The 57,671-nt window shown below is 71.4% G+C and carries 32 protein-coding genes (1 of these 32 running past the window's edge); 13 read left to right on the top strand and 19 right to left on the bottom strand.

Going from position 1 to position 57,671, the window contains the following annotated elements; translation table 11 throughout:
• Together ACFWN2_RS44695 and ACFWN2_RS44690 are read right to left on the bottom strand one after the other, a co-directional pair.
• Positions 1–555 carry the 5' portion of a class I SAM-dependent methyltransferase gene (locus ACFWN2_RS44695; protein WP_382436799.1) on the bottom strand. The gene continues 321 nt to the left of window position 1, outside the view, so only the first 555 of its 876 coding nucleotides appear in the window; the start codon lies at positions 553–555; its stop codon lies off the left edge, out of view.
• Positions 556–830: 275 nt separating this feature from the next.
• Positions 831–16,451: a hypothetical protein gene (locus ACFWN2_RS44690; RefSeq protein ID WP_382436797.1), complete on the bottom strand. Its 15,621-nt coding sequence runs from the start codon at positions 16,449–16,451 to the stop codon at positions 831–833.
• A 1,238-nt stretch (positions 16,452–17,689) separates the two neighbouring features.
• Between ACFWN2_RS44690 and ACFWN2_RS44685 the strand changes: the two genes are divergently transcribed.
• Positions 17,690–18,379, top strand: a complete 690-nt coding sequence (locus tag ACFWN2_RS44685; RefSeq protein WP_382436796.1) for a response regulator transcription factor — start codon at positions 17,690–17,692, stop codon at positions 18,377–18,379.
• Positions 18,380–18,384: 5 nt separating this feature from the next.
• On the opposite strand, the gene ACFWN2_RS44680 is transcribed toward ACFWN2_RS44685, so the two are convergent.
• On the bottom strand, positions 18,385–27,039 hold the full coding sequence (locus ACFWN2_RS44680) for a hypothetical protein (RefSeq protein WP_382436795.1): 8,655 nt from the start codon (positions 27,037–27,039) through the stop codon (positions 18,385–18,387).
• 1,191 nt (positions 27,040–28,230) lie between these two features.
• On the opposite strand from ACFWN2_RS44680, the gene otsB reads away from it, so the two are divergent.
• Positions 28,231–30,795, top strand: coding sequence for a trehalose-phosphatase (gene otsB, locus ACFWN2_RS44675; RefSeq protein WP_382436794.1), 2,565 nt, complete (start codon positions 28,231–28,233; stop codon positions 30,793–30,795).
• 65 nt (positions 30,796–30,860) lie between these two features.
• Here the strand turns inward: otsB and ACFWN2_RS44670 are convergent, their stop codons facing one another.
• Both ACFWN2_RS44670 and ACFWN2_RS44665 read right to left on the bottom strand, forming a co-directional pair.
• A complete protein-coding gene (locus ACFWN2_RS44670; protein WP_382436792.1) occupies positions 30,861–31,250 on the bottom strand; it encodes a cold-shock protein in 390 nt (129 codons plus the stop codon).
• 140 nt (positions 31,251–31,390) lie between these two features.
• Positions 31,391–31,834, bottom strand: coding sequence for a YdeI/OmpD-associated family protein (locus ACFWN2_RS44665; protein ID WP_382436791.1), 444 nt, complete (start codon positions 31,832–31,834; stop codon positions 31,391–31,393).
• A gap of 85 nt (positions 31,835–31,919) precedes the next feature.
• Here ACFWN2_RS44665 and ACFWN2_RS44660 point away from each other — a divergent pair, with 85 nt between their 5' ends.
• Together ACFWN2_RS44660 and ACFWN2_RS44655 are read left to right on the top strand one after the other, a co-directional pair.
• Complete coding sequence (locus tag ACFWN2_RS44660; protein ID WP_382436789.1) at positions 31,920–32,501, top strand: TetR/AcrR family transcriptional regulator; 582 nt, start codon at positions 31,920–31,922, stop codon at positions 32,499–32,501.
• A 72-nt stretch (positions 32,502–32,573) separates the two neighbouring features.
• Positions 32,574–33,299, top strand: a complete 726-nt coding sequence (locus ACFWN2_RS44655) for an SDR family NAD(P)-dependent oxidoreductase (protein ID WP_382436787.1) — start codon at positions 32,574–32,576, stop codon at positions 33,297–33,299.
• Here the strand turns inward: ACFWN2_RS44655 and ACFWN2_RS44650 are convergent.
• The 5 genes from ACFWN2_RS44650 to ACFWN2_RS44630 all read right to left on the bottom strand — a co-directional run bounded on the left by ACFWN2_RS44650 (position 33,198) and on the right by ACFWN2_RS44630 (position 37,151).
• Positions 33,198–33,863: a WHG domain-containing protein gene (locus tag ACFWN2_RS44650; RefSeq protein WP_382436785.1), complete on the bottom strand. Its 666-nt coding sequence runs from the start codon at positions 33,861–33,863 to the stop codon at positions 33,198–33,200. The two genes, ACFWN2_RS44655 and ACFWN2_RS44650, sit on opposite strands and share 102 nt — an antisense overlap.
• Entirely contained in the window at positions 33,856–34,692 is an 837-nt protein-coding gene (locus tag ACFWN2_RS44645) for an alpha/beta fold hydrolase (RefSeq protein ID WP_382436784.1), read from the bottom strand. Before ACFWN2_RS44645 ends, ACFWN2_RS44650 begins: the two co-directional genes overlap by 8 nt.
• Positions 34,693–34,775: 83 nt before the next feature.
• Positions 34,776–35,558 carry an SDR family NAD(P)-dependent oxidoreductase gene (locus tag ACFWN2_RS44640; RefSeq protein ID WP_382436782.1) on the bottom strand — a complete coding sequence of 261 codons (783 nt, stop codon included), beginning with the start codon at positions 35,556–35,558 and terminating at the stop codon, positions 34,776–34,778.
• A 64-nt stretch (positions 35,559–35,622) separates the two neighbouring features.
• Entirely contained in the window at positions 35,623–36,540 is a 918-nt protein-coding gene (locus tag ACFWN2_RS44635; RefSeq protein WP_382436781.1) for an SDR family NAD(P)-dependent oxidoreductase, read from the bottom strand.
• Entirely contained in the window at positions 36,537–37,151 is a 615-nt protein-coding gene (locus ACFWN2_RS44630; RefSeq protein WP_382436780.1) for an NAD(P)-dependent oxidoreductase, read from the bottom strand. Before ACFWN2_RS44630 ends, ACFWN2_RS44635 begins: the two co-directional genes overlap by 4 nt.
• Positions 37,152–37,230: 79 nt before the next feature.
• Between ACFWN2_RS44630 and ACFWN2_RS44625 the strand changes: the two genes are divergently transcribed.
• Positions 37,231–37,800 (top strand): TetR/AcrR family transcriptional regulator, encoded by a 570-nt coding sequence (locus ACFWN2_RS44625; protein WP_382436779.1) that lies wholly within the window; start codon positions 37,231–37,233, stop codon positions 37,798–37,800.
• Here ACFWN2_RS44625 and ACFWN2_RS44620 read toward each other — a convergent pair whose 3' ends face one another.
• Positions 37,801–38,877, bottom strand: a complete 1,077-nt coding sequence (locus ACFWN2_RS44620; protein WP_382436778.1) for an alpha/beta hydrolase — start codon at positions 38,875–38,877, stop codon at positions 37,801–37,803.
• 59 nt (positions 38,878–38,936) lie between these two features.
• Here ACFWN2_RS44620 and ACFWN2_RS44615 point away from each other — a divergent pair, with 59 nt between their 5' ends.
• The 6 genes from ACFWN2_RS44615 to ACFWN2_RS44590 all read left to right on the top strand — a co-directional run bounded on the left by ACFWN2_RS44615 (position 38,937) and on the right by ACFWN2_RS44590 (position 43,577).
• Positions 38,937–39,383: a MarR family winged helix-turn-helix transcriptional regulator gene (locus ACFWN2_RS44615; RefSeq protein ID WP_382436777.1), complete on the top strand. Its 447-nt coding sequence runs from the start codon at positions 38,937–38,939 to the stop codon at positions 39,381–39,383.
• Entirely contained in the window at positions 39,380–40,231 is an 852-nt protein-coding gene (locus ACFWN2_RS44610; RefSeq protein ID WP_382436775.1) for an SDR family NAD(P)-dependent oxidoreductase, read from the top strand. Before ACFWN2_RS44615 ends, ACFWN2_RS44610 begins: the two co-directional genes overlap by 4 nt.
• The gene (locus ACFWN2_RS44605; protein ID WP_382436774.1) at positions 40,228–41,106 is read left to right on the top strand and encodes an SDR family NAD(P)-dependent oxidoreductase; all 879 of its coding nucleotides are present in this window, start codon (positions 40,228–40,230) and stop codon (positions 41,104–41,106) included. Before ACFWN2_RS44610 ends, ACFWN2_RS44605 begins: the two co-directional genes overlap by 4 nt.
• 3 nt (positions 41,107–41,109) lie before the next feature.
• Entirely contained in the window at positions 41,110–41,748 is a 639-nt protein-coding gene (locus ACFWN2_RS44600; protein ID WP_382436773.1) for an NAD(P)-dependent oxidoreductase, read from the top strand.
• Between the two features lie 140 nt (positions 41,749–41,888).
• A complete protein-coding gene (locus ACFWN2_RS44595) occupies positions 41,889–42,668 on the top strand; it encodes an isocitrate lyase/phosphoenolpyruvate mutase family protein (protein WP_382436772.1) in 780 nt (259 codons plus the stop codon).
• Positions 42,669–42,839: 171 nt separating this feature from the next.
• Positions 42,840–43,577 (top strand): ribonuclease activity regulator RraA, encoded by a 738-nt coding sequence (locus ACFWN2_RS44590; protein ID WP_382436771.1) that lies wholly within the window; start codon positions 42,840–42,842, stop codon positions 43,575–43,577.
• Positions 43,578–43,620: 43 nt separating this feature from the next.
• Here the strand turns inward: ACFWN2_RS44590 and ACFWN2_RS44585 are convergent, their stop codons facing one another.
• The 4 genes from ACFWN2_RS44585 to ACFWN2_RS44570 all read right to left on the bottom strand — a co-directional run bounded on the left by ACFWN2_RS44585 (position 43,621) and on the right by ACFWN2_RS44570 (position 49,188).
• Complete coding sequence (locus ACFWN2_RS44585) at positions 43,621–44,883, bottom strand: mandelate racemase/muconate lactonizing enzyme family protein (protein WP_382436770.1); 1,263 nt, start codon at positions 44,881–44,883, stop codon at positions 43,621–43,623.
• Positions 44,880–46,874 carry an ABC transporter permease subunit gene (locus ACFWN2_RS44580; RefSeq protein WP_382436769.1) on the bottom strand — a complete coding sequence of 665 codons (1,995 nt, stop codon included), beginning with the start codon at positions 46,872–46,874 and terminating at the stop codon, positions 44,880–44,882. Before ACFWN2_RS44580 ends, ACFWN2_RS44585 begins: the two co-directional genes overlap by 4 nt.
• Before the next feature lie 5 nt (positions 46,875–46,879).
• Positions 46,880–48,304 (bottom strand): ABC transporter substrate-binding protein, encoded by a 1,425-nt coding sequence (locus ACFWN2_RS44575; protein WP_382436768.1) that lies wholly within the window; start codon positions 48,302–48,304, stop codon positions 46,880–46,882.
• A gap of 140 nt (positions 48,305–48,444) precedes the next feature.
• Positions 48,445–49,188, bottom strand: a complete 744-nt coding sequence (locus ACFWN2_RS44570) for a FadR/GntR family transcriptional regulator (RefSeq protein WP_382436766.1) — start codon at positions 49,186–49,188, stop codon at positions 48,445–48,447.
• Between the two features lie 72 nt (positions 49,189–49,260).
• Here ACFWN2_RS44570 and ACFWN2_RS44565 point away from each other — a divergent pair, with 72 nt between their 5' ends.
• A complete protein-coding gene (locus tag ACFWN2_RS44565) occupies positions 49,261–50,418 on the top strand; it encodes a mandelate racemase/muconate lactonizing enzyme family protein (RefSeq protein WP_382436765.1) in 1,158 nt (385 codons plus the stop codon).
• A 3-nt stretch (positions 50,419–50,421) separates the two neighbouring features.
• Here ACFWN2_RS44565 and ACFWN2_RS44560 read toward each other — a convergent pair whose 3' ends face one another.
• The 3 genes from ACFWN2_RS44560 to ACFWN2_RS44550 form a co-directional block, all read right to left on the bottom strand.
• Entirely contained in the window at positions 50,422–51,849 is a 1,428-nt protein-coding gene (locus tag ACFWN2_RS44560) for a non-reducing end alpha-L-arabinofuranosidase family hydrolase (protein WP_382436806.1), read from the bottom strand.
• A gap of 139 nt (positions 51,850–51,988) precedes the next feature.
• Positions 51,989–52,444: a response regulator gene (locus ACFWN2_RS44555; protein ID WP_382436764.1), complete on the bottom strand. Its 456-nt coding sequence runs from the start codon at positions 52,442–52,444 to the stop codon at positions 51,989–51,991.
• Positions 52,441–54,360: a PP2C family protein-serine/threonine phosphatase gene (locus ACFWN2_RS44550; protein WP_382436763.1), complete on the bottom strand. Its 1,920-nt coding sequence runs from the start codon at positions 54,358–54,360 to the stop codon at positions 52,441–52,443. Before ACFWN2_RS44550 ends, ACFWN2_RS44555 begins: the two co-directional genes overlap by 4 nt.
• A gap of 77 nt (positions 54,361–54,437) precedes the next feature.
• Between ACFWN2_RS44550 and ACFWN2_RS44545 the strand changes: the two genes are divergently transcribed.
• Positions 54,438–56,741, top strand: a complete 2,304-nt coding sequence (locus ACFWN2_RS44545) for an ATP-binding protein (RefSeq protein WP_382436761.1) — start codon at positions 54,438–54,440, stop codon at positions 56,739–56,741.
• A 44-nt stretch (positions 56,742–56,785) separates the two neighbouring features.
• Here the strand turns inward: ACFWN2_RS44545 and ACFWN2_RS44540 are convergent, their stop codons facing one another.
• Positions 56,786–57,490: a hypothetical protein gene (locus ACFWN2_RS44540; protein WP_382436760.1), complete on the bottom strand. Its 705-nt coding sequence runs from the start codon at positions 57,488–57,490 to the stop codon at positions 56,786–56,788.
• Positions 57,491–57,671: the final 181 nt, after the last annotated feature.

Here is a 57,671-nt window from a genome sequence, read left to right as displayed (position 1 = left end):
CACCCCGTAGAACGCACTCGCGCGGTCGGCCGACAGCACCCGCTGGTCCTTCGGCGACACCTCCTCGACGACGAGGCAGCCGCCCGGCACGAGCGCCGACAGCAGTCTCGTCACGAGCCGCACCCGGTCCGGCCGGTGGGTGAGCTGCAACCGCGCGTGCACCAGGTCGAACTGCTCCGCCGGCATCTCGTCGACCAGGAGGTCGTGACGGCGCACCGCGACGTTGGCGGCGGCGGTCAGCCGTTCGAGCTGGCGCGGGTCGTCGTCGGTCGCGAGCACGTGCCCGCCGGACCCCACCCGCTCGCTGAGCCACCCGGCGACGGCTCCCGTGCCGGCGCCGACCTCCCAGCACCTCGCACCCTCGCCGACTCCCACGGCACGCAGGAAGTCGACGGTCGGCTCGTCGTAGGCGGACTGCAACGCCGCCAGCCGGAACGGGGCGAGCGGCGTGCCCCGGTACCGGAGCGCGGAACTCGGCGCGGAGGTGTGGTCGTGTGCGCCGGGCGGCGGCTCGCCGTCCCGCTCGTCCCGTGCCCATTCGAATCCGATCGTCATCCAGGCTCCCTCGACAGCCTCGGGTCAACCGCTGCCGCGACCGACGCCGGGAAGGGACAAGAAGACTCCTCACCGGCCCGGGACACCTGCCGTTCGGGCACCGTTTTCCCTTTTTTCCAGCCGAAGCTGCCACCGCACCACGCGCGCCCACCCGATCGGACGAACGTCTCGGGTGCCGTCGCTCCAGTCGTCCTCACCTGTACTTGAACCCGATGGTTAGGACGTCCGCGGGGAACGGCTCACGACGTCGCACCTCCCGAAGCCCACCAGAGCGGTCAGCGACGGGAGAACGCGTCCACTGTGGACAGCGCGTCTCCGTCGGCGAGCACCGCGAACTCCGCCCCGTCCTCCACCCAGTACGCCCCGTCCTCGGCCCGCACCCCGGACGGGCCGGTCGCGTGGACGACGGTGCGACCCGGCAGTCGAGCAGCGATCTCGCGCGCGAGGCCGGTTCCCGCCGCCCGACCGACCAGCACGACGGGTGCATCGGGTGCACCCAGCCCGTCCACCAGGGCGGAGTCCAGCACGCTGTGCAACGCGGTGGCGTCGTCCACGACCAGCACGATCAAGTCGGGCGAGAAGTGCGGCACGGGCGGCCTTTCCGAGGTGACCCGCCCGTTGGCGTCCACCGACACGTAGGTGTGCAGCGCGACCGCGACCTGGCGGAGACCTTCGGTCAGGCTCGTGTCCGGTTCCGCGGTCAGGTGCACGAGGCGGTGTTCCCGCGACACCTGGAAGGTGCCCGGTTCGACAGCGGCGGCCTCTGCACGGAGGGCCCGTCGCACCTTCACCTCGCGGTTCCGCACGGGATGGTCCGCAGCGTCCTGCACGGTGACGTGTTCCGGCGCGATTCCCTCCGGGAACAGCACGTGCGCGGGCGCCTGCCGGTGCGGTCCCTCGTAGCGGGCGATGGTGGCGGCCACGTCCACGCCGCCGGGGACGGTGACGACGTAGAGGTGCCGGCCGAGACCGTGGTCGAGCGCCTCGGCGCGGTCGCGGGTGAACGCCACGTGGCCGGAGGTCTCGGGGGACGCGAGGTACTCGTACAGGTCGAGTCGGCCACCGGGTGGGGGGAAGCCTTCCTCGCGCACGTCGTCCGGCGCGCGGAAGTCCAAGGCGTACAAAGGTTCCGTGGTCGTGCGCGTCACCGGAGCCGGGAAGGTCGCGGCGGGCGCCTCGTCGGCGGAGGTGGGTTGGGCGGACGAGAGGTGGTCGACAGCGCTCCCGGCCGGCGTGGCGTGGTCGGCATCCCCGTCCACGGGCACGAGCCGGTCGATGCCGCTCCCGTCCGTCACCAGCCGGTCCCTGCGGCTCCCCTCCACCGCGGCACGGCCGGCGCCGAGCTTCGCGAGCTCCGTGCGGTAGGCCCGATACGCCTCCCACCAGCCGTCCCCGGCGGTCGTCAGTGCCCGCGCCGCCGCGGCGAGGCCCGCGGGGATCCGGTCCGGGAGAGTGTCGTCGGCGACGACCACGGCGTTGTCCACCGACACGTCGACCACGGCGGGGCCCCTGCGCGTCAGCCTGGCCGTCGGCCGTGCCACGAAGCGGACGTCGAGGTCGTGCGACCACAGGCCGGTGAGGTCGCCGGCCGCCCGGCTGGTGGACGAGGACAGGTCGTGGGTCTCCTCGGCCTCGGCCTCCCCCTCGGAGGCGACCCCGCCGATCGGGTCGATCGACGCGGCGAGCCCCGAGCCCCCGCCGAAGTACTGACGATCGCCGACGTGCTCGTAGCCGGGAGGCTGGGTGCCGCCGATGCCGGCGATGGCCGCGCGGGCCAGCCCCACCTCCATCTCCGCGGCCTCCCTGACCGACCGCGTGACCGAACCCGTGTCCTTCGTGGACACCGCGGTGCGGGCCGTCACGCCGGTCAGCACCGGCTCTGCCCGGCGGCGCACGTGCAGGTCCAGCGTGATCCCGGAGCCCGCGGGGAGGTCGAGCCGCACGCCGTCCGCGGCACCGGCCGGGAGCAACGCCTTGAACCGCGCCCCGCTGAGCTGCGCCCGCAACGAGCGCCGCACCTCCGACGGCACGTGGCCGACACCGGTCGCCTCGCGGTAGGCGGTCTCCGCCGCGTCGACGAGAGCGTCCAGGTCGGCCTCCACCCTGCTCACCCAGCCGCTGCCGAACGACCGCTCACCACGCCACCGCGTGATCTCCTCGGGCGCGGCCTGGCCGGCTGGCTGGACCGCGGGCGTGGAGGTCACGGCCCGCACGCCGGTCATCTCGTCCTCGGGCAGGTGCAGCAGCCTGAGCTCCCGCTCGGCGCGCGCCTCGGCGATCTGCCTGCCGTGCCGCTCGACCGAGACGGTGAAGCCGACCTGGGCCCGGTACGAGGCCAGCGGCCCGCTCGTCTCCGCCGTCCGCTCGCGCACGATCTTGCGGGCGTCCTTGCGCGTGCGCTTCCTGCGCCCCAGGACCACGTCCCCGATCAGGCCGCCACCGATGGTCGAGAAGGGGTTGCTGCGCGAGATGTTCTCGTTCGGCGCGGCTCCTCCGAGCTGCACGGCGGGCAGGACGACGGGCTCCAGCCGCCACGCCGTGCGGGTGAAGCCGCGGATCCTCGTGCCGAGCGAGACCGTCGTGCGCGTCTGGCGCAGCCCACCCTCGGTCAGGCCGGTGAACTCGGGCTCGGCCAGCAGCTCGTTCGACACCACCAGTTCGTAGGTCTCCCCTCTGAGGCGGTCCTCCAGCCGCAGTGGGCGCGGCACGCCGCCCGGCGAGTCCTCCAGCGAGGTCTGCGCGTCCGCGAGCCACTCCATGATCATCGCGTAGTTGTCGTTGCCCTGGCTGAGCGGAGACGACGGGACCAGCCTCGCCGCACGCGCCGGGCCCAGGACGCGCGCGAGGTCGCGGCGCAGTTCCGGCAGCACCGACCGCAGGTCGACCACACCGTCCACCGCGCCGATGCCGAGCCGCACGGGCCGTCCAGGGCGCAGGAAGGCCGGCGCGGGCACGGTGGCGTCCAGGTCCGTCGCGGGCCTGCTTCCCTCCACCGAAAGCGCGGGCACGGTGGCGTCCAGGTCCGTCGCGGACCGGTTGCCGTCCAACGAGAGCGAGTCCGGCGCGCGCACAGTGGCGTCCACATCCTTCGCGGGCAAGTTCCCCCGCACCGAGAGCGAGTCCCGCGCGGGAGCGGTGGCCTTGGCCTGCCTCGCCCGCAGCGCGTCGAGTTGCGCCGTGGTGACCCACGCCGTGACCGCCCGCGGCATCTCGAACCGCTCGTTCGCCGTCCCCGGATCCCCTGGCCGCCGGAAACCCCACGCGTGCCGCCACCGCCGCGACCTCACCTCGGCCGCGACGGACACGCGCACGCCGAACCGCACGAGGTGCAGCCGCTCCGCGGGGCGGGCGAGGGTGGTGCCGGTGGTGACGGTCGTGCCGGACTCCCGCGTGCTGGTGCCGTCGAGCATCAACGGGTTGTGCTCCAGCACCACGAGCGCGCCGGGCTTCGCCACCAGGTCACCGGGCGCGACGTCCCGGTAGAACCCGAAGGCGGTGGTGTCCACGACCCCCGTGGCGTTCCAGTCGACGCGCGAACCGGCACCGGACGCCGATCCCGTCGTCGTGGTCTCCGTGACGCGCTGCCACCGCTCGCCGGACAACCGCTCGACCTCCAGGGGGACGAACGAGACCTCGGCGGCGGCGAACTGCTTCAGCCGGCGACGTGGCCAGCTCAGGCCGTGGAAACCGGTGGTGCGGCTGAACAACCGCTGGTCCGCCCGCACGGCGTCCGGCGACAGCACGTTCTCGACGAGCGTGCTGTTGTCCGTCTCCGGGAACGAGAACACCGGGTCGCCGGACGCCAGGAAGAGCGCGTTCCTCACCGCCGCCCGGACGTGTTCCAGACCTCCGAAGCCCACGACCCGGATGCCGTCGAGATCGCGGGACAGCCCGTCCCTCAACAGGTCCGGCCCGTCCGGTGCGGGACGCAGCCCGAGACCGGGCACGTTCACCTCACCCTCGGTGCGGGTGACCGGTACCGGGTCAGGCCGCGTGCGCGACACGTGGGCCGCGGGCACCAGCACGTCCGCCTCCACGCGGATGCCCGCCTCCCGCGCCGTGTCGCCGGTGGCGGGGTCCACCAGGTCGATCGGCCTGGTCTCCGGCACGTGCAGGCCGGGCCTGCCGAAGCTCATGCCGCGCACCACCGCGTTGTGCCGGCGGGTGCTCGTGCCCGTCACCGTCCACTCGACGTTCGCCGTGAACCGGTGCGCGGGCTCGGGGGCAGGGCTCGCGCCGTCCGGCGTCCGGCCGACCTCCCGCTGCTCGGCCCTCCTCGTGGTGATGCCGGACAGGCCGGACCTGGTCCAGGTGAACGTGGTGTGCAGCGCCGTCACGAGCACCGCGGCCCGTCCGGCGAGCGCGGCGGTGATGCGGGACATGACGCCGCCTCCCACCGTCTTCCGGGACGTCGTCCTGTGTTCGGCGCCGGTGTCGTCCGTGACGGTGAGGACCTCCGGACCCGCGGGCGTGGTCACGTCGCCGGTGTCCCGCAGGTCCGACATCGCGGCCCTGACGGTGAACGACACGTGGTGGTCGTGCAGCCAGCCGTGCTCGGGCACCAGCGGGATCCGCAGGCCGTCCTGGGACAGCGCCCGCTCGGCGAGCAGCGACAGTCCGTCGTCGGTGAGCAGTCCGCGCAACGCGTCCCGCCGTCCCAGCCCGTGCCGGAGCCTGCGGCCCAGCGTGCGGCGCGCGGACGCGTCCGGGAACTGCTCCAGGAACCGGCCGCTGCTCAGGTACCACCGCCGGTGGCCGGGCACCGTGCGGACCGAGTTCTCGATCAGCTCCAGCAGCCGGTCGGCGACACCGGAGTGCTCCAGCGAGGCACCGGCGAGCGCCCGCCCCGACTCCAGTGCCTCGGGACCGTAGAGGTGGCGGGCAGGCTGCGGGGAGGCGATCTCGGGCTGCCGCGACGCCGGCTCCACCCACTCCACGACGCCCACGTCGTCCGGGAACGTCATCGCGGGCCGGCCCGGCACGCGGACCTCCAGGTCGAAGCGCCGTTCCTGCCGCTGGGCGGGCCCTCGGCGGGAGGTCTGGCCGGTCACCCGACCGGACCGCTGGATCTCCTGGTGCCGGCCGCGACCCGTGCCACCGGCGACGACCACACCGGCGACCACTCCCAGCGAGCCCTCGTCGAAGCCCGGCCCGACCATCGCCCTGACGTCCAGGGCACGTCCCGCCTCGCCCGTGGCGGACGTGCTCGTGCCGACCGACGTGACCGCGTCGAACTCCACGTCCGGCAGCGTCTGCAGCACTCGCGGCTCACCGCGCTCGACCAGCCGCATCTCGACCGCGCTCGGTGTGTCGAACCAGGACAGGAGCGGATGCGCGCCGGTGAACAGCATCTCCGACCTCACCCACCCGCGCCCGAGTGCCGCGTCCTCGCGGGAGACGGCGAGGTCGTGGTAGCGCCGCCGGACCGTGTCACCGCCGAGGAACTCGCGCAGCACCCTGCGTCCCTCGCTCCCCGGCTTGACCAGCGACCTCGGCAGGGCGGCCGCGACCTGGTCGAACAACCGGTGCCCGCCGTCCGCGCCCGGCGGCAGCCGCCTGCCCCGCTGCAGCCCCGGTGTCGTGCCGCGAATCGCGACGGACTCGACGTAGGAGCGCGTGCCGGGACGTCCGGTGACGCCCTCGACGTCACCGAGGCCCACCGGCACGACCAGTTCGGCGGTGCCGCCGACCTCCTCGACGTCACCGATCGGCCGCTGGCGGGCGTCCAGCAGGGTCAGCTCGACCTGCACGGGGACCGCGACCGCCCTCGCCGGCACCTCCAGTTTCAGCTCACGGGTCGTGCTCACCGCGGCGTCGTTGGACGACGTGACGACGTTGCTAGCGTCGGTTGAGAACCCGACCGTCCCCACGACCGAGAGGCCCGGTGCGGTGGGCACGATGATCAGGAGCATCGCCCTGTTCTCCTGGCGCGCGCCCACCGACGCCGAGAGCGTGCCGCCACGACCGGGACCGGTCAGCCCTGCCGACGACGTCGAGCTCTCACCGGTCACCGCCCCGCCCCAGTCGAACCGCGCCCTGCCGCGCAGCTCGTACCGCCGGCCGTCCACCACGACGTCCGCGCTGTGGCCCGCGCCCAGGAACCTGCCGATGTCGGTGCGCAACGCCTTGACGAACTCCTCCACGCCTTCGCGCGCACCCGACGGGAGCATGCCGTCCAGCGCGGCCGCGAAGGGCATCGTGAGGTCCTTGCGCTGCTGGGCCAGCCCCAGGGTTGTGTTCGCCCGCAGGTAGCCGGGCAGGTCGTGGACACCGGCGGGCGTCAGGGCCGTGAGCCTGCCGTCCAGGTCGGTGCCGTGCGGGGTCTCCGGCCCGGCGCGATGCCACGCGGGAGCGACCACGTCGTCAGTCCGCTCGTCCGGCCGCGAGTCGCGCGCGTAGTAGACGGTCGCTCCGCCGAGCCGTCGCGAGAGGGCACCGGCGACGTCCGCGCCGGACGGGTCGAGCAGCTGCACCGCCTCGCCCTCGGCCCAGCCCGCTCGCCCGAGGTCGGTGACGGCCTCGTCCACGACGGACGTCACGGGCGGGTGCGGGGTGGTGGGTGACTCGTCCGCGAACCGGACCTGCCGCACACCTCGGACGGGCGCGGGCCTCGGGGAGTCGCGGTGCGGGGAGTCGCGACGCGGTTCCGGCGCTGCCGCGAGGTTCTCAGTGCCGGAGTGACCGGATTTGCCGACTCCCGGCGCACCGGCGCCGCCGGGAACGTCAGCGAAGTCGCCGGGTCCGTCAGCGGCGTCGCCACGACCGTCACGGGCGTCGTCGGGACCGTCACGGCCGTCCCGTGTCACGCCCACGACCTCACCCGGCCGCGACAGGTCCGCCTCGGCGAGCAGGTCCGCAGCGAGGTGCCGGGTCTCGGGCTGCCGGGCCAGGAACTCCGTCGCCGCACGCCAGATCGCAGCCGCGTGCTGATGCACGGACAGCGCGTCGACCACGTCCCCCACGCGCAGGGGCCCGGTCCTGCCTGCCGCCCGGTGTGTGAACAGCCGGTGCGCCAGCGTCTGCACCAGGCGCTCGGCCACGTCGTTCGCGTCGCCGGGCAGGCCGGTGCCCGCGACCGGTTCGCCGCCCGCCCACCGACCGGGCTCGTACGTCTCGCGAAGCCAGCTGCGACCGATGTCCGGCACGGTGACCTCCCCGGACAGGTCGACGAGGTCACCTCCGAACCGGTGCGCGGCCTCGTGGCCGAGAAGGCGTCGCGCCTGCGCCTGCCCACCGGCGGTGATGTCGTCGCTGAACGCGTCGTAGTACTCCCGCAGCTCCATGTCGCCGCGGCCGAACACCTCGTCCACCGGCAGCAGGACGACGCCGTGCTCCCCCGCCCACGCCGCCAGGTCGGCGCCCCGCCCGGCGGTCACCTCCGACCTCGTGTGCCTGGTCCACAGCACGACGCGGGCGTCCTGACGGGTCCGCTCGGCGAACCTGCCCAGCTCCGCGAGGTCCGCCACCGGACGGCCGTCGTCCACCGCGTGGCGCAACCTGGTGACGGCCGCACCGGCAGGCTTTCGGCCCTGCCGCAGCGGGGCCGGGAGAGCGGCGATCTCGTCGTTCTCCGCGAGGTCGAGCGTCGGCAGCGCGTCGGCGGAGAGGATGGAGCGGTCGCCGCGCGGCAACGGCGGTGTGCGCCGGGCGAAGAAGTCAGGACCCAGCACCTGCGGGTGCGGGCGGAACCGCTCCGGTCGCGTGGCGCCGCGGGTGAGCGCGGCCAGGACGTCCTGTTCACGCACCTCGCCGCCACCCGGTTCGAAGAGCTGACGCACCGCCGACCGGCTCTCCAGCAACCTCACCGCACGCCCCGTCTGCGGCGGTGCGGACTGCCCGTCCGCGAGCAGCTGGTCCACCGCGGTCCGGTCACCGTTCAGCTCACCCCTGATCCGCATCGGGGCTCCCAGCTCCAGACCGATCTCCCGGACGAGTTCGTCCGAAGTGGACAGCAGGAAGCGGGCCTGCGCCGGCAACCCGGCCACGCCAGGAGGTTCGCCGACCAGACCGATGTGTTCCAGCACAACGGCCACCGCTCCGACCGGGTCGGAGAGCCCCCGCGGGTCGGTGGCGACGCGGTCGTACAGCTCTGCCAGGTCCAGATCGGCCCTCCCCGGCGAGGCCGCCCGGACCCGGTCGGCCGCCCACTGGAGCACCGGCGCCAACAGGGCCCGGTCCAGCGCGGCTCGATCCACCTCCAGCAGGACGGGCACACCGGCTTCCGGTGTCAGCGAGGTCGCCGCGGTCACCGCCTCCAGCAGCGCCGACAGGTCCCGCCCGTAGCGCGTCACCGGCCGGGCCAGCGCGGACCGGTCGTCGGACGGCGGCAACGGCGGTAGCGGCTTGTCGACGTCGGCGGCCGGGGGCCGCTCGACCGACACGTCCTCGACGGCACCGGGTCGCTCCTCGTGCGGTGCGGCACGCCAGGTGGTGACCGTGCCGTCGAGTGCCGTCTCGATCACGCGCACCGAGGTGCCGAGTTCGAACGCGATCTCGCGGGCCAGCGCGTCCGGCGACAGGGCCAGCAACGCCACCTGGTGCGGCAACGGCGGCAGGTCACCCGCCCGGTGGAGATCGCGGACCCGGCGAACCTGCGCGAGGACGTCGTCCAGCAGGTCGTCCGGACCGGTCTTCTCGCCCAGCAGCCTCCCTGGATCGGCCGCGAGGTCGTCGTAGCGCGCGGCCAGGCGCACGTCCCCGGTCCGCACCTGGTCGGCCGCCCACCTCAACACCGGGGGCAAAAGATCGGTGTGCAGGCCCGCGCGGTCGAGTTCCAGCGTGACGGGCAGGTCCGTGCCGAGCCTGGCGCGGACCCTGGACGCGATCACCTCACCGGCCTGGAACGCCGTCCCGCCGTTGGCCGCGAGGTCGCGGAACTCGGCGGTCAGGTCGACGGGCGTGGTGAGGTCCGGGAGACCCCGCAGCAGGCCGTGCTCGTCCTGCGCGGTCAGCAGAACCGTCGCCGCCACGCCGTCCAGGGGCCGCCCGGTGCCGCGCACCCGGATGTCCACATCGGACAGCTCGATCCCGGTGCCCTCCAACCGCTCTCCCAGCTCACGAGCGAGAGCGCGACCTGCCACACCGGCCGTGTCACGGGTGTGGCCGACCACCACGACAACGGGACGCCTGTCCTGCCGGTGGAGGTCCCTCGCGGTCGGCAGGAGGTCGGTGACGACGTCGCGGACCGCACGCCGGGTGATCCCCGGGAGGGTGCGTCGCACCACCGGTGGCGGGGCCTGCGGCTCGGGGGAGGTCTGCCGGCTCAGCATCGACTGGAGCTCGGACCGGAACACGTGGGTGTACACGTCGCCGGTCGCGAACTCGCTCGCGAACCGGCCGGTGACCTTCGGCTGGTGGAACAGACCGTGGTTGCGGCCCTCCGCCACGACGCGGAACCGGCCGCGGAACCGGGCCATCACCACGACCTCCCCGTCGCCGGGTGCGGCACCTCCGGCCCCGTCGTCCGCGGACGGGCCTGCGGCGTCGGCGAACTGCTTGACGTGCTGCTCGCGGCGCAGGTTCACGTTGTCGGTGCTGGCCTGGCTCGACGGCAGCACCCGGCCCTGGGACGTGCTCGGCGTGAACTGGTGCCCGGCCTCCTCGTTCATGTGGGCGGTCGCGCTGCCGCCGGCGTCGAGGCCCAGCCTCCAGTGGTCGAAGCTCGCGTTCGCGGACGTGCTCTCCTGGCTCTTCGAGTACCGGCCGGTGCCGGTGCCCCGCAGCGCCGCGACCTCCTCGACGTCGTACAGGTCTCCCTCCAGCCACAGGGCGACGCGGTCGGCGGGCCTGCCGGGGACGATCAGCTCCGCGCTGAGCAGGTACCGGTTCCCCGCCGTCGCCTCGTGCAGGTGGGCGCTGAGGTGCGACCGCGCGAGCACCACCGAGGGGTTGAGCGAGACGTGCCTGTCCGGGTCCCCTCCCGAGGGTCCGAGCACGTCGCGCAACAGGGCGGTGGCCGTGGGCAGCAGGTCGTCGAGCAGGACGCCCGTGACCGTGGCGTCGCCGGGGAGCGCGGGAGCCGGCAGGAAGGTCCGCGGCCTGGGCCCGGCGATCGGCCTCCCCTCCAGCACCGACTTCGGCATCTGCAGGTCGATCGTGCCGCGCACGGTGATCTCGCGCGCGTCGCCGGACGCGACGAGGTTCGGGAACCTCCTCGCGGCGCGCAGGAGGGCGTTGTTGATCGGCCGCCCGTTCATGTCGAGCCTGCGCACCGAGATGGTCACCTGCTGGCCGATGCTGACCAGGTACTTGCCGCTCCAGTCGTAGGCGGTCTGCTCGGCGATCTGGGTCTCGGCGCGCGTGGTCCCGCGGTGGTGCCCTTCCGCGAACCGCGCGGCGGCACGGCCCGAGCCGCGGGTGTCGCCGGCGGATCCCTTGAGCGAGAAGCTCTGTGCCCCGTCCCGCGACCTGCCGGACGACTCCGCGCTGTAAGCGTGGTCGTACTTCTCCAGGCCCGCGTTGGGCAGCTGGTCGACGACCTCGGGCAGGGAGGTGAGGGTGCCGGTCAGCCGGATCTCCACGACGTCGCTGAGCACCCAGCCGACCTGGTTCACCAGGTACAGCACCACGCCGTTGGCGGAGAGCAGCTCACCCCAGAGCGCGTCGTCCCTGCCCTTGGCGAGCACGGCCTGCAGCGCGGTGACACCACCCTGCAGCCGTCCGACGAGGTCGCCACCGGCTCCGACCACGTGCGGATCAGCGCTGAGCAGGCCGGGCGCGACCTCGTCGACGAGCGCGCGGGCCTGGGCGAACAGCGAGGTCGTGCCCGAGCCCTCGTGGTGGCGGAACTCGACGTCGTGGACGCCGGTGAAACCGAGGAAGTTGTTCTGGGTGTTCGGGTTGGTCAGGTAACGGGGCATCATCAGGCCGGCGAACGGGTCGTCCTCGGCGAGCCTCAGGTCGAAGACCTCCCGCAGCGACGTGCGGCGCGCGGGATCGGACACGGTGTGCAGACCACCGGTCGCGTGCCGCTGCTCCAGGAGGAGCGCCCAGTTCAGCAGGCGGTTCGCGAGCTCGTCGTCGCGGTCCGGCGTGTCGCGCGCCCACCGCGTCAGCACGCCGGCGACGAGGCTCCCGCTCAACGCGACCTCGTCGTGCTCCCAGCGGGTCATCGCGTCGCCGAGCTGCTCGTCGCTCACGACGAGGTCTCCCCTGGCGTGCCGCGCGAGTGCCTCCGGTTCGGACAGCACGAACCGCGCCCTCCCCGTCACGGGCTCCCTCCGGCCGTCGTCGCCGGACCAGACCTTCAGCTTGGCGTGGCGCTCCAGCTTCGCCGCGACGTCGAAGACGACCTCGGACTCGAACGCGTAAGCGCGGTTGAAGTCGAGCTGGATGTACTCCTCGCCACCGGTCCGCGACAGGCTCCTCGACGTGTTCTGACCCCAGGCGCGCGACGCCGTCCCCCCGACGGTGCCGTTGACGCCCTCGTCAGTCCTGCCGTAGGTGAGGTCGAACTGGTCCCACGTCCACCCGGTGCCACGCGAGCTGTTGTCGGAGGCGATCTGCAACGACAGCTTGATGACACCGAGGACGAACTTGCTCTTGGTGCTGCCGACGAACGTCGTGCCGCCGAGGGTCGCGCTGATGTCCGCGACGGCGTGGGTGTCGTAGACGAGTCCTGGTTCGAAGAACTGGTCCGAGGTGAACTCGCCGTTGACGATCTCCTTCAGGAACGCCCGCAGCACGATCGAGCTGGAGAAGGTGTTGATCTCCTGGTCCGCGTAGCCCGCGGGACCGGCCAGGTCGTCGAGCATGGTGCGCAACACGGGCCGAACGCCGAAGCTGTCGAGGTGGTAGACGGCTCCGTGGGTGAGGATCGACCTTGGTGGCGTGGTGGAGCGCCGACCGCTCAGGTCGCCGTCGCCGTCGAGCGGGATCAGCAGTGCCAGGGACGACTGGTCGTGGAGCTCGAACGGGTCCGGGTCGCGGCGTCCCGTGAGCACGTGGCCGCGCGGGCCGGAGTGCTGGTACTCGATCGTCGCGGTGAAGTCGCTCGACATCGCGTACACGTCGAGCGTTCCGGGGAACTCGAGCAGCTCCGGCCGGTTGGTGAGCATCTCGGACGTGTTGCCGGCCGCGTAGCTGCGGGCGTAGCCGCCGCCCATGCCGAGCTGCCAGTTCGCCCCCAGCAGGGCGGCGAGCCTCGCCTTGACGGAGAACTTGCGGGACGCCCTGGTGGAGAAGCCGAAGACCCCCATGCCCATGCCGAGGTTGACGGCGTGGAAGTCGTCGTTCTCCCCCAGGTACGTCACCTCGGGGGACTGCCTCGCCGTCAGCGTGATCTTGGCCGAGTCGAGGTCGGTGGTGATGCCGGCGAAGCCCTTGCGCCGTTGCAGCGTGAACGTGAGACCGTCCTGGTGCAGCAGGTCCCAGCCGGACTCGATGCCGTTGCGGGACAACACCTTGTGCAACAGCATGTGGTTCTCGTGCACGCTGTTCAGCGCCTGGCCGTGGGACCACCACCGGTGGTCGCGCAGGTAGTCCTCGCCCGGCGGCAGGAAACCGTGCTCCTGCAGTGCGGGCACCAGCAGCTCCAGCAGACCATCCACAGTGGACTGATCGATCTCCACGATGCCGGTGCCGATCCCCCTGCCCCGCGACAGGAGCGACGGCTCCGGCGGGTCGGCCCGCCCGGTCAGGGCGGCGCGGACCACGGTCCGCGGGTGGCCCACCGGCCTGACCGGCAGCGGCACCGTGCTCAGGGCTGCGTCGACGGGAAGCCCGTGCTCCAGCGCCGCCGTCTCCGGCATGCGCACCGTCGCCGAGACGGGCACCGGCTCGGTCTGCGGGGTGATCAGGTAGTCCCCGCCGCGCACGCGCACGCGGGCGGTGACGGTGAAGTCCATCGAATAGGCGGCCGTGCGACCGCTGTAGCGCGGCACGAGCACCCAAAGGCCGTTCTGGGCCGTGCTGACCGAGTCGCTCCTCGACGCCGTCAGCCCCGCCGACACGGTCAGGTTCAGGCCCGCGTCCGAACCGTTGAGATCGCGCAGACCCAGGGTGGTGTTGGCGTTGGCCTCCCACGAGTGGCTCACCACGTGGTCGCCGCCGGTGCCGTCGATGAAGGTGCGGACGTCCTCCAGGTGCGACCGGTCGGTCGCGACCCCGACCGGCTGCGCCTGGTCCTCGCGGACCGCGCGCAGGGAGACCGTCGCGATCAACCGTCCCCGGTCGTCCCTCAGCTCGAACTCGTAGCCCCGCGGGTCGTTCACGGCCCGGTCGAGGTTCGCGTCGAGGTTCGCCAGCTTCTGTGCGAGCTCGCCCCAGGTGAGGTCGGCCGGGCGCATGCTGACACCGTTGTCGCGCAACACCTCCGCGATGGAGTCGTGGAGCAGTGGCACGTTGCTCAGCCCGTAGGCGAAGTAGTAGCTCGGCAGGCCGCGGCGAAGCTCGGCGGGCACGCCGGGGGCGGTGGACTGAGGACCGGGCGTCTCCAGGTAGTGGCTCGCCGTCCAGAGCAACAGGGGCGCGGGAACGCCGACCGGCGTCGCGGGCACGTTCGCCCAGGACTCGGGCGAACTGCGCCGCCGAACCACCCACCGGGCGCGGTTCTCCACCAGGGTGTGCGGCGAGCGGTTGTCCTCGACGTGGCCGCCCTCGGCGTCGATGATGCGCCTCGTCGACCGGTTGCTCTGGTTGAAGACGAAGCTCGCATCGCCGCCGACCGACACCAGCTGGAGCGGCCCGGCGCCGAGGCCGATCCCGAAGCCGAGGTTGAGGTTGACCGCGGTCGTGGCGGTCTGTCCCGCGTGCACCTGCTGGTAGGCCCCAAGCCGGAACACGCTGTTGACGGTGCCAACGGCGGTGAAGTTGTGCGTCTCCGCCTCGGCCCCGTCCTGGTAGGCGCCCGCCGGCCGGTCGACCACCCGGACGTGCTCGACCTCCAGGCTGATCAGCACCTCGTCGTCGCCGATCCGCCGCAGCAACCCGGTGACGCTGGAGGACCCCTTGGGCTGCGCGACGTACCGGTAGTTGCTGAGCAGGTCCTGGTGCAGCCGGTGCCACGCCGAGTCGGGTACGTCGGCGGACCCGCTCCTGAGCACGTCGACGAGTTCGGCGATGCCGGGCAACCCGGCCCTCGGCACACCGACGGTGGTGATCGCCGGGTTCACCACCCGCGCGTCCGGCACGACAACGGCCTCCGGCGCGACCGCGGTCTCGGACGGGTCGATGGTCTGCCCGTCCGTCAACACAGTCACGTTCTCGCCGAGGAACTCCCGCAACGACGACGCCACCTGCTCAGCGCCGGGCATGGTCAGCACGACCCGCCGGCCCGGCGTCTTCGCAGCGATGACCCTCGCGACCGTATCGGCGGAGACCTCCCGTCCCCCGACCTCGATCCGCCCACCTCGCACTCGGGCGGTCACCGCGACCTCGCCTGGTCCCAGCCCGCCCGTCAGGCCGTTCAGGTCCACGCTGCTGAGGCCGATGTTCCGCGGTGCCACCGGGAGCGCGAGGACCAGCGGTCCGTGTTCGTCGGTGAACAGGTGGGCGTCGCGGAGGAGTTCGTCCAGCGGGACCGGGTCGAGCGGTGGCTCGGGGGTGGGCTGCCGTTCGTGCTGTGAACTGGCCACGACCGCTGCAGGCGCCTCCACCGCAGGCGCTTCCACCGTCGGCGCCTCGAACTCGGGCGCCTCGACAGCAGGCGCCTCTACCGCAGTCATGTCACCCTCAGGCGCTTCGACCTCGGGGGGCGACTCCACCGGACGGTCGGCGACCGGGGCACCGTACGCCCCTCCACCGACCTCCGGGTGCCTCGCCAGCAAGTCCTGGTGCAGAGCGATGACCTGGCGCGGAGACAGGTTCCACGCGACGAGGTCGCGTTCCGCCTGCAACACGGCGGACTGCGCGGCGACGAGACCGTCGATCGCGGCCGCTTCCCGTTCTGCGGGGGCGGGCGTCGAGGAGAAGTCACGCCGCCGCTGCACCGCCGCCACCTCACGCTGTGCGGCGGCCAGCCCCGTCAGTGCCTGCTGGTGGTTCCCCCAGGCGTCCATCGGGGTGCGGGGGAACGTCTCGTGCCTGCCGTCGAACGTGGGAGCCGGGCTGTCGCCGCGCAGCTGGTCGAGGCCGGTGGACAGGTCGGTGCGCAGCGCAGGTGGCGCCAGTTCGAAGCCCGCGATGGGTGCGTGTGCATCGGCGGAGTCGTTGGCGCGCAACGGGTCGGCGGCGAGAGAAGGGGCGGCGGCGTACACCGGGTCGGCGGTGGCGGGGACTTCGGCTGCAACGCTGCCGGAGGTGGTTCGGTCAGGCGCTGCGTACCCGTCGGAGGCAGGAGTGGCGGAGTCGCGCGAGTAGCTCTCGGAGGCAGCAGTGACGGAGTCGCGCGAGACGCCGTCGGAGGCGACAGAGGGGGCGCTCGCCGTGGAAGGATCGTCGAGGGTCGCAGCGATGTCGGTTGCCTGGGACACCGCCACGGTGTGAGAGCCGGGCGCGGAGTGCTGCGCGGATGCGGGCGTGCCCGTCACCGCCTCAGCGGGTTCCGCGGCCCCGGCCTGTCCGGGAGGGCTGACGGATGTCGTCCCGTGGCCTGTCGAGGTGGCCTGCGAGTCGGTCGGGGACGTGTGGGCGTCCACCGAGGCGGTCTGCGCTTCGGCCGACGTGACTCGCGAGTCGGCGGAAACCGCCGGGCCGTCCGACCACGTCACCGCCGAATCGGCAGATGTTGCTGGGGAGTCCGTGGCCGACGGCGGGGCGGCGGGCTGCCCCCGATCGGCGGTGCCGGTCGAGTCCGTGCCGGCCGCGGCGGTGCCCTGCCCCATCGCACCGGTCGAGACCGTTGTACCGCGTGCCACCTGGCCCGGCCCCGGCGATGCCGCGCTCCGCGCCTGCTCGGCACCGGTCGTGGCGGGCCTGGGCGGTACCGCGGTCATCTGGGACGCAACAGGTCCTGGCACGTCCGTTCCCTCCGAAACAGAAACGTCCGACACACCCGAAATCTCCGGAACGTCGATGTCCGGAACCGTCGTGGACAACCCGGAAAACCCACCCACAAAACCTGTCACACCACCCGACAACGCCGACAAACCGAAATTCTCCCCCGAGGTCCCGTAAATCCCCTGCATCGCCCCACCCACAAAAACCTCGGTCGACGCCTCCGTCACCGCCCCCGACACCAAACGACCCCACCCATTCGCCACCACCGACCCCACCACCCGATCCACCCCCACCCCCGCCACCCCAGCAAAACCACCCGCCAACGCCCCACCCACCGCCGACGCCCCCAAACTCTCCCCGGACAAAGACTCCCGACCATCCAGAGCCGCCATCTGGAACAACTGCACACCCAGGTCCTTCAACACCTCATCCGCCAGCTCATGCACTCCCGCCATCGCCAGCCGCCGCACAATCCCCATCACCGTTATCCGCGTCGCCGCCACCCGCGCCGCCAACACCGACAAACTCGCACCAAACGTCGCCGCCGCCCACGCCACCGCCCGCGCGAACTCGAAAGCCAGATCCACCAACTCCACATAAATCATCAACTTCGCGTATTCGACCTCCGTCGCCGCAGCCCTCAACAAACCACCCACCCCCGCCACACCACCCCCCACCCCAGGAACAGAACCACGCACACCCCGCAAAAAACGCGACGCCTCCTCCCCCGCCGGACCCGACAAAGACTCCCCCACTGCCCCCTCCACGCCACCCAAAACCGAACCCAACGCCAACACATCCCCCACCACACCATCAAAAAACGCCGCATTCGCCCGCAACAAATCCTCATCACCACGCGGAAAATGCTGACCCATCGTGATCACGACAAGCCAATCCAACTCAGGAGGAAAAGTGAGAGGCACTCAAGTCCACCAATCAACGCGCCGAGACGAGCGACAAAACCGGCCCGCACGGCGGGAATCGGAGGCACGACCGACGTGCCCCCGCAAGACGATTGGTCCTTCCTGCCCTCATCTCGCGATTGTCACCGGAGGTCCACCTCCGCGAAATGTCGCGGACATGACCTTGCCCCGTCTGACGCGACGCTCGGGAAGAACGGACACCAGCAGCGACCACGGTGCCCGGCGAGCCGTCCGTGCACCCGGACGTGTCCGAAGGTGCAGACCGCGCAAGCGGAGTGTCGGGGTCGCTGCCCGATCGGCCCCCGCGGGCGGCGCACGCCCCTACCCTCACGCGCATGGCGAGAGCCCTCGTGGTCGAAGACGACCCAGCCGTGCAGCTGGCGCTGGTGCACACCCTCCAGGAGCTCGGTCACGTGGTGCGCGCGGTGCCGACGGCCAGCGCGGCGTTGTGCGAGGTGGGCTCCGGGGAGCTGGACCTCATCGTCTTCGACCTGGGCCTGCCGGACATGGACGGTGTCGTCGCCTTGCGGATGCTGCGCAAGGTCAGCGCGGTCCCGGTGATCGTGTCAACAGCGCGCGGGTCCGAGGAGTGGCTGCTCAACGCGTTCGACGCGGGCGCCGACGACTACATCGTGAAGCCGTTCTCGCGCAACCACCTCGCGGCGAGGGTTCGCGCCGTGCTGCGGCGGTCCGGCAGCCAGCAGTCCACAGTGGACGACAACGTGCTGGCGGTGGGCGACCTGAGGATCGACATCGGCACGCGGACCGCCGAGCTGGCAGGGGTTCCGCTGTCCCTGACGAAGCGGGAGTTCGACCTGCTCGCCTACCTCGCTCGCAGGCAGGGGAAGGTCGTCACGCGGCGGGAGCTGTTCCAGGAGGTGTGGGACCAGCCGCACGCGGGTGACAAGACGATGGACGTGCACACGTCGTGGCTGCGTCGCAAGCTCGGCGAAACCGCTGCCGCACCACGCTATCTGCACACCGTGCGCGGCGTCGGGCTCAAGCTCGTCGCGCCGGAGCACTGACCCGCCTACCCCAGGTCGCCGATCAGCGCACGCCGCCACAGCACGGCCAGCGCTTCGTCACCATCGCTCACGTCGATGCCGAGGCCAGCCGCGAACGTCAGGAGATCGTTCCTCCCCGCGCGGTGGTAGAAGGGTGACGGCTTGGCGAGCTCGTCCAGCTTCGCGAGGACACGACGTTCCTGAGTGCCGAAGTGGTGAAGACCGAACAACCTCACCGCCCTGTCCTCCTCGGCGGCGTTCGCGGCACCGGCGAACCCGATCTCTTGGCCCAGCACCACCGGAAACGCGTGCCCGCACGCCGCAGCGAAAGCCGTGAGCAGCCGCACCGTGCCGACTGCCTCCGCCTCCGTGGTCCACAACGAGGCGCTGCCGTACAAGTCTCCCCAGTTCACCACGATCCGGCTCACGTCGGCCCAGCTCAGCCCTCCGTGGATCTGCGCCTCGAAGTAGCGGCTGACCGGCGCGTGCCGTTCTCGCTCCACCTCGTTCCTGAGGGAGACGTCGTGACGGAATCCGGTGACGTCGGCCAAGGCCAGCCGGACGTTCTCGTCGTAGCCGTGAGCCAGCAGACCGAAGAGGTGGTGCCGGTCCGTGAAGGTCTGCGTGCCTGCCTCCTCAGAGGCGCTGTCGCGTGCGGTGAACGTCGCACGGTCACGCACTCCCTCCCTGAGATGGAGCACGGCGCTCCCGTACCCGTAGACGCCGCCGTGTTGCAGCCCGGAGCACAACCCCGCGTAGGCGGGGGTCTCGTGTGCGGCCGTGGGAGCGAACGCCGCGGTCCGGTCACGCCGGTCGCGCGGGTCGCCCGCGATCCGGTTGAGGACGGGACCGTAGCCGAACTGCTCCTCGACCCACCCCCTGCCCGCGCGGTAGGGCGTTCCGCCGGAACGCCCGGTCTCCCAGAAGTTCGGGAACCTCGTGTTCCGCGTGAGAAACTCCGCCACCGCCTCCCGGTGACCGGGCGCGGATCCTTGGGGCGCGTTGCCGAAGTCGACGTTGTGCCTCAGCGGCATGGTCTGCAGGTGGTGGTGAGCCGCGTCGAGGATGTGGCCCATCGCGGCGAGGTCGTCCACCGGGTAGGTGGTGCCGTAGCGGGTGTTGAGATGCCGGACCCTGTCGAACGCCTTCACGCGGTTCATCTCGTGCTCGCGCGCGCCGGACTCCGCGGCACGTCTCATGGCCGCGTTCTGCACCTCGGTCAGAACGCCGTCGTCATCGCCGTCCCACCACATGAACGGGAGGTCGTCCCGCACCACGACATCGCCGGACGCCCCGGACGAGCCGTCCGGGGCTCGCGACTGCCGGAACAACAGCATCGCGTCAGGCTGAGCGCCGTGGTCGTCCGGCACGACCACTGCGTCCGGGTACGCCCCGGCTGGATCGGCGCCGTCGCCAGTGGGCAGCAGGTCCTGGTCCCAGAGCAGCGTCAGGGCGTCCGCCCCGCTGTTGCGCTCCGCGGCGGCGAACCGCGCCGGCAGTGACGCCAGCTGCTCGTAGTCCGGTGCCACGAGCTCGACCGCCCGCTGGATGACGATCTCGTGGGTGGTGCCGTCGTCCGCCGCGACGATGGTGTTCAGGTCAAACGTCCAGCGATGCGCGGGGAAGCCTTCTTCAGCACCCGTGACGGTCCGGAAGGTGATCGTCTCCTCGGACGGGCCCGCACCGCGCGCGATGTCCGACGGCATCAGACGGCCCGTCAATCTCAGGCCTCCCAACCGCACCTCTTCGCCGGCCACCAGTTTCGGCAACTGCTCACCGAGGCCGACGCGCACCGCCAGCACGACGTCCACGGTGGGCCACCGCTGCTCCAGCGCCTCACCGAGGGCCGCCAGCGCGAACGACAGGTCGCCGACCACACCCAGTCCGGTGTCGCGCACCGACGCGGCCTCGTCCCGCAGGGCGATGAGCTCGGCCCTGAGGTAGCCGTCCCGCAGTTGCGCCGGGGGCGGCGCGACGTCCCAGACGACCACGTCGACGGGCCAGGTGTCCGTCACCTCTGCCGCGGCCGCCGCCGGCCTGTACCGGACTATCACCCTCCGCTCCTCGTAGTAGCGCGAAACCTCGACCGGGCCCGACCAGACCGCCTCGGCCCTTCCGTGCCCCGGCACTTCCACCCACGTCGTGCGGTCCGCGCCCATGGACGCCGTCGACAGCAAGGTGCGTGCCTCGGCGGAGCGCGATTCCAACCGCACCTCGACCTCGCGTCCGTCCAGCGCGAACACCAGCGGCCGGAGTTCCAGCAGGCCCACCGCGAAGGGTCCCTGTTCCGCCCCTGCCAGCCAGCGCCGAAGTTCCGCTGCCTCCGCACCTCCGGTGAAGCCGAGTGCGTCCGCGAGCATGCCGAACCGCACCGCGAGCCCGGCGACCTCGATCCCCGCGACGCGCGGTGAACGCGTGTCCACCACGTGCGTCACCGGCGTCGTCGCGGCGCTGCTCAGCGAGATCGCCGCGACCACGTCGGTCTCGCGCACCCGCGCCGGCAGCGCTCCGCGCGGCGACACGACGGTGACGCGCAGGTGGACCGGCTGAGGAAGAAGGGTGACGGGCAGGTCGGTGGCCGTCAGAGTGACCGCGGTACCACCGCCGCCCGGCGGCGACAGGGGCAGCTGGATCGGGAGGGTACCGTTCGGTTCGGAACCCCACAGCTGGTCGACACCGACGATCTCGACGACCAGCGCGAGCGGCTCGGCACCACTCAGCTCGACCAGGACTCCGCCGGTGCGCAGAGCACGCGGAACCAGTACCGCGACCTGGTCGTCGTCGAACGCCCTCCAGGCTTCGAGTTCGTGGTGCTCGCCGAAGTCGCGCACCAGCCCGCCGACCGCGCTCCGCAGTTCCCCTGCGTCTACCGGGCCCGTCACGACCGTGATCCCCTCGCGGGCCAGTACGGCCCGCGTCGCGTCACCGCTGTGAAAACGACGGAACGCACCTTCTCCGTCGAACCCGATCCCACTGCCGTACGACATCACGGACACCACCGCGGTGGGCGCGTACACCGCGCGGCCGTGGCCGAGTTCGTCCAGCGCGCGCTGGAACTCGGTCACCGCCGGAAAGCCCTCCTCCCCCGGCTCCGCGGCCTGGCACGACACCAGCACGACCGGCTGGTACCCGCGCAGCCCGCGGCCGACCAGGAACTCGGCCAGCGAGGTGCCGGTGAGGACCCCGACCGACGCCCTCTGGACGTTGTGAGCGCCGAAACCCCGGCGGTTGCCGTGGATGCTGACGACGTAGCCGTCGGAGGGGAACGGCGCTCTCGTGTCCAGCATCGGCCGAATGCGGTGGTCGAGGAAGTTCTGCACGGTGGACCTGAGAGTGAAGCCCGGCAAACGCGCCTCCGGCCGCGTCGCGAGCCGGAACGTCGGCTCTCCGTACCCGATCAACGAGACGCCGACCTCCCTGCCGGTCGAGTCGTACCACGGCGCGACGTGCAGTCGCTGGTCTTCCACCGCGCCCACCGGGGCGGCGTCGAACGCGACCCAGCGCTCAGTGGTGAGGGTGGTGCCGCCGAGGGTGATCGCACCCGACGGGGCGACCACGTGGACGTCCATCAAGTAGGCGGTGTGCAGGACGTGCGCGAAGTCGGCGGCGGCCGTGTTGTGCGGAGCCCCGGCGTGCGCGGAGACCAGCACGATGGAGTCGTGGTCCGCGTCGCCGTCGGTGTCGCGCACGATGTGGGCGAACGCACCTCCCGGCTGCGGCACCTCGTCCCCGGCCGAGGAGCGGACGAGGAACCTCCCGCGGTCGTCGACGTCGGCGAAGACCAGCAGCACGTTCGAACGAGAACCGCCGGGCTCGCCGGACTCCCCGTAGAAGTAGCGGGAGGCGATCCTCCTCGCCGTCGCCGTCCTCGGGTCGGAGTCCGCGTAGAACACGAGTGCCCGTCGTCGTCCCGAGTCGTCGTGCACGGGCGAGAAGTGCCAGACGACGCCGTCCGCCCCGAGAGCGGACAAAAGGCGCTGCCGCAGGTCCTCGTCGACGGACCGGTCGAACCGGCGCCAGGCCTCCTCGTCGTCCCCGATGCCGTCCATCACCGCGGTTCTGGGGGCGTAGACCGGCAGGGGGCCACCGGTCGACAACGCGAGTGACTCGTGGAACTGGTCGGCGAGGCCCGTCGGCCCGGTCTCCTGACCTGCCGCCGCGCGCCACAGCACGACAGCGCCGAACCCACCCCTGGTGAACGGATCGAGCTGCCGGACGAGGTCGCGGGCAAGCGTTCCTCCGTCCAGTGTCGTCGTGCCTCCGACGAAGACAAGGAACGGCCTGCCCTCGGCAGCGCCGAGGCGCGCCACGGCGTCCGGTGGTGACAGCACGACGTCGCGGGCCGCACGGCGCTCCTCGGCCCCGCCCGGCCGGTGCAGGACCGCGCCCGCGAGACCACCGAGACGGTCGAACAAGGGCAGAAAACCCCAGAAGGCATCGTCGGATTCGGCATACCGGTGCCAGTCGGGCGGCGACCCGGGATCAGAGGTGATCCGCGAGGGCACGGCCACCGGTGCGCTGTCGCCGTAGAACCGGGCGAGGGTCGCCTGGAAGTCCACGGCTGGCGCCGGCTCACCCATCAAGGACTCCGGCACAGCGAGGACGTAGGCGGTGGGGCGCAGAGCGGGTCCAAGTCGCTCCACCGCCCGCCGCACGCTGTGGGCGAACACCTGGCCGGACTCGACGTGAACACCGTCCGGCCCCAGGCGCGCGAACCCGGTCGCGCTGCCGTCCGACACCACCAGCAGCGCCCCGTCCTCCCGCGGCAGGTTCCTCGCGGCGTGCACCCGCTCGGCGGACGGCTGGCCGAAGCTGAACCCCACCACCCGGCCGTCGTGTCCGAGGAGGGGCTCGGGCTCCTCGCCGGGAGCGGGCGGTGCGGGACGGGCCGGCAGCCGGAGGTTCGCGGCGACGTCGAGTCCTGGCAGGCGGGAGTCGACGAGGTCGTTCCGCCGGGGTGCGACGATCGAGATGGCGTGCTCGATCTGGAGACCGAGCAACTGGTCGGGCCGTCCCGGGAGCAGCAGGTGTGCATGACCGACGAGGTCGAACCGCCATCGGTACGCCGGGTGGTGGCTGTTCGCCCTGAGCAGTCCCGTGCTCTGCGCAGGCGCCCCGTAGGTGACCCAACGGCCGGGCACGGGTTCGGGAGCGACGTCCGGTTGAAGCATCGGCACGGCGCTCACCGTGATCCGGCCCGGTGGTCCTCCTGCCTCGGCTACGTCCAGCTCCACCAGACCGCCGGCCAGCAGGTCGGCGCGGCCGGCGAGCACGGCGCCGAGCCGGGCCGGCACGGTGGGACCGACGTCGGCCTGGGCAGCGGCGAACAGGCTGGCGACACTGCCGGTGAACGACGCCGCGAGCGCCGGTCCGGCACCGATGACACCCACGCGGTTGTCGTGGATCCACCGCGCTTCCGCGACGAGGTCGGACTCGGCGATCGGCGAGACGTGCTCGTGCGCGGGGCTCACTGGACGCCGGACCACGATCTCGACCGGTTCGTGCAGCGTCTCCAGCACGACGCCGTCGAGTGCGACGTCGATTCTCGCGGTGGCCGGCTGGTACGTGGTCCGTTCGTCGGCGGACACCACCATCGCGGGCCGGGACTCGCCGTCCGCCCCGACGTGGTGCGTGACCGCCACGGGCGGCGCGGAGCGGATGTTCTCGACGTGCGGCCGGTCCGTGAGGTCGATCCCCACGGTGACGGTGAACCCGTTGTGCCGAAACGGTTCCCGCCGGCCCTGCACGAGCGCGGCCGCCTGCCCTGCCTCCGTCCTCGACCAGCGGAACCACTCGTCCACGGTGGATTCCGAGCCTTCGTCGCCGAGCACCTCCGCGGCAGCCAGGTAGACCGAGTCCATGCCGGTGACGGACACGTCGTCCTCCGCGCCCAGCTGGAACACGACGGGAAACCCCTTGCGGTGCAGGCGGAACACGTCGGGCCACGAGAGGGTCAGCACCGTGGTGACCGCGGCGGAGTACCCGACGTCCGGGCGACGTGTCGCCAACCGGAAGTCGACGACGCGCGGGCTGCCCGCCCCCTGTGCGCCACCGTGGCCGACACCGGTCACCTCGACGATCAGTTCGACGTCGCCGTCCGGCCCCCGCAGGTGCTCGACGAACCCTCCGGGAGCGACCGCCCGGCCGAACACCTCTCCCGCGCGCTCGTCCGCGAACAGATCGTCGATCTGCTCGTCGAAGCGGCCGATCCCCTCCAGCAACTCTCGCGCCTGGCCGGCGAGCGGCATCATGCCCTGCGACCCCGCGGCGGTGGCACCCAGCCAGCGCATCAACTCGGTCTCGGCATTCCGGGCACCTCCGAACTCGCGCAGTTCGACACCGCGCGGCGCCACCACCACGCGACGATCCCCCTGCGTCACCGCACGCGTTTCAACCACACCGGTCGGCGCGTGCACGGGCAACGGCAGATGGTGCGCCACGCGCAGCAGACGTGCGAACGAGTCGGCGAGCCCGATCGCGTCCCCGTTGTGCCACAGCACGATGGCAGCGAAACCGTTCTCGCGGACGAAGCGCAGCTCGTTACGCAGAAGTTCGGCGAGGCGCATGCCGGTGATCGGGTTCGAGGTGTGGACCTGGACGTGGTAGGTGTCCGGCGGAAGCTGCACTTCTCCCAGCGCGGTGAGCAACACCTGGGGTCGGTCGGTGCCGAAATCACGTGCGTTCAGCACGACCTCGTCGTCGGTGTGGTCGTCGTGCACCAGCACGCCCGTCTGCTTGCCGCTGTGCCGGTCGTACAGGCGCTCCGACCGTTCCGGGTGCGCGGGGAAGGACCGCCACGCGCCGCCCTCCTCCCCCACGACGGCGTCCGCGGTCACGGAGATTTGGACCCGCGTGGTCGGTGCGATCACCGGCAGCGACGCCCCGTGCAGCTGGGTCAACGTCTCGGCGAAGTCGTGTGCCGCACCCGTATCCCGCGCGCCCGATCGGCACACCACCAACACGATCGCGCCCGTGCCCGGCGGCAGGCCCTGCTCGTGGACGGTGCGCGCGACCGTCCCGGCGTCCTGCCCACCGGAGAACCCGGTACCGGAGGCGTTGCCATCGGCGAACACGAAGAACGGCGTCCGTCCAGCCCAGGGCGCAGTCGTCCTCCGCATCGTCCCCGCGTGGTCTCCCGCGAGGAACTCCACGTGGTCGGGCGGGAGCACCGTCGCCCGCCGCGCCTCGGCAACCGCCTTGGTGTCGGTGCTCTTGTGGAACACCGTCCCGACCCGCGTGCCAAGCCAGTCCTCCAGTGGCGTGGACGCGAGGCCACCGTCCTCGTCGTCACCGTCCCACCAACGCTCGCCTTCGACGCTGCCCGTGGTGCGTTCGTCCTCCGGGCCTGCGTGGTGCACCGCGACGTCCGAGGTCTGCGTGAGCGCCGGCGCGACGTCTGCCCTCCGACCGCCGCGCGAGTCCACATCGGACACTTCGGCCGCCGCCGCTCCCTCCGCCGGGGTCTCCCTCATGAGCGCGACGTCCTCGTGGCGTCGCGCATGCGGCTGCTCCCCCAGGTCCGCCTCGGTCCGGACCCGCGCCACCGGCCGCGGATCAGCTGCCGCGGCACGGCGAGCGAGATCCACCACTTCGCCGGGGAACCGCGCCGCCACCTCGTGCCGCAGAATCCGGCCGGCCTCCACCTGCCCGCGCGCCGTGCCGTCCGCCAGGTAGGCCTGGTAACGCTCCTGCGACACCATCGGCGACTCCAGGCCGAACGCCTCGCCTACCGACACGAGCACGACCCCGCGCCCCTGCGCCCACTCCGCCAGCTCGGCACCGCGCCCGAGACCACTCTCGACCTCGGCACGGGTGTGCGGCGTCCACAGCACCACCTGCCCGCCGTCGTGCCCGGCACGGTCGGCGTACGCCTCCACCGCGCCCAGCGACCCGACCGGCCCACCGGGGTCGACGACGTGGCGAAGCTGGCCGGCGTCCAGCGCGGCGGTTCCCGTGCCGAGCGCCGCGGCGGAACCGCCGGCGAGGTCGAGCGAGGCCAGCACCTCGCCCGGTCGCGCCGCGTGGTCCGCACCGGCCACCTCCGGCGTGGGCGCGACCTGGTCGTGGAACTCGGGAAGCTGGGGGTGGGCTTCGGCCTGGAACACTCCCTCGGCCGGGGCAGACGAACTGTCGAGCGCGGACCCGGCCTGTGACGCCTCATGCCCGGTGTCGGCGGCGTCGCGCGGCTGAGCGGCCGCGGGTGCGTCCAGCGCAGACCCGGCCTGCGACACGTCACGCCCCGCATCGGCCAGGACGGCGTCGCGCGCGGACCCGGCCCGCGTCACCTCATGCCCGGTGTCGGCGGCGACGACGTCACGCGGCTGACCGGCCGCAGGCGCGTCCAGCGCAGACCCGGCCTGCGACACGTCACCCGCCGCGTCGACCGGGACGGCGTCGCGCGCGGACCCGGCCCGCACCGCCTCACTCCCCGCGTCGGCGGCGACGGGTTCGCGCGACTCCGGCCGAGGCGTCCCGCCCGCCTGCCCAAGGCCGTTGCCCCCACCGGCGAGGTCGTGGTGCGCGGCAGCGGGGGCAGTCGACGCATTCCGGCTCGACACAGCGGAGGCGGCCAACGGGTCAACGAACGCGTACGGGGGTGGCGCGTCCATTCCCTCGGAAACAGAAACGTCCGACACACCCGACATCTCCGGAACGTCGATGTCCGGAACCGTCGTGGACAACCCGGAAAACCCACCCACCAAACCCGTCACACCACCCGACAACGCCGACAAACCGAAATTCTCCCCCGACGTCCCGTAAATTCCCTGCATCGCCCCACCCACAAAAACCTCGGTCGCCGCCTCCGTCACCGAACCCGACACCAAACGACCCCACCCATTCGCCAACACCGACCCCACAACCCGATCCACCCCAACCCCCGCCACCCCAGCAAAACCACCCGCCAACACCCCACCCACCGCCGACGCCCCCAAACTCTCCCCGGACAAAGACTCCCGACCATCCAGAGCCACCATCTGGAACAACTGCACACCCAGGTCCTTCAACACCTCATCCGCCAGCTCATGCACCCCCGCCAACGCCAACCGCCGCACAATCCCCATCACCGTTATCCGCGTCGCCGCCACCCGCGCCGCCAACACCGACAAACTCGCACCAAAAGTCACCGCCGCCCACGCCACCGCCCGCGCGAACTCAAAAGCCAGATCCACCAACTCCACATAAATCATCAACTTCGCGTATTCGACCTCCGTCGCCGCCGCCCTCAACAAACCACCCACACCCGCCACACCACCCCCCACCCCAGGAACAGAACCACGCACACCCCGCAAAAAACGCGACGCCTCCTCCCCCGCCACACCCGACAAAGACTCCCCCACCACCCCCTCCACCCCACCCACAACCGAACCCAACGCCAACACATCCCCCACCACACCATCAAAAAACGCCGCATTCGCCCGCAACAAATCCTCATCACCACGCGGAAAATGCTGACCCATCGTGATCACGACAAGCCAATCCAACTCAGCAGGAAAAGTGAGAGGCATCGGAATCCCCGCCTATCGGGATCCACGGCGGGGCAAGATCACGCGGCAGCGTCCGAGGGCGCACAGGGCAGGCCTCACCCGGCGATCGCTCTTCACTGGCCGCATCCCGCGATTGTCGCGACCGCGGCGCGCGGCGGAGAGCGTTCTGGTGCGGCCTTGCCCGTCCTGCCTCTGGCAGCCGGACGAAAGGACGCCGCCGGGCGGAACGCGGCGCGTTCACAATAAGAAAACCCTAACGCAACCTCAAAATACTTTTGCGGGACCGAAAATCGGGCAGTGGTGAGGTCAAAATCGTGCAGAGCGAAAGGTGTGCGGTTCAGGGGCGTGCTTCGCTGGGCCGAAGCCGTGAGGAAGAGGAACAGACCGGTGATCACAGCCACAGACATCCCGCAGACCGGGGAACCGGCGGCACGCGTGTTGCCCGCCGAGCTCGTCCGCTCGCTGGTCCGGCTCGCGCGCACGCCCCACCTGCTGGTGGCGTGCGACTACGACGGAACGCTGGCCCCCATCGTGGACCGGCCGGAGAACGCGGTGCCCGACTCCCGCGCCGTGGCGGCGTTGCGGTCGCTCGCGGGGTTGCCCGACACCACCGCCGCGGTGATCTCAGGGCGGGCGCTGCGCGATCTCGCCGTGCTGTCGCGGCTTCCCGCCGAGGTGCACCTCATCGGGTCGCACGGGTCGGAGTTCGACGTCGGTTTCGTGCACGAGCTGGCGGACGAGGCGCGGCAACTCCTCGCCGACCTGCGGCAGGTGCTCACCGGGATCGTCACGATGTACTCGCCGGCGCTGCTCGAGGTGAAGCCCGCGAGCATCGCGGTGCACTACCGGCGGTGCCGTCCGGAGGTCGCCGAGTGGCTGCTCAGCCAGCTGCGCGACGGCCCCTGCCTGTGGGAGGGCGTGCAGGTCACCGAGGGCAAGTCGGTGATCGAGTTCGCGGTGGTCCAGACGGACAAGGGCAACGCGCTCGACGTGGTGCGGCACCAGGTCGGTGCCACCGCGGCGATCTTCCTGGGCGACGACGTGACGGACGAGAAGGCGTTCGAACGCCTGTCCGGCCCCGATGTCGGCGTACGCGTCGGTGACGGCGAAACCCTTGCCGGGCACCAGGTCGAGGACACGGCCATGGTCGCGGCGGCACTGGCGTTGCTGGTGGAGGAGCGCCGTGCGTGGCTGCACGGTGACCAGGCCGTGCCGATCGAGCGCCTGACGATGCTCGCGAACGAGCGTTCGGTGGCGCTGGTGACGCCGGACGCCAAGGTCAACTGGCTGTGCCACCCCGAGCCGGACTCCGCGGCGATCTTCGCGGACCTGCTCGGCGGACCGGCCGCCGGTCACTTCTCGATCAAGCCGAAGCACGGGTCGCTGCCGCTGGGCCAGCGCTACCTGCCGGGCACGATGATCGTGGAGACCCGCTGGTCGCGCCTGTTGGTGACGGACTACCTGGAACACGATCTCGTCTCGCACCGCACGGATCTGGTGCGCAGAATCTCCGGGTCCACCAACGCGATGATCACGTTCGCGCCGCGTCCCGAGTTCGGCCAGGTGCCGGTGCGCCTGCTGCGCGAGCCCGACGGCCTGCGCGTCGCCGGCACGTCGGACCCGATGGTGCTGCGCTCGCCGGGCGTCGACTGGCACATCACGTCCGACGGCGTCCACGACACCGCGACGGCCGTCGTGCGACCGCGGGAAGGCGCCGCCGTGCTGCTCGAACTGCGCTGCGGCACCGACGACATCTCCGAGCACCGGATCACCGAACCTGCCCGCAAGCAACGAGCCGCCGGGTACTGGTCGGACTGGGCGGCCGGTCTCAAGCTCCCGGCCGTGCAGACGGACCTGGTGCTGCGTTCCGCGCTGACGCTGCGCGGCCTGGTGCACAAGGACTCCGGCTCGATCATGGCGGCCGCCACCACCTCGTTGCCCGAGGAACTCGGCGGCGTCCGCAACTGGGACTACCGCTACTGCTGGCTGCGCGACGGCGCCATGACCGCCGCCGCCCTGGTGTCCGTCGGCTCGTACGACGAGGCCGACGGCTTCCTCACGTGGCTGCACGGCGTCCTGGACACCATCCCCGGCCCCGAGCGGCTGCACCCGCTGTACACGCTGCACGGCACCCAACTCGGCGCCGAGGCCGTCATCGACGCGCTCCCCGGCTACGCCGGCTCACGTCCCGTGCGCGTCGGCAACCTCGCGAACCAGCAGGTGCAGCTCGACGTGTTCGGCCCGGTCGTCGACCTGGTCGTCCAGCTCGCCACCGCACGCGGTGCGCTCTCCGACGCCGACTGGACGATGGTCCAGGCGATGGCCGAGGCCGTCTCGCGGCGCTGGCACGAGCCCGACCACGGCATCTGGGAGGAACGGCACGCGCCGCGCCACCACGTGTACTCGAAGGTCATGTGCTGGCTGACCATCGACCGCGCGATCAAGCTCGGCGAGCAGTTCGGCCGCGAGCTGGACCCGTCCTGGGTCCCGCTGCGCGACACGATCGCCACCGACGTGCTCAAGAACGGCTGGAACGACGAGGTCCAGTCCTTCACCACGGCCTACGACGGCGACGACCTCGACGCCGCCTCCCTGTTCGTCGGCCTGTCCGGCCTCATCGACCCCACCGACGAGCGCTTCCAGTCCACCGTGACGGCCATCGAGGCCGAACTCAGGTCCGGCTGCACCGTCTACCGCTACCGGCGTGACGACGGCCTGCCCGGCGGCGAAGGCGGCTTCCACCTCTGCGCCGCCTGGATGATCGAGGCCTACCTGCTCACCGGCCGCCGCACCGAGGCCGAGGAACTGTTCGGCCAGATCGTCGCGGCCGCGGGCCCCACCGGCCTGCTGCCAGAGGAGTACGACCCCGTCGCCGAACGCTCGCTGGGCAACCACCCGCAGGCGTACTCACACCTCGGCCTGATCCGCTGCGCCCAACTGCTCACGCGGTAGGTCAGGACCGGAAAGGGCGAGGCCCGGCCGCGGGAACTGGACCACCCGCGGCCGGGGCTCGCCGTCTACCCGTCGACCCACCCGCGACCGCGGGCCAGTCCGACCATCGCCGTGCGCACGTCGGCGATCTGCGCGCCGGTGAGCTGCGGCACGGCGGCGATCAGCGTCTCGGTGATCTCGGTCGCGTACCGCCCGGCCGTGAGCACATCGCGCTTCACCGTCTCCTCGACGACAACGGGCGGCACCTCGCCGTCACCGACGACCTTGACGTCGTACGCCTTCAGGCCCCGCTGCCCCTCCATCACCCGGAACGTCACGCGCGTGCCCGTCGCCACGTCGCCCCCGCCCAACACACCGTTGGCGTGGAGGAACACGTCCTCCTGACCGCTGTCCGGCGCGATGAACCCGTACCCGCGATCGTCATCGAACCGCACGACACGTCCAGTGAGCTCCACGACCCCACACCTCCCACAACGAAAGAACGATCTCGTCCACTGTCGGAGCCGGACGTCGGTGCGGGCAACGCGTCACGTGGATTCCTGCCCTTGCGCACCGCGAAGTGCGCGCACGGGCCGGTGTCGGGGGCGAGAAGGCGTCAGGACAGCTCGGCGATGATCTTCTCGATCCGGCGCGCGCGGGTCTCGGGCTGTTTCGCCGCCGCCACCGCCTCGGCGCGTTGCCGCTGGTTGCTGTAGGACAGCGCGGTGAACGCGGCGCGGGCCGCAGGGTGCCGGTCGAGCGCCGCCGCCAGGTCCTCGGGTACCTCGACGGAGCGTTCCGCCAGGTCCGGTTCCAGTGTCACCTCGACGGTCTCGCCCGCGGTGACGCCCGCCGCCTCGCGGTTGGCGGCGCTCACGCCCAGCATGAAGTCGCCGCCGTACACCGCCACCGTGCTGCGGTAGGTGTGGCCGCCGATCGTCACCAGCACCTTGGGCTTCTTGCCCTGTCCGAGCGCCTCGACCACGTCCGCGGGGACGCGGAACCCGGTCGCGGTCTTGCCGTTGAGCTCCAGCAGGCTCGTGAACGTGTGGCGTGCCAAGGTCCGGCCTCCGATCGACTGTCCACCCGAGATCCTAGGACGCCGTTATTGACAGATCGATCCATAACGTCCTAGGGTCGTGGACATGGCACGACCGAGGGAGTTCGACCGGGGCGAGGCACTGCAGAAGGCCACGAAGGTCTTCTGGGACAAGGGCTACGCCGCCACCTCCACCGACCACCTGCTCAAGGAGATGGGCATCGGCCGGCAGAGTCTCTACAACGCCTTCGGGGACAAGCGGAAGCTCTACCTGGAGGTGCTGGCGTCCTATCAGGACTCCACGGTCGCCGGGCACGTGCGGCGGCTGACCGGCGAGGAGTCACCGCTGGAAGGCATCCGGCAGCTCCTCGCGGGAATCGCGGCCGACGACGACGAGGTCAGGGCACTGGGCTGCCTCGGCGTCGGCTCGGTCAGCGAGTTCGGCGCGGCCGACCCGGAACTCGCGCGGATGCGAGACAGGACCAACCGGATCCTGACCGAGGAGGTCGCGACCAGGGTTCGGGCGGGCCAGGCGCTCGGCGAGATCGACGGCTCGCTGGACGTCGACAGCGCCACCGGGTTCGTCCTGCTCACCATGACCGGCCTGCAGGTCGCCGCCCGCGGCGGGGCCGACGTCGCGTCCATGCGCCACCTCGCCGACTTCGCGGTCGAACGCCTCACCGCCTGACACTCCCCCGGCACGGAAGCACCTCTGCCGCGCCCGAGTTATTGACTGATCCATCCAGAAAGGGTTTTCCCCATGAGCACTCCTCCTTCCGCACTGGTCTTCGGCGGTTCCCGCGGCATCGGGGCGGCCGCCGTCACCCGGCTCGCCGCCGAGGGTCACGCCGTCACGTTCACCTACAACTCCAGCCCCGGCAAGGCGCAGGACCTCGTCGCGGCGGTCGAACAGGCGGGAGGTCGCGCGTTCGCCGTCCAGGCCGACAGCGCCGATCCCGACGCCCTGCGCGCCGCGGTCGGCCAGGCCGTCGACCGCTTCGGCGAACTGGGCGTGGTGGTGGTCAACGCCGGCGTCCTGCGTGCGGGCACCATCGACGCGGTCTCGTTGGAGGACCTGGACCTGATGCTGAACGTCAACGTCCGCGGCGTGTTCCTCGCCATCCAGGCGACCGTGCCGCACCTGGTCGACGGCGCCCGCGTCATCACCATCGGCAGCAACGTGGCCATCCGCACCGGCACGCCCGGCGCCAGCGTCTACCAGCTGACCAAGACCGCGGTCGCGGGCCTGGTCAAGGGCGTGGCTCTCGACCTCGCCCCGCGCGGGATCACGGTGAACAACGTCCAGCCCGGCCCGATCGACACCGATCTCAACGCCGGGGCGATCGACCAGCTCGCCGCGAACAGCCCGCTGGGACGCGTCGGGTCACCGGAGGAGATCGCCGGCCTGATCGCGTTCCTCGCCGGGAAGGACTCCCGCTACGTCACCGGCGCGAGCCTGACCGCCGACGGCGGCTACACGCTCTGAGGACCGCCCGGCGGCCCGCAGTCCGTTGTCGATGAAAGTGATCATCCACGCGAAGCTCTCGTCGACGTCCACGTCGAGCTGGAACTCGCCGGCCGCCTCCGCGGACGCGAAGGCCGACAGCACGCCGCGCACCATCCGCAGCGCGTGGACCTCCTGCCGCGGGTCCAGCCGGTACCCGCTCAGCACCGCCGCGAAGGAGGTGAAGAGCCGGACCCTGGCGGAGTGCTGCGGATCGGCGGGCCCGGTCGGGCGACTGGCCGCCGCGTAACGGCCGGGGTGCTCCCTCACGTACGTCCGCAACGCTCGTGCCGCGGCGGCCAGCGCGTCGCCACGTGCCACGCCTTGCGTCGCGTCCCGCAGGGCGTCGCCCAACTCGGTCGCGGCCAGGACGGCGATCCGGCCGGTGAGGTCGGCCTGACCGCTGACGTGCTTGTAGAGGGACGGCGCCTTGACCTGGAGACGTTCGGCCAGCAGGCCCATGGTGAGCCGGTCGAAGCCGACCTCGTCGAGCAGGGCCGCGGCGGCCTCGACCACCGAGGAACGAGCGAGCCGTTCCCTAGGCACGCGTCAGCGTCCTGGCCAGGAACGGCAAGGCGAGCGACAGCACCTCGTCGGGGGTCTGGGTGTGCGGGTAGTGCCCGGCGCCCTCGATGACCCTGAGCGTTCCGAGGCCCTGCGGCAGGTCGGCGACGACCTTCTCGCCCTCGGCACGCGGGTCGGCCCAGTCGGGATCGGCGCTGCCCATGATCACGAGGACCGGGCAGGTGACGTTGGCCAGTTGCGCGCCGGCGTCCGTCGGACTGGCCTTGGCCATCGCCTGCAGGGCCTTCATCCGGCCGGGTTCGAGCAGCTTGGACTCGATCCGGGCGAGCTCGGCGTCCCAGTCGGCCGGCTTCGTCGGCACCGCCACGTCGAGGTACTTCTTCCAGCTCGCGATGCTCCCGCCGACGAGGACCTTGGCCAGCTGGGTGTAGCCCGCGCGGAAGTGCTTGACGCGCACCAGTCCCGCGATGTCGAAGGACTGCGCGCGAGTGAACGGCGCGAGCTCGACGACGCCGGTGATCACGTCGGGCGCGGTGGCGGCCGCGATCGTGGCCGCACCACCGCTGATCGACTGGCCGATGATCACGGCAGGGCCGCCGAGGTGGCGGACGACGGCGACGAGGTCGCCCGCGATGTCGGTGCGGCTGTAGCCGTCCCAGCCGAGGCTCGACTCACCGCAGCCGCGGATGTCGACGTTCGCGACCCGGTACCCGTTCGCGGCCAGCGCCGGAGCGAGGAAGCGGTAGGAGTGGCGGCTGTCGCCGATGCCGTGGGCCAGCACGACGAGCGGCCCCTCCCCGGTCACGTCGTAGGCGATCTTGTTGCCGTCGATGTCCAGGAACTCGGTCATGTCGTCCTCCGCTTGGCTAATGTTGTTAGCCATAAGCTAACGCCATTAGCCAAGCGGTGTCAACGCTCAGATCTCGGCAGGACTCACGGCGCCACCGACGGCGGGAGGTGCAGGACCTGGTTCAGGCCGCCGTCCACGGTGATGCTGGCACCGGTGACGTAGGCGGCCTCGCTGCTCGCGAGGAACGCCACGACCGAGGCGATCTCGTCGGGAGTGCCCGTGCGGCGCATGGGGATGTAGGACACGTACGTGTCGAGCAGGCCAGGGATCTCGTTCATCGGACCGGTCATGCCCGTCGGGTAGATCATGCCGGGGTGCACGGTGTTCGAGCGGATCCCGTGTGCGCCGTTCTCGATCGCGATGCTGGCGCTCAGGCTCTCCGCGGCGCTCTTGGCCGCGCCGTAGGCGGGCTGGCCGTAGTTGTTGCGCACCGCGTTGGACGACCCGATGTTGACCACGTTTCCCCTGGTCTTCTTCAGGTGCGGGATGGCGGCCTTCGTCGCGTGCAGGACGGCGCCCGCGTTGACCGCGATGATGTCGTGCCACGTCTGCGCGTCCAACTCGGCGAACAGGCCGAGATCCGTGGCGCCCGCGCAGTTCACGAGCACGTCCAGGCGGCCGAACGCCTCGGCAGCCCCGTTGACTAGCTGGACGACGGCCGCCTCGTCGCGCACGTCGACGACGCGGTGCACGATCTTGCCGTTCTCGGGCGCCTGCCCGGCGGTGCGGATCAGCTTCTGCTCGTCACGCCCCGCGATGACGACGGTCGCGCCTTCTGCGGCCAGGCGCAGCGCGATCGCCGCCCCCATTCCCGACCCGCCTCCGGTGACGACGGCGACCTGGTCCGAAAACCGATTCGATCCCACTGGGTTCATCTCCTTGAGCCACCTCGGTGGCCGAACAACGACAGCAATAGATGGAACGTTCATTCTACTGCTGCGTCGCGCGGGCGAAGTGGGCGTCGCTCAACTCCAGGAGCCTGCGCTGGGTCTCGGGATCGTGGGACACCAGCGGAGTGCTCGACTCAGCAGACCGGCGGAAGTACCGCCCGGTGACGCCCGCCAGGCCGGGATCGGTCGCGAGCCGCAGCGCACTCTCCGCTCCCTCGGCGGGGGTGAGCAGGCTGCGGCGGATCAGCGCGCGCACGGGCCGCAGCAACGGGGGCACGAGGTCGTCGACGATGCCGGTCGCGACGAGTCCGGGGTGCAGCGCGTTGACGGTCACCCCGTCCGCGGCGAACGTGCGGGCGAGGGCGTAGCCGGCCGTGACGGTCATGAGCTTGGCGCGTGCGTAGGCCTCGAACGGCACGAAGCCCGCGACGGGGTTGAGCTCGGCGAGGCTGTCGACGCCGGCCAGGTCCAGAGTGGCCGGTCGGGGTGCGCCGGGGAGCTTGACCTGCCGGGTGTCGTTGAGGGTGTCGCTGGCGACGTTCACCACCCGGCCGCGGCCGCACCGCAGCGGTGCGTCCAGCAGGGTGGTGAGTCCGTACGCGGCGAGGTGATCGAGAGCGATGTGCATCTCGACGCCGTCGGCCGAGACGCGGTGCTCGGAGAAGTGCGCGCCGGCGTTGTTGATCAGGAGGTGGATCCGGTCGTGCCGGTCGCGGATGGCGTTCGCCGCGGCGATGACGTCCGCTCGCCGGGACAAGTCTCCCGCGATGACGTCGAGCCTTGACGCCTGTGCGCCGAGGCGTGCGCGCAAAGCCTCCGCGCGGGCGGGGTTGCGGGCGACGGTGATGACGCGCGCGCCCGCCCGGACGAGTTCGGTGGCGATGAACTGGCCCATACCGCCCGTCGCGCCGGTGACGACAGCGACCTTGCCCGTCTGGTCCGGGATGCCGGCGTTCATCGCGTGATCCGCGGGCGGGCGTGGGCGTACCGCGGGGTCTCGGCCTCGTCGAGCAGGAACGCGGCGAGGTCGGCGCGTCCGATGGAGCTCCACAGCCGGATCGGCAGGTCGGTTCCTGTCCGGTACTTGCCGATCGCGTCGTGGCCGGACAGCTTGGGCGGCCGCACGATCGTCCACTTCAGACCGGAGCCGGCGATGACCGTCTCCATGGCCTCCTTGTCGCGCATGCGTTCGGCGACGTTCGCCCACACCGCCACGGAGTAGAGCGACTTGTCGTGCGTTTCCAGCACGCCATGTGCGCTGACGGCGATCAGGCGGTCCACTTCGGACTCCTTCATCGCGGTGACCGCGGACCGGATTCCGTCGGCGCAGACCGTCGTCGGCCCCTTGTCCGCCCCGCCCAACGCGCTGATCACCACGTCGGCACCCGGCAGCGCCCGCGCGAGAGCCGCGGCGTCGGTGACATCGGGCCAGATCACCTCCTCGACGCCCTCCCGAGCGAACGCGCCCGCCCGGCGGACGAGGGCGACCACGCGATGGCCGCGATCGAGAGCCGTGGACACCACATGCCGTCCGGTGGCGCCCGTCGCCCCGAGGACGGCCACCCTCATCTTTGATACAGACTGTCTCATAGTTCGAAGGATGCATGTCGGACTCACTTCGAGTCAAGTTGTCTCATAGAATCGGCCGGTGACCAGTGAGACGGACCCCAGGTCCCTGCGGAGCCGGGAAGCGATCCTGAACGCGGCCCGCGAACTGCTGCTGGAGAGCGGACCGACCGCGGTGACGCACGTGCAGGTCGCCGAGCGCTCCGGCGTGGGCCGCGCGACGGTCTACCGCCACTGGCCCAGGACGGAACCGCTGCTCCTCGAAGTGATGGCCACGGTCCCCATGCCGTTTCTCGACAAGCCGACCACCCCCACCCGTGAGTGGCTGCGGCAGGAACTCGACGTCATCGCACGGCAGCTCGACCTCGACGACGTCCGCGCCGTCTCCACGACCCTGGCCAACGCGGCTATGTGGGACGAGACCATGAACGCCCGCCGCGCGCAGTTCGCCGGCATCCTCACCGACCGGCTGGCCGCCGCCCTCGACGACGCCGAGGCGCGGGGCGAGATCGTCCTCGCCCTGCCCAGCCGGGACGCGGCCACCATGGTCATCGGACCGCTGTACTACCGCAGCACCATCGAACGCGGTCCGGCCGACTCCACGCTCATCGACGCCGCCGTCGCCGCGCTGGGCACCTGGTCCGGCGTCTGATCACCGCGGTCCGTCCAGCATCCGCCGCAGAGCGTCCGCGCCGGCGGCCACCGCTTCGCCGAAGCGCGGACCGAGGTGCACGAACGGCAGGAAGCCGTGCGGCAGATCGGCTTCCCGCACCGCTTCGACCGGCACGCCCGCCGTCCGCAACTTCTCGGCGTACCGCTCCCCCTCGTCGCGCAACGGGTCGAACCCGGCGGTGACGAGGTGCGCCGGCGGCGTGGTCGCCGCGACCGGGCCGTACAGCACGGACACGAGCGGATCGGTCCGGTCGACGCCGCCGGGGACGTAGTGGTCCTGGAACCAGACGATGTCGTCGTCGGTCAGCAGGAAGCCCCGGCCGAACCGGTCACGTGACGGGTGCCGGACGGCCAGGTCGGTGGCGGGGTACAGCAGCCACTGTCCTTTCGGGACCGGACCCGCACCGCGACCGGCGGCGCGGCGGGCGGTCACCGCGGCGAGGGTGGCACCGGCGCTGTCCCCGCCGACGACGATCCGCTCCGGGTCGACGCCGAACTCGGCTGCCCGCGCGACCACGTCGTCGAACACCGCGAGCGCGTCGTCCACCGCGGCCGGGAACGGGTGCTCGGGCGCCAGCCGGTAGTCCGCGGACAGCACGCGGTGACCGGTGCGTTCGGCGAGGTGCCGGCACACGTGGTCGTACCCGGCCCTGCTCCCGATCACCCATCCCCCGCCGTGGAAGAACACCAGCGCGCCCGACCGGCCACCACCGGACGCGGGGACGTAGGGCGTCGCCTCCAGCGGTCCCTCTCCCCCGCGCACCACGACCTCGGACGTCACGACCGCAGGCGACGGACGGCGCCCGGCGCGCAGCATCGGCGCGGCGCGGTCGAGCGCCGCGCGGGACAGTTCCGGCGAGTCGCCGACGACCAGCGCCGACTTGCGGCCTCCCAGCGACCTGATCAGCAGGCGGGCGTCGACCGCCAGTGCCGCTCCGTCCTCGACCACCTCCCGGCCCGCCATCCGCGCTCGCAGCGACGCCGGCAACCGGGCGAGCACCCCCACCACGACCTCCTGCGCCCGCACCGACAGCGGAACCGCGGTCGCCTTCGACATCAGCGCACACCCTTCAGTTGCAGCTTGACTGAAACTCAGTTTCAGGCAGACTGTAACTCATGGGAACAGCACCACCGCCGCCGAGCACGGCGTTCCTGACGATGGCACTGGGTCAGCGCATCAAGGAGCACGTCGAGAACCGCCTGAACGAGCACGGCATCGCACTGCGCCACCTCTCGGCGCTCGGGCACCTGCACCGCACGCCCGGCATCTCCTACAGCGAGCTCGCGCGACGGGCGGGCGTCACGCCGCAGAGCATGCAGGACACGTTGCGCCGCCTGGAAGATCTCGGAGCAGTCGTCCGCGCGACCGAACCGGGACGCGGGCGCACGGCGATGCTGCGGGTGACCGACGAGGGTCACCGGCTGAGGCTGGCCGGGCAGGCGGTGTTCGACGAGACCGACGCCGCGATCGCCCGTGCAATGCCGCCCGGCGCGAGCGAGGCACTGGCAGGGGCACTGCTGAAAGCCCTGCAGGACTTCGGATCCCCGCGAGGAACGGCATGACCCGCGGTCCTCTCCGCGACAGGACGGTGGTCGTCACCGGTGCCTCGTCCGGCATCGGCGCCCAGGCCGCGAGACAGCTGGTCACCCAGGGCGCGCGGGTCGTCGTGGTGGGCAGGGACCGGGCCCGCACCGAGCAGGTCGCCGACGCGCTCGCGACGAGCGGACGTCCCGTTTCCCGGCACGTGACCGATTTCGCCGACCTCTCGCAGGTCCGCCGGCTCGCCGCCGACCTCACCGCGGAACTGGGGACGATCGACGTCCTGCTGAGCAACGCCGGGGGCGCGTTCTCCGACTTCACGTCCACAGTGGACGGCCATGAGCCGAACTACCAGGTGAACACCCTGTCCCCGTTCCTCCTGCTCCGGGAGCTGACGCCCGCGCTGGCCGGGGGCAGGGTCGTCGCCACGAACTCCCGCTCGCACCGGGGCGCGGCGCTGCACCACGAGGACGTGGGCGGCCAGTTGGACCGCATGACCGGTCTCGGTCCGCACCAGCGCTATGCCGTGGCGAAACTGGCGAGTCTGTTCCTGCACCGCGAGCACCGGCGCCTGCATCCCGAGGTCGAGATCGTGGACGTCCACCCCGGCCTGGTGGCCAGCGACTTCGGTCGCTACCTGGGCCGCACGGGCGCGGTCCTCAAACACGTCGCACGTCCGGTGCTCCGCTCCCCCGCGGCGGCGGCCTCGACGCTCGTCCGGCTCGCGGCGACCGCGCAACTCCCCTCCTCGGCGTACTTCGTCCGTGATCACCGAAGTGAGCCCTCGGGTCTCGTGAACGACCGTCAGCTCGCCGCGGCGGTGTACGCCGACGCCCTCCGCCGCCTCGACCTGATCGGACACGAGCGATGAGCGGACGTGCTGTCGTGACCGGTGGCACCGGCGGCATCGGCCTGGAGACCGCGACGGGGCTCGCCGCGGCCGGGTACGAGGTGACGGTCGTCGGACGTGATCGGGAACGCGGCGACCTCGCCCTCGACCGCATCAACGCCGCGGCGACCGGCCCGAGCGCCCGCTTCCTCGCCGGGGACCTGGTGTCGTCGGCCTCCGTGCGGACGGTCGCCGGCCTGCTGACCGCCGGTGGCCCGGTGAGCGTCCTGGTCAACAACGCCGGAGCGATGTTCGACGACCGCCGCCTCAGCCCGGAGGGGATCGAGGCGACCTTCGCTCTCAACCACCTGTCGCCCTACCTCCTCACGCGGCTTCTCCTGCCATCGCTGCGCCAGGGCGCACCCGCTCGCATCGTCAACGTCACGTCCGGCTCGGTGCGCATCGGTGCGCGCCGGTTCGACGCGGCCGAGGCACCCGGCGGGTACTACGGACTCCACGCCTACGGGCGCGCGAAGGTCGCCAACCTCGTGCACACGCTCGACCTCGCCGAACGGCTGCGGGGCAACGGCGTCTCGGTCTTCGCCGCCGATCCCGGTGGCGCCGTCACCGACATGACCGCCGGCACCATGGGCTCCTCGCGGGTCGTCGCTCCGTGGTTGCGTCCTTTGTGGCCTCTCGTCCTGTGGGCGTTCCGCCGCACCACCGGCGGCACCACGTCCGAGGCGGCGCGGTCGTCGATCATCGCGGCCACCGATGCCTCACTCGCCGGCCGGACCGGTCTGGTCATCGGCCGCGACGGCCACCCGGTCGCCCCGCCACGCGGGGTGAGGGCGCCGAAGCTGGTACACGCCGTCCAGCGCCTCAGCGAGCAACTCGCTCCGACCGAGGAGGACTGACAGATGCGCATCTTCGTCGCCGGTGCGAACGGACGGCTCGGACGCGCCGTCGTCGCACAGGCGCTCGCCGAGGGCCACCAGGTCACCGCCTTCGTCCGCAACGCGGGCACGCTCTCCGGCCACCCCGCCCTGTCGATCAGTCTCGGCAGCGTCACCGAACGGCCCGACGTGGTCAGCCGAGCGCTGGAGGGCCACGACGCGGTGCTGTCGGCCCTGGGCAACCCGTTGTGGTTGAAGGGGCTGCGCGGCCCCGCCATCCTCGCCGACGCGATGGCGAACCTGATCGCAGCGATGCGCGCGACCGAGGTCCCGCGTCTGGTCCTGCCCGTCGCCTGGGGCACCGGCCTCAGCCGCACCGCCGCCTCACCGCTGGTCAGGCTCGTCGCAGCCACACTGATCCGGCGCGACTTCCGCGACTTCGACGCGGCGGAACACCTGGTCACCGCATCGGACCTCCGGTGGACGATCGCGTACTTCGGAGCACTGACCGACGCCGCGCCGACCACCGGGTGGGCCGCCTCCACGCAGATCCGCACACCGAAACCCCTCGCCATCGCCCGCGCCGACGTCGCCCGGTTCCTCGTCTCGTCCGTCGACGACGAAGCGCTCGTTCGGCAGCACGTCGTGCTCAGCGGGGCATGAACGTGACCGGCACCCACCTCGTGCTGCACCGCGAGTCCTGAAGGGGCCTGCCCGGTTGCGCGGTCCGCACAACCGGGATTCGATCACAAGCCAACGGGTATGCGTGAACCACGGACCGAGTGAACCTGCGAAAGGCTGACATGACCTCCACTGCAGACAAGGCCCAGCGACTCCAGGCCCTGCACGCGGCGCCGGAGCTGCTGCTCGTCGTCAACGTGTGGGACGCGATCACCGCGAAGGTGGTCGCCGAGACGCCCGGCACGCAGGCGCTCGCCACGCCCAGTCACGGCATCGCCGCCTCGCGCGGCTACCCGGACGGCGAGCGGATCCCCCGCGACGAGATGATCGCCGAGGTCGGGCTGATCGTGCGCGTGGCCGGTGACCTGCCGGTCACCGCCGATCTCGAAGCCGGCTACGGCGATCCGGGAGGCACGATCGCGAGGGCCATCGACGTCGGTGCGGTGGGCGCCAACCTCGAAGACCAGATGAAGCCGCTCGACGAGTCGGTGCGGGCCGTCGAGGCCGCCGTCGCCGCCGCGCAGGCCGCCGGGGTCGACTTCGTGCTCAACGCCCGCACCGACGCGTTCGTCAAGGCGGGTGACCGCGACCCCGAGGACGTGCTGACGGACGCGATCGCCCGCGGCCGCGCCTACCTCGACGCGGGTGCCTCGAACTTCTTCGTGCCGGGCAAGCTCGACGAGACCCAGGTCGGACGGCTCGTCGAGGCGCTGGGTGAGCGCAAGGTCAACCTGATCGGCGTCCCCGGCTCGATCCCCCTGGCCACGGCGCAGAAGCTCGGCGTCTCGCGCGTGTCCTACGGGCCGTGGAGCCAGAACGTCGCGCTGACCGCGTTGGCCAAGCTGGCCGAGGACGTCTACGCGGGCGGCGGGCTGCCCGAGGACACCCGCAAGCTGAACTGACCGCTCTCACCGGGGCAGCCGTCAGCGCCCCCGGAACCCACGCCACCGGCTGACCGGGAACTCCGCGCGGTTCCGATCGGGAAGCCGGTTTCCGTTACGCCACAAGGGTATTTCGGGCTAGGCTCGCGTCAGGGTCTCATCGACACCCTCCGGATCTGAGGGAGCTGCGAAGTGGTCGAGACGCACGACATCGTTCGCCCGCCCGCCGAACTGAGCGCGGCACTCGCGGCCATCGGCAGCGCGACGGCCAGCGCCGAGCTCAGCCGGATGGGCATCCGCAGCGCGTTCATCCGCGGCCCGGTCTCGGTGACGCCCGGCGTGCGGGTGGCCGGTCCGGCGCTGACGCTGCAGTTCCTGCCGAAGCGGGAGGACCTCTACCCCGTCGACGAGTACGAGGAGCCGGAGAAGCAGTTGCACCGCCACGTCATGTACCACGCGCAACCCGGCGACATGATCGTCGTCGACGCGCGCGGCGACATGGGCAGCGGTGTGTTCGGCGAGATGATGCTGACCTACTTCAAGGGTCGCGGCGGTGCCGGTGTCGTGGTGGACGGGTGCCTGCGCGACACCGGCGAGGCGAAGAAGCTCGGCCTCGGGCTGTGGATCCGCGGTGCCACACCGAACTTCCACACCCAGACCGACATCGTCCCGGTCGCCGTCAACGTGCCGGTGGCGTGCGGCGGCACGCTCGTCGAGCCCGGTGACATCGTCGTCGCGGACGACGACGGGGCGGTCGTGGTGCCCGTCAAGCTCGCACCCGCGGTGCTGGCCGTCGCCCAGGAACACGCGGAGTGGGAGGAGTTCTCCCGGCTCCGGCTGTCCGAGGGCGGCGACCTGCGGCGGTACTACCCGCTGTCGGAGGAGGCCCGGCCCGAGTACGAGAAGTGGCGCGCGGAGCACGGACGTTAGTGGCGGCGCATCCGCTCTCAGCAGCATCCGTCGAACCACTCCCCTAGCTCCACAACCTGTCGTGGCTCGACTCCGCGTCCCAGTGCGTCGTCTCGGCGAAGAACACCGGGTCGCGCGGGTCGAGGTGGCGGCGCAGGAGGTCCTCGTCGAGGTCGCCGAACCCCAGTCCCGGCGTGTCCGGCACCGCGATGTGGCCGTCCTGGATCAACGGGCGGGGCAGGCCGGTGACGAGGTCGCTCCAGAACTCCACCTCGGCCGCGTGGTGTTCGAGTGCCAGGAAGTTCTCCGTGGCGGCGGCCAGGTGCACGCACGCCATCGTCGCGATCGGTGACGCCGCCAGGTGCAGCGCCATCGGGATCCCCCGTTCCTGCGCGTAATCGCCGAGCCGTTTGGTCTCCGCGATCCCGCCCGCCGTCGCCGGGTCGGGGTGCACGACGCGGATGGCACCGGCGTCGAGCAACGGCCGGAAGCCGTCGAGCAGGTAGATGTCCTCCCCCGTGCACGTGGGGACGGCGACGGCCGCGGTGAGCTCACGCCACTGGTCGGTCAGCTGCCAAGGGATCAGGTCCTCGATCCACGCCAGCGTGAACGGTTCCAGCGCGCGGCCGATCCGGATGCAGGAGTCGAGGGCGATGTGGCCGAAGTGGTCCGCGGCGAGCGCGACGTCGTAGCCGACGACGGAACGAACGGTGTCCACATAGGACGCCAGGTGCTCGACGCCCTTCGCGGTGACCTGGATGCCGGTGAACGGGTGCATCGTCGTCAGGTCCGCGCGGGCACCTTTCGGCGCGATCAACGCTCCCGGCACGTCCCACAGCAGGTCGATGCCCACGTCCATCTTCAGCATCGTGAACCCGCGCTGCCTGCGGTCCAGCAGGCGTGCGCCCATGGCATGCGGGTCCGGCAGCGACGGCGTGTCCGCGTAGCAGCGGATCTCGTCGCGGAACCGGCCCCCGATCAGCGCGTGCGCGGGCACCCCGTAGGCCTTGCCGGCGAGGTCCATCAGCGCCATCTCGACGCCGGAGACCCCGCCGCCCTGGCGCCCGTGGTGACCGAACTGCTTGATCTTGCGGAAGATCTTGTCAACGTTGCAGGGGTTCTCCCCCACGAGCCGGCTCTTGAGCACCAGCGCGTAGGTCGCGCTGGCCTGGTCCCGCACCTCCCCGTACCCGGCGATGCCCTGGTTCGTGTCGATCCTGATGATCGACGAGCGGAACGGCACACCGTCCACAGTGGCCACCCGCAGGTCGGTGATGCGCAGGTCGCTCGGCCGCGACGCCGTCGGGACGTGCTCCTCCGTGATCATCCCTTCACCGCCCCGGCGGTCAGGCCCTCCGTCAGGAACCGCTGACCGAACCCGTACATCACCACGACCGGGATGCTGATCAGCAGCGAGGCGGCGGCGAGCTGGCCCTGCGGCACAACGTCACCGAAGATCATCGACTGCATGCCGACGGGCAGCGTCTTGTAGTCGTCCTTGGTGATGAACACGAAGGCGAACAGGAACTCGTTCCACGCGTTGGTGAGCGTGAACAGCGCGACCGCGAGCAGACCGGGCTTGGCCAGCGGCAGCACGATCCGCAGGAACGCGCCGAACCGCGTGCAGCCGTCGACGAGCGCGGCCTCCTCCAGGTCGGCCGGGATCGACTTGAAGTAGCCGACGAGCAGCCAGGTCGCGAACGGCAGGGTGAACGTGGGATAGGCCAGCACGAGCGACCACAACGAGTCGTTGAGCCCGATGCCGCTCATCATCTGGTACAGCGGGATGAACAGCAGCGCGCCCGGCATCACGTACGTGAGCAGGATCGTCACGGTGAAGCTCTCCGAACCGCGGAACTTCAGCCGTGCCAACGCGTATCCCGCCAGTGCGGCGCACACCAGGGCGATCAGGGTCGACGCCACCGACACCAGGATCGTGTTGAGGTACCAGGTGCCGAACGCCCTGCCTTCGAACAGGTTGGTGAACTGCTGGGTGGTCCACGGGGTCGGCCAGAGGTCGTCCGTGCGCGCGACGATCTGGTCGTCGGACTTGAACGCCGTGACCGTCATCCAGTAGAGCGGGGCGAGCACGAACCCCAGCAGCCCCACCAGCGCGATCCCGCTGCCGGTGCCGCCCACCACGCGTGCGGCCAGCCGGTTGCCCCGCGCGGCGAGCACGGAGACGACCCGTCCGACGGCGGCGGCGAGCAACACGAACACGCCCAGCACGAGCGCTGCCTTCCACACGATGTGCGGCGACGCCCAGACGAGCACCAGCACCGACGCCACGACGACCACCCACGGCATCGCCCTGCGCTGCACCGGAGTCAGCCTGCGCCGCTCGCCCGTGCCCGGGAGGTCGTTGCGGCGCATCATCCGCACGAGGATCACCACGAGGACGCCGATGATCGGCAGCATCACCAGCGTGACCGCGGCGCCCGCGCCCAGCTGCAGCTGCTGGATGGCCTTGGAGTAGGCCACCATCACGTACGGGGCGGTGGCGTCGCCAGGTCCGCCCTGGGTCATCAGCCAGATCAGGTCGAAGTTGTTGAACGTCCAGATCGACGACAGCAGCACCGTCACGATCATGATGTGCCGCAGGCCCGGCAACGTGATGTGCAGGAACCGCTGCCACGGCGACGCACCGTCCACAATGGCTGCTTCGTACAGTGCGCCGTCGATCGCCTTGAGCCCGGCGAGGAACGTCACCGTGAAGAACGGGATGCCCTTCCAGACGTTGACCAGGATGACCGCGGGCATCGCGAGCGCGGGATCGGACAGCCACTCCGCGGGCCAGCGGTCGACGAGCCCGATCGTGGCGAGGAAGGGCCCGATGCCGGAGTCGGTGAGCAGGACGTTGACGCTGCCGAAGATCGGGTCGAACAGGGAGCGCCAGGTGAAGGCCGTGACGACCGTCGGCACCACCCACGGCAGCAGGATCACGCCGGCGACGATCGCCCGGCCGCGGCGCATGTGGTGCAGCATCAACGCCGCGATCAGGCCGAGGGTCACCTTGAAGATCTCGGCGTACGCGGTGAAGACGAACGAGTTGAGCACGCCCTTGTGGAACACGGCGTCGTCGAGGAGGGCGGTGTAGTTGTCCAGCCCGACGAAGACCGTCTCCGCGCCGTGGCGTTCCGTGGTGCTCGTGAACACCGAGTCGACGATCGGGAACAGGATCAAGCCCGCGACCAGCAGCAGGGTCGGCCCGACGAACGCCGCCGCGAGGCGCCAGTCGCGCCCGAGCAGCCGCTGCGACGGGCTGAGCGACGACGACCCGCCCGGTGCCGGACGAACCGGGGCCGGGCGTTCACGCACGACGGTCACTGCTTGTAGCCCTGCTGTTCGAAGACCTGGACGATCCTCGCGTGCGTCGAGGCGACGGCATCGGCGGGCTTCGTGCCCTGGATGACGGACTGCATCATGTCGGTCAGCAGGTACGCGGCGGTGGCGGCCTGCTCACCGGGGCTCGGCGCCTGGGGGAACTTGAAACCGGTCTTCGTGGTCAGCGGCAACGACGTGCGGGTCTGCTCGCGCAGCGCGGGGAAGGCCGGGTCGCCGCCGGTGTAGTACGGGTCGGAGTCCCACACCTTGTCCCACGAGGGGTTGACCAGGCACGGCGCTCCCTTCGCGACACCGAGCAGCGCGGTCCCGCTGACCATGTACTTCGCCACCAGCTTCGCCAGGTTGGCGTTCTTCGCCCCCTTGAACACGACGAACGAGTTGGACTCGCCGAACGCGAGCGGCTTGTCGATCGCCGGTCCGGTGGCGCCGTTGAACGGGTGGGTGTTGGCGTAGACCGGGTTGTTCTTGGTCTTCGAGTCGGCGTAGACGCTGAACTGGTTGAGCGTGAGCCCCAGGATCTGGGCCAGCCAGTTCTCGTTGTTGCTGGAGTCGGTCCAGCTGCCGATCCCCGGCGGCAGCATCGGCGTGTACTTCGGGTTCGTGTAGATGTCGCCGATGAACGTGACCGCGGCGACCGTCTCCGGCGAGTTGAACACCACCTTCGTGCCGGTGTTGTCCGCGATCGCCCCGCCGTAGGTGTTGACGACGTTCGCGATGAAGCCGTTGGCGTCGCCGGAGCGGTTCACCGTCAGCCCCCAGCCGAAGCGCTTCTTCGCCGGGTCGGAGACCTCCAATGCGTTGTCCCGCAACTCTTCCCACGTGTAGTGGGGTTTGAGCGGGAGCCCCTTCTCCTGGTACCAGTCCTTGCGCAGGTACATCGCGGACGCGATGAAGTGGTACGGGATCGCGAACCAGCGGCCGCCGAACACGCAGTAGTTGGTGGCCTCCGTCGCCGGCTCCCCGTAGAGCTTCTTCATCTCCTCGACCACGTCGGTGACGTCGGTGAGCGCGCCGAGGTTGTGCAGCTGGCCGACGAACCGCCGGTCGCTGACGAACGCGAAGTCGCGGCTGGTGCCGGCCTTCACCTCGGCGTCCATCTTCGCGACCATGTCACCGGCGTCGCCAGAGACCAGGTCGTTGCGGACGGTGGTGCCGGTGGCCTGCGCGAACACCTGCAGCGACCGGTCCAGCGCCTGGTTCGCGGCTTCCGAGTAGAGCTTCTGCGACAGCATCCCGACCGAGCCGCCGCGCAGTGAGGCCGCCTGGTCGAGCAATGCCTGGGGCACCTGCACGTCGACCTGCGGTGCGGGTGCGGGACCGCCGCCGCACCCCGCGAGACCGAGCACGCCCAGCGCGCTCATCCCGAGGAAGGTGCGCCTGGATAAGTCCGCTTTCTCTTCCATGACAACTCCTCTCACGTCCGGACGAGCGGACGCGTACCGACGGGGCGACGTTGCAACCGGCGGGACAGCGGGGCGGGAGCCGCGCTGCCGGATCGTTCATGTGCTGAGGAATGCCGAACTGGTGGTGCGTCGGTGGTGCGTCAGCTCCCCCGACCGGAACGCTTCGTCCGCTGTTCCTTCTCCGCGAGGAGGGTGGAGTTGTTGGCGAGGTGCTTGCGCATCGCCGCCCGTGCCGCCGCGGGATCGCGTGCGACCAGTGCCTCGTAGATCTCGGTGTGGTCGCCGGTCGCCTTGCTCAGCGCGGACGGCGCCTCGTTGGTGATCCGCCTGCTCGCCGTGCCGAGCCAGCGGGCGGAGTACATGATCCGGTCGAGGATGCGGTTGTCCGCGGCCCGGCAGATCTCCATGTGGAAGTCGTGGTCGACCTCCAGGTAGGCGTTGGGATCCCCTTCGAGCGCCGCCATGCGGTCGAGGGCGTCCCTGAGCCGGTCGAGCGTCTCGTCGGTGACGGCGGCGGCGGCCATCGCGGCGAGCTCGGGTTCGAGCAGCACGCGCATCTGGTCGAGCTCCTGCAACAGCTCGCCGACGATCTCCTCGGGCAGCCACTCGACCAGCAGCGGGCTGAGGTAGTCCCACTCCGCGGGCGGGCGCACGACGACACGACGGCCCTGCGCGACCTCGACGATGTCCAGCGAGGCGAGGATCTTGAGCGTCTCCCGCGCCACCACCCTGGACACCCCGAACTCCCGGGAGATGTCGAGCTCCGACGGCGCCCGGCCGTCCTCCAGCTCGCCGTTGACGATGCGCCGGGTCAGGTGTGCGGCCACCTGCACCGGCAGAGTCCGGACCTTGACAGCGTCCGGAGACTCTTGTCCCCTTTGCATGTCATCAGCTTATAGGACAAGTTGGAGCTCGCGACAGTCCGTTCCTGTGCACCACCCAGCGATGGGAGAGCAATGCGGATCGTGAACGTCACGACGGCGGTGGTGGCCTACCACGGTGAGGCCACGCTGGTGCGGATCGACACCGACGAGGGCCTCAGCGGGTTCGGCGAGGCCAACCCCGACGCCGGCGCGGGTGCCGTCGTCGGCATGATCGAGTTCATGACCCCCCTGCTGATCGGCGAGGACCCGCGCAACGTCGAGCGCTGCTGGGAGAAGCTGCGGCGCGGCAAGGTCTTCGCGGGTCCCCAGGGCGGGGTGTTCGTGATCGCGCTGTCCGGCATCGAGCTCGCGCTGTGGGACCTCGCGGGCAAGGCGGCGGGCCAGCCGGTCTACCGGATGCTCGGCGGCAAGTTCCGCGACCGGATCCGTCTCTACGCCGACTGCGGCGACGGCGACGACCCGGCGGGGTCGATCGCGGGCTGCGTCGACCGGGCCCAGCGGATGGTCGCCGAGGGCTTCACCGCCCTCAAGTTCGACGTGGACGACCTGCGCCACCCCGCGAAGTACGACGACTTCAACCACACGGTCAACGCCGCCGAGCTGCGGTCGATGGTCGAACGCGTGGCGGCCGTCCGCGAGGCGATCGGGCCGGACGTCGACCTGGCCATCGACCTGCACGCCCGCTACGACCTGCCGAGCGCGTGCCGGATCTCGTGGGAGCTGGAGCCGTTCCACCTGATGTGGCTGGAGGAACCGCTGCCGGCGGAGAACGTCGACGCGCTGGTCAGGGTCCGCGAGCAGACCCGCACGCCGATCTGCGCAGGCGAGAACCTCTACCTGCGCTGGGGTTTCCGCGAGCTGCTCGAACGCGGTGCCGTGGACGTCATCGAACCGGACGTGCCGAAGTGCGGCGGTCTCGCCGAGGCCAAGAAGATCGCCAACCTCGCGGAGCTCCACTACATCCCCTTCGCCCCGCACCTGGTGTCGACGCCGCTGGGCACGATGGCCACGTCGCACCAGTGCGGCGCGATCCCCAACTTCCTCGTCCAGGAGTGGCACGCCCTCGACGAGCGCGCGGTGTGGGACAGCTACGTCCACGCGCCCGACGGGAGCGGCTCGATCGTGAAGGACGGCTACATCACGCTCCCCGACACCCCGGGCATCGGCGTGGAGCTGGACATGGACGGCGTGCGGGCGCACGCCGTCGCGGGTTACGGCGTGTTCGAGTAACGATCAGCGTTGCAGCGTCAGCAATCCCGGCCGGTAGGGCAGACGGCCGTAGTCACCGCCCGAGCTCGGGTCGCGGCCCTGGTAGAGGAACTGGAGGTTGCAGGGGTCGATGGTCTTGGTCTGGTCGGGGTTGCTGCGGATCAGGTCGCCGTGGCTGATGTCGTTGGTCCACGTGGCGCCGCTGTTCGCCTTGCCCGCGAACGGGTTGCTCTCGGTCGCGGCCTGCGGAGTCCACGCCCCGTTGAGGCTGCTGGAGGTGAACGAGCGGAAGTAGCGCCCAGCGCTGCCCATCGCCTCGACGATCATGAGGTACTGGTTCTGGCCCTGGACCTTGTAGACCTCCACGGCCTCGAACAGGTTCGCGGTGGTGTCGCTCATGATCTGCGTCCAGGACGACCCGAAGCTGCCGGGGAAGTTCCCGATCGGCATGCTCGCCCGGTAGATTTTACCGTTGTCACCGGCGAAGAAGAGGTACATGTTCGTGCCGTCACCGATGAGGGTCTGGTCGATCGGACCCGTGCCGGAGTCGGGGATCGTGCCGGTGAAGAGGGTCTGCGGCGACGACCAGCCGTTGGCGTTCGTCGGGTCGTTCGACGTGCGGTAGCTGAAGGTCGTCGGGCCCCACTGGTAGGTGAGCACCCAGATGTTCTTCGGTGCGAAGTAGAACAGCGTGGGCGCGACCGCGCCGGTGCCCATCGCGTTCTGGCTCGCGGACCCCATGTCCGACCAGTTCGTGAAGGTGCCGAAGTTCATCGAGCCCCAGGTCGTCCCGGTGTCGTGCGTCGTCGCGTAGACGAGGTGCCTGCCGTTGTACGTCACGTGGGTGAAGTCCTTGAGCGACACCCATCCCTGCCTGGGCTGGGCCAGCGGGCCGGTCGACGACCAGCGGTAGGACGACGGCAGCTGGCACGTGCCGCCGCCACCGCCGACGCGGACGAGCTGCCACTGCTGGTTCGCGCCGTTCCAGTCGCCGTACTGCACGACGTTGGCGCCGTCCGCGGTCGAACCGCCCTGGACCTCGACGGCCTTGCCGCTGTTGCGGTTGACCAGCCGCACGTACCCGCCGTCCGAGTCGGCGAGGCGGAACTGCTGGTTGCTCCCGTTCAGGTCGGACCACTGGACGATGGCGCCGCCGTCGGCGGTGGAGAAGTTGTGGACGTCGAGAACCTTGTTCGACAGCCGCGACTTCACCCGGTAGAAGCCACCGCCCGAATCGACGAACTGCCACTGCTGCTGGTTGCCGTCGTTGCGGGCCCACTGCGTGATGCGCGCGCCGTCGTTCGTGGCGAGGTTGTAGACGTCCAACGCCTTGCCGCTGTTGCGGTTCACCAACACGTACCACGCAGTTGTGTCGACTGTGGCCGCCGAAACCGGTGTCGCGCTGAACGCGGCGAGCAGACCGCCCAGCAGGACGGCCACGGAGATGAGGATGCGCACGAACGGTCTCCTCTTCGCTGAGACAGGCGCGCACCCGTTCGCCCACTCTGGAGGATGTTCCGCTACTGGTCAAGAAATCGTCGAACGCGTTCGACCGGGCCGACCGTCCGGAGTGGACACTTGGCCGCGACGATCACGCGACGGGCACTTCCGGCGGTGCGCTGGGGCGCACGAAACCGTTGGTGTGCCAGTACTCGACCGCGCCCTGCAGCACGGTCCGGAACAGCGTGAAGTTCACCGGCTTGTAGACGTAGCTGTCCGCGCCCGCCTCGTAGCAGCGGTCGATGTCCGCGGACGTCGTCGAGGAGGTGAACACGACGACGATCACGTCCCTCAGCCGCGGGTCGGCGTCGGCGCGCAGTTCGGTGAGCACGCGCAGTCCGTCCGTGCCCGGCATGTTCAGGTCGAGCAGGACCAGCACCGGGTGCGGTGAGGTGTCGTCGCGCAACCGGTCCGAGACGCGGTGCCCGTCGGGCAGGAACTCGAGCACGAGCTCCGGGTGCGACCGGGACAGGGCGCGCTGGATCGCCTCGCGGTCCTCCTCGCTGTCCTCCACGACCAGCACCACCTGTTCGCCGCTCGCGGTCACAGGACCTCCCACCACGTGCCGGCTCCTCCGCTGATCTCGATCCGCGCCCACTCGGCGTCGCCGTCCACGGTGACGGTCACGTCGCCCTGCCCCGCCGGGACCTCCAGCCGGTCCGGCAGGCCTGTTCTGCCCAGCGCTCTCACGGCGGCGAGCGCGGCGTCCGCCGCCTGGTCCGCGGGCAGCACCGCGTCCAGCGCCCGGTGGCCCCGGTACCGGATCAGCAGCACGGCCGCGTCGTCGTCGACCGCGTACCGCCCGTCGCCCGCGACCAGCGTGGAGGCCATCTCTGGCAGTGGCAGGTCGTGCAGCGCGGCGAGCGTCGGTTCGAGGTCCTCGTCGCCGAAGAACGCGCCGGAGGCGTCCCGCGCCTCGACCAGTCCGTCGGTGAACAGCACGACCGAGTCGCCGGGTCTGAGCACGTCGTCGACCTGGGTGAACGTGACCTGGTCGAGCACGCCGACCAGGTGGCCGCGGCAGGCGGTCTCCTCGACCGCGCCGTCGCGCCGGATGATCACCGGCGGCGGGTGCCCCGCCGTGAGCGACCGCATCGGCAGACCTTCGGGCCCGGCCTTGCCGAACGTGACGGTGGCGAGGGTGAGGAACTTGCCGACCTCGTCGCGCAGCATCTTGGCGTTGAGCAGGCGCACGGCGTCCTCGGCCTGGCCGCCCTCCTCCAGGATCGTCTCCACGGTGTGGCGGGCGAGGCCGGTGAGCGCGGCGGCAGCGGCGCCACGGCCGCACACGTCGCCGATGAGGGCGGTGAAGCGGTCGTCCGGCTGGCGCACGACGCCGTAGAAGTCGCCGCCCACGTCCAGCAGGTGACCGGCCACGTTGTACCCGGTCGCGATCTCGACGCCCTCCAGCGCGGGCAGCACCGACGGCAGCAGGTGCGCCTGGAGCTCCTCGACCTCGGACCGCCGCTCGCTGTAGAGGGTCGCGTTGTCGATGGCGAGCGCGGCTCGCGCGGCGATGTCCCGCACGAACTCGGGCGTGGGGACCCGGCGGGCTCCTGAGCGGTGGAAGAACGTCAGCACGCCCAGGACCCTGCCGCGGGCCCGCAGGACGGCGCTGGTCATCAGCTCCAGGCCGACGTCGGCGGGCAGCCCCGACGGCAGCGGGTCCACCTCGGCGTCGACGGTCACGCCGGCCCAGCGGCCGTGGCTCAGGTGGTCGTTGAGCAGGCGTTCGCGGTGGACGTCCACGTGCGCGGCGGCGATCTGCACCAGGGCTCCGTCGCGCCGGACGTGCACGGCCGCTCCGTCCGCGAGGCCGGGCACCGCCATCCGCACGACGGACCGCAGGGTCTCCTCCACGTCCAGCGAACGGGCGAGCCGCAGCGACACCTCGGCGAGGACGGCGTCGGCCGCCAGCCGGTTGTCGAGCAGCGCCTGGTCGGCGATCCGGTCGTCGGCGGCGATCACGACGTCCGCGATCTGCTCCAGCGCCCGCGCGATCGTCTCGTCCTCGGGCGCCCGGTCCAGGCTGACGAGCAGCAGGCCACTGTCGCCCTCCGCGGCGCGGAACGACGCGGCCACCAGCGCGCTGCCTCCGACCTCGCGCACGCGGGCGCCCAACTCGGGGGCGAACGACGACAGCTCGCCGACGTCCAGCTCGGCGATCCTCGCCTGACCGGCGGGGCGCGTCGGGAACCCGGCGGAGCCCGCCACCCACGGGGCGACGTCGGCGGCGAGACCGGCCGGTCCGCTCATCACCCCGTGCTCGTGGTCGGCCCAGCGCACGACCAGCACGTCGCCTCCTGGACCGAACCGGGCGCCGAGCACACCGCGGACGTGCGGCAGCTCCAGCAGTCCCAAGTAGAGTTCCTTCGCGAAGACCTTGGTGCTGCCCGCGGAGAACGCACTGCGCCACAGCGCGTGCAGGAGGTCGGGCCAGGCCGGTCCGTCACCTGCGCTCATCCATCCCCGCGTTTCCTCGTCCCCTGCCCAGCGGCCTTCGCCCCCGAACGGTACGCCCACCGGAAGCAGGAACCAGCATGCACGACGACCAGGTGCTCGACGACCAGGAGGGGCTGGGAGCCGAGTGGGCCAGGGCCGCCCAGGCCGAGGCGGAGGCGGGCACGACGTCGTTCGACATGACCGTCTGCCTCACCGAGCCGATCCACCTGCTGGGCGGGATCCAGTCCTACGGCGCGCTGGTGGCCGTCGACGACGCGGGTGTGATCGAGGTCGCCAGCGCGAACACCGGTGCCGTGCTCGGCAGCGCGCCCGAGGTCCTGATCGGGACCGCGGTGGAGGCGTTGGTCGGAGCCGAGGGCCTGGCGGCGGTGCGGGCCACGCGCGACGCGCCGACCGGTGACAGGGGTCTCTGCGCGCTCGTGCTGCCCTCGTCGGGTGAGAGCTTCGACGTCACCGTGTACCGCGCGGACGGCCGCACGGTGCTGGAGTTCGAACGCAGGCCCGCGCAGGAGACGTTCCGCTTCTCCCAGTTCTACCCGCGCCTGCGCACCTCGCTGACCAAGCTCCAGCACGAACGGACCGTGGTCGACGTGTGCGCGTCGGCGGTGGCCGAGATCCGCGCGCTGACCGGCTACGACCGGGTGGTGGCCTACCGCTTCGAGGGGCAGGCGGGCCCCGGTGAGGTGATCGCGGAGTCGGTCGCCGACGGGCTGGAGCCGTGGCTCGGCCTGTGGTTCCCCGCGACCGACATCCCGCCCCAGGCGCGGCGGCTGTACGAGCGGAACTGGATCCGGGTGATCCACGACGTGGACGACGAGACGGCGAAGCTGCTGCCGGAGTTCCTGCCCGGCACGTCGGCGCCGCTGGACCTGTCCGACTCGGCGTTGCGCACGGTCTCCTCGTTCCACCTGGAGTACCTGCGCAACATCGGGGTGGCCTCGTCGATGTCGGTGTCGTTGCTGCACTCCGGCTCGTTGTGGGGGCTCATCGCGTGCCACGGCGTGCAGCCACGGCGCCTGGACCCGGAGGTGCGCGCGGCGTGCGAGTTCTTCGGCGTCACGCTGTCCCTCCAGCTCGCCGCGCTGGAGGAGGCGCAGACCTCCCGTGCCCGCCACGACACCCGCACGGCGCTGTCACGGCTGGTCACGGAGCTGAACACGGACATCACGCAGTCCGTGCAGACCAGCGTCGACCTCCTGCACGAGCTGATCGACGCCGGCGCCGTGGTGCTGCGGCTCGGCGGCCGGACGACGGTCGTGAGCGGTCAGGACCACGCGGCGCTCGCACCCGGCCTCGACGCGTTGTGGGACGTCGTGCCCGCCCTCGACGCCGGCGAGGTGTGGAGCACGGACAACCTCGCCTCGCACGACGACTCGATGACACCGCACGCCGAACACCTCAGCGGCGCGCTGGTGCTGGCCCTGGGCGGCACCGGCGACCTGATCGCGTGGGTGCGGCCCGAACGGCGGGCGAGCAGGACCTGGGCGACCGACCCGAGCACGCCGGTGCGGCTGGGCGAGCGCGGCGAACGCCTCACGCCGCGCGGGTCCTCGGCCGTCTACCAGGCCTACACCCGCGGGTGCTCCGTGCCGTGGACCACCTCGGACGAGGCCGTCGCCGGCGAGTTCGGCCGCGCGATCACCACCCTGGTGCTGCGCCACAACGCCCGCCTCACCGCGTTGAACGAGGAGCTCAACCGCGCGAACCGCGACCTCGACACTTACGCGCACGTGGCGGCGCACGAGCTCAAGGAACCCCTGCGGGGCATCTTCAACTCGACGGCGTTCATCCGCGAGGACGCGGGCGACCTGGACGACACGACCGTCCGCAGGCTCGACACCGTGCAGCGCCTCGCCCAGCGCATGGACGAGCTGATCAACTCGCTGCTGCACTTCGCCCAGCTGGGCCACGGCTCGCTGCGGCCGCGGCGGATCGACCTGCGTGACGCGGCCCTGGCCGCGTTGGAGATCGCCGGGCCCCGGCTGGCGGAGCGCGAGGTGGAGGTCGTGCTGCCGCGACCCGGCCTGCTCGTGCACGCCGACCCCGACCGGTTGTCGGAGGTGCTGGTCAACCTGCTGGTCAACGCCGCGAAGTACGCCCGCGAGGAGCATCCGCGCACCGTGGAGATCGCGCTCGGCGAGCCGGACGTGGTGTCCGTGCGGGACAACGGGATCGGCATCCCGCCCGAGCACCGCGAGGAGGTCCTGCGGCTGTTCCGCAGGCTGCACAAGCGCGACGCGCACGGCGGCGGCCACGGAGCAGGGCTGGCGATCGTGCACCGCATCGTCGAACGGCACGGCGGCGAGGTGCGGCTGGACGCGACCCCCGGCGGCGGCACCACCGTGACGTTCACCCTGCCGCAGGCCGCCGACCAGGCTTGACCGTCACCGCCGTCCTGCCGCAGGCCTCCGACCAGGCCTGACGGTCACCGCCGTGCTGCCGCCCGTGCGCGTTCGTGGACGACCACCAGCACGACGATCGCCACGATCGACACCGCGGCGAGCAGTGCGGCGAGAGGCAGACCGGCCTCGGCGAACCACCGCCCGGCCTCGGACCGGTTGATGCTCCTGCCGGTGGCCATGATCGTGCCGAACACCGCCACCACGGGCAGGAGCCACGACCGCGAGAGGACCTCCGCCCGCGAGCGGCCGCGCTCGTCCGGGAGGAACACGCCCACCAGCGCGGTCAGCGGGAGGACGGCGAACAGCCACAGCACCGCGCCCAGCGGCACGGCGGCCAGTCCGAGCAGGGACAGCAGCAGGATCGCGACGTGGATCCCGAAGTCGTCGTCCGGCCAGGGCGTGGAAGCCGGTGTGGCCACGAGCATCACGACGAGCCCGGCGGCCACCGGCCCCAGCCACGCGACGGCCGCCACCACGCCGGACGGCCCGCCCCGCGACGGCCAGGTGTCGAAGCCCCAGGCCAGCTTCTCGCGCGGGGAGAGCGAGGTCCGCAGGTAGACGGCGAGACACACCTGGAGAAGTCCGTTGGCGGCGTACGCACCCATGAGCAGCGCGGTGCCGAGGTCGCGGGTGTCCTCGTGGAGGAAGAACGCGAAGTAGCCCCACAACCCAGCGGCCAGCGTCACCGCCGCGACCGTGAGTTCGGGTGCTGACCTGCGGATTTCCATCGGGGCACGATAGTCGTGCGGCCAGTCGGGAGGTAGGGGTCGACCGACCGACAGGCGGGGGGCCCCCCCCGGGGGGCGCCCCCCCCCCCCACCCGCCCCACCCCCCCCGGGCCCGGGGCGAATAAAAAAAAAACACCCCCCCCCACCCCCCAAGGAGGGGGGAGGCGGCGGGGGGGGGTGA

It is taken from the genome of Lentzea sp. NPDC058436, assembly GCF_042721515.1.
Taxonomy (GTDB): Bacteria; Actinomycetota; Actinomycetes; order Mycobacteriales; family Pseudonocardiaceae; genus Lentzea.
This window is presented reverse-complemented; position numbering and strand designations above follow the sequence as displayed.

Excerpts from the sequence above, each read along its gene's own strand:
- ACFWN2_RS44685 (WP_382436796.1), top strand. The coding sequence starts at position 17,690 with ATGGCGAGAGCCCTCGTGGTCGAAGACGACCCAGCCGTGCAGCTGGCG.
- ACFWN2_RS44660 (WP_382436789.1), top strand. The coding sequence starts at position 31,920 with ATGGCACGACCGAGGGAGTTCGACCGGGGCGAGGCACTGCAGAAGGCC.
- ACFWN2_RS44655 (WP_382436787.1), top strand. The coding sequence starts at position 32,574 with ATGAGCACTCCTCCTTCCGCACTGGTCTTCGGCGGTTCCCGCGGCATC.
- ACFWN2_RS44645 (WP_382436784.1), bottom strand. The coding sequence starts at position 34,692 with ATGACCGAGTTCCTGGACATCGACGGCAACAAGATCGCCTACGACGTG.
- ACFWN2_RS44635 (WP_382436781.1), bottom strand. The coding sequence starts at position 36,540 with ATGAACGCCGGCATCCCGGACCAGACGGGCAAGGTCGCTGTCGTCACC.
- ACFWN2_RS44630 (WP_382436780.1), bottom strand. The coding sequence starts at position 37,151 with ATGAGGGTGGCCGTCCTCGGGGCGACGGGCGCCACCGGACGGCATGTG.
- ACFWN2_RS44620 (WP_382436778.1), bottom strand. The coding sequence starts at position 38,877 with ATGTCGAAGGCGACCGCGGTTCCGCTGTCGGTGCGGGCGCAGGAGGTC.
- ACFWN2_RS44615 (WP_382436777.1), top strand. The coding sequence starts at position 38,937 with ATGGGAACAGCACCACCGCCGCCGAGCACGGCGTTCCTGACGATGGCA.
- ACFWN2_RS44610 (WP_382436775.1), top strand. The coding sequence starts at position 39,380 with ATGACCCGCGGTCCTCTCCGCGACAGGACGGTGGTCGTCACCGGTGCC.
- ACFWN2_RS44605 (WP_382436774.1), top strand. The coding sequence starts at position 40,228 with ATGAGCGGACGTGCTGTCGTGACCGGTGGCACCGGCGGCATCGGCCTG.
- ACFWN2_RS44600 (WP_382436773.1), top strand. The coding sequence starts at position 41,110 with ATGCGCATCTTCGTCGCCGGTGCGAACGGACGGCTCGGACGCGCCGTC.
- ACFWN2_RS44595 (WP_382436772.1), top strand. The coding sequence starts at position 41,889 with ATGACCTCCACTGCAGACAAGGCCCAGCGACTCCAGGCCCTGCACGCG.
- ACFWN2_RS44585 (WP_382436770.1), bottom strand. The coding sequence starts at position 44,883 with ATGATCACGGAGGAGCACGTCCCGACGGCGTCGCGGCCGAGCGACCTG.
- ACFWN2_RS44575 (WP_382436768.1), bottom strand. The coding sequence starts at position 48,304 with ATGGAAGAGAAAGCGGACTTATCCAGGCGCACCTTCCTCGGGATGAGC.
- ACFWN2_RS44570 (WP_382436766.1), bottom strand. The coding sequence starts at position 49,188 with ATGCAAAGGGGACAAGAGTCTCCGGACGCTGTCAAGGTCCGGACTCTG.
- ACFWN2_RS44565 (WP_382436765.1), top strand. The coding sequence starts at position 49,261 with ATGCGGATCGTGAACGTCACGACGGCGGTGGTGGCCTACCACGGTGAG.
- ACFWN2_RS44550 (WP_382436763.1), bottom strand. The coding sequence starts at position 54,360 with ATGAGCGCAGGTGACGGACCGGCCTGGCCCGACCTCCTGCACGCGCTG.
- ACFWN2_RS44545 (WP_382436761.1), top strand. The coding sequence starts at position 54,438 with ATGCACGACGACCAGGTGCTCGACGACCAGGAGGGGCTGGGAGCCGAG.
- ACFWN2_RS44540 (WP_382436760.1), bottom strand. The coding sequence starts at position 57,490 with ATGGAAATCCGCAGGTCAGCACCCGAACTCACGGTCGCGGCGGTGACG.